Consider the following 54066-nt stretch of genomic DNA (forward strand, 5'->3'; position numbering starts at 1 on the left):
TTCTCCTCTATCGTGTGCTTGGCGGTTCACGGTAGTCAGTTTCCTGATGGACTCCTCTTATTGTCAAACTTTTGCTGTCTCCCCGGCAGAGCCGGGGGATTTCCCATTATTGGTTAAGACGACGCGATTCGTCCCTGGAAGAATAGATGGGGCTCCGCGGAAATGCAACAAACAAGCCATTGTCATTATTGAGAAAAAAGCTCTCTTGCAGGTTTCGGAAAAGCGAAATAATTGCCTTGCGCCAACGCAGCGCCGCTGCGTTTCAGGATTTCGGCCTGATCGGCGTTCTCGACGCCCTCGCCCAAGGTCAGGCCGCCCAATGTTGCGACGGCTTCAATGGTCCGCCGCATCTCGCGCTCGACCTCGGTGCTGCGGTCTATCCTGCTGATCACCGTGATGCATAGCTTCACCATTTCGGGCCGCATCGTTTCGACCGTAGTCAAATCGAAGAAACCGCAACCGGTATCGTCGAGCGACAAGCGCAAACCGCCAGAAGATAAAGCCGTCACCGCGGCGCGCAGTGCAGCCAACGAAGCGACCGGCACATGCTCGGTCAATTCGAACACCACGCGCGGCAGCAAGGGCTCGACGTCCGCACTGCGGATAAATTGACCGAACTTGCGCGACATGAATAAGGCAGGCCCCAGATTGACCGCAATCCATAGCGGTTCCGGAATCACTTTCAACCAGGCGATCGCCCGCCGCAGACAGGCCAACTCCAGCGCTTCGGTCAATCCGTAATAACGGGCGGCGCCGAACAGATCGTCCGCCAAATGCGCCAGCGAATCGACAGGGCCACGCGTCAGCGCTTCGTAGCCGACGATGTTGCCCTTCTGCAGTTCGACAATCGGCTGGAAATAGCTGAGCAGCTTGCCGCCATCGATCAGTTGCGTTAGGCCCTCCTCCGAAATGGCGGCCGACAGCTGGCTGGTGCCGATCTCCATGCGCAATGCCCGCTCCACCGCGCGATTGACCGCTTCAAAATCCGTACTCTCCGTTTCGGCAATGATCAAATCGAAGCCCCGACGACTTCCGGTGGCCTGGCCGAAGCAGGCGATCAGCAAGTCGCGCATCATCACCGCACCGGTTTCCTTTAATACCGGCAATTGCTCCTGCATGTCCGTTCGCATCGACGCTTTTTTTACCCCAAAAACGCGCTGCCAGCGGCCGAACACCGGCAAAATGACCTCGCCATCAACTTGATAACGGCTCAGCAGCGGCCCGCAAAACTGCTCGATGCCGCGCGTAATATCCGCATGCGCGACCTGCACGACCGCCGAACCGAATACCGCGCGTATGTGCTCGGGATCTTTCAATTGCACGGCGAAAACATAATAGTGGGAGTGCTTCATCGAGCGCACCATCGCAAGAAACTTCGAGAGTTATAATCGTGTCCGCCGCACAAGTCAACGCCGGATACTCCGACACCGGATCGGAGTCGCAAAATTCGGCTAAACCCGATATAGTAAGGCTTTATTCATTTTGCCTCGGGAGGCTGCCATGGCTCACAACGGATTCGATAAAGACGAAGTCATCACCGTGCTGAACAAGATTCTGGAAACCGAATTGGCCGGCGTGGTGCGTTATACCCATTATGCGTTGATGGTGGTCGGCTACGGGCGCATACCGATCGTCGGCTGGATGCGAGCACAGGCCACCGAATCGCTGCAACACGCGAACGAAGCGGGCGAACTGATTACGCTGCTGGACGCGCATCCGTCGCTCGGCATCGGCCCACTGCTCGAAACGCACCGGCACGACATCGGCGACATCCTGCGCGAATCACTCGATCATGAAATGCTCGCGCTGTCGGCCTATAACACCCTGCTCGACCTGGTCAGCGGCCATCACGTGCTGCTGGAAGAATATGCGCGTCGTATGATCGCACAGGAGGAAATGCATCTGGGCGAAGTGCGGAAAATGTTGAAGAAACCCGGCGATTGAAGCGCGGAATGCCGCCTTCCACACAAGGGCCGTAGGATGGGTAGAGCGCCAGCGAAACCCATCAATTTATCCAGCGAAGCATGGTTGTGTGCGGCAGGCTGCGGACTCGCCTTATTCGTCGTTTCATCGATATGTCAAATTAGGCTTGTGTTTTTCGGAGTGGGCGGGCGTGGAGACTGATGATTTGGATTACGATTGATGGGTTTCGCTGGCGCTCTACCCATCTACGTGCTCGATTCGTAAGTCTTCAAACAGCGCCTAATCAACTAACGCCGTTTGATCCGCGGAATGATATATTATATAAAGCTCTGGACTTGATCTGACGGCTTCAAAAATTAGTCTCAAACAATCTGACATTGATTGGCAGAAGTCGACCCGTTGCGGACTATCGCCCGATCTGATTCAATGGCAGCAGTCTGGTCGTTACCGGTCATTATTTCTCCATCGAATGCTTTACTGAAAGGAAGATCACATGCAGATCAATAAATTATCGTGCCGACGATTATTTTTCGGTAGATATACGGAAACTATCTAATTCCTTGTTAGGCCACAGGAGACTTACTTCATGACAATCCCATTTTCTGGTGGATGCGCGTGTGGAAAAATTCGCTACACATGTACTGCCGCTCCCATTGCCATGCTGAACTGCCATTGTCAGGATTGCCAAATTTCCAGCGGCGCTCCATTCGCATCCGGCATCATCGTTGCGTTGGCATCTACCCAAGTAGAAGGCGCACCAAACACCTACACAGTTACAGCAACAAGTGGGGGCAAAACCGTTCGCTCGTTTTGTGGCACATGTGGAACACCGCTATTCACTCGCGGCGAGGCCATTCCAGATTTCATGTCCATTCGGTTCTCCACCTTAGATGATCCAACTACGTTCAAACCGATGCTTGATATCTTCGTTTCCCGTGCGCAACCTTGGACATGTGTGGATACAAACATCCCGCAATTTGAAATGTCTCCCCCGAGTGCGGCCTAACAATTCATTCAAGCTGACTCCGCTTCGCGGCGCGGCTTAATTTAGGTATTAACGGTCGATTTTAGCTTTGACCGGTCACTCAAAAATCAAACTCGATGGGCAGGTAATGGCCGGTAGCGCTCTATCGAGCTTGAATGAGCGAGATCGACTTGTTGCTGCTAAATATGACTTAATTTGCAATGACAAAAATGGCAAATAAGCTGTCTTCAGAATATAGGTGCGATTAGCTTTCGTAATCGCACATTTCCAAGCTAACATCTCTCCGATTACGCTATCGCAAGTTGGAGTTATGCGGGCTGCGCTACAAGTTTGCCACCTGTGATCCGTGGCGTTATAAGATTGTGTAAAAAAGAAAACGGTAAGCTGAACAGAATACTAGGAGCCAGAGAATTGTGGAAGAAGTGGAATTTAGAATCATGTTCAGGAAACCAGAGTATCCTGTACTTATTGTATCACCCGAAAAATTGTATTCGGCAATTAACCTTAGGCAATTGGCCGAGATTTGCGTATCCTTAAGCTTGGCAGGGAGTGAAATCAAACTGCGTGTTATTGATTCGACTGGAAGTGAATTCTGGTATTTACCGAGAGAATATATTTTATCCCCTGGATTCGTTACTAAAAAATGGTCAAAGAAAAAGGTAATTGAAACTTTCAACAATAGCGTAAACGCCAGAGAATCAAATCAAGAATACTCTATGAGGTCATTATCAAGTAAGAAATTGGAAAAAATAATCTTGGATATATGCGGGATTCTAAATTATGAAACATAAAAATAGGGGGTTTTAAAGTTATAACTTGGGGCTCCAGACGACCGCTTTGTGCTAAACGACTGCTGCGGTTTTACTTTAGCCATACGCTAAAATCTTTGAACGTCGCAAAGTGGCCGGCTTGAGCCGATCAAATTTAATGAGCCTAACCATATTAAACATCGACATCCATCGCGGCTTTCCAGGCCTGCCGCATTGAAGGAGACACGGCACCGGCGAGCTCGCTGAAATTCGCTGCATCTTCGGTCAATATACGAGCCGGAATCAGGTCGAGGCCGGCCTTGCGCGCGGCCAGCGTTTGTTGATGGCCGTCGGCGATATAGATCAGGCCGTCATGCACAAATACCGAGATCGGCTCGGCGAAATCGAAACCGCTATTCCCACCCACATCAATCTCCAGGTCTTGCGTGGGCAACAACCGCCGAGGGTCCAACCAAAGCTCCGGAAACTCCCCACCCTGGTTCCGCTTTTCAAAACATTCATAGATCTTACGGGCGATCGCTTCGGGCGCGGTATAAGAGGTGTCGACGATCAGGTCGTAATTGTCGTAGCGCCTAAAATGCACGTCGTACAATTTGTAAAAACGTTGGTCCTCGGAACTCTGACGTTTCAGATTGTTTTGCAGCGTCGCTTCCAGCGACGGATTGTGCTCGTCGCTGCGCCCGGCGTTAAACACGCGTTCCGCGCCGATCAGCGCATCGACCGACAGATACACCTTGAACGCGGCGTGAATGAAATGCCAGGCCAACCGCGAATCGATGATTAGATCATCCTTGGTTTTGCCGATTTCGATCACGTAATTGTCGATCTCGTCATCGACGCTGCGGTCGGTTTCGGAAATCTTGTTCAATTCGAGCGTCGTCAGCCCGCGCCGCTCGGCGATCGCGCGCTGAATCTTGCCGGTGCCGATGATGTCATAGGCGGTCAGTTTTTGCAGTTCCGCCGCGACCGAAGACTTGCCGCTGCCGATGTCACCGGACAGGGTGATGATGTGTTTCATGAATTAAAAACATAGCTATTAAAAAGGTTTGACCACGGCCAGAATCACGATGCCGAACAGGAACAACACCGGCACTTCATTCATCCAGCGAAAATACACATGGTTATGGCGGTTACGATCATGCTTGAAGTCCAACAGCCACTTGCCGCATAGGCCATGATAGCCGACCAACAACGCCAGCAAGCCCAATTTAGCATGCAGCCAGCCGCTGCTCCGGTACATGTCCCAGGCGTAATCGGCCAGCATCCAAACGCCGAAAACCAGCGTCAACAGCATGCCTGGCGTCATGATGCCGTAATACAGCTTGCGTTCCATGATCTTGAAGCGTTCGCGGCTGACGCTGTCCGAACTCAGAGCGTGATAGACGAACAGGCGCGGCAGATAGAACAGCCCGGCGAACCAGGTGACCATGAATATCAAATGAAACGCTTTTAACCAGAGCATCGCTCATCCTTCGTTCAACATTGCGGCAATTCGGTTTTGCCAGGATTCATAATCAAAAACGCCTACCGATCGTTCGGCGATCTTGCCTTCGGGGGTAATCAAAAAAGTCGTGGGTGTAAATTGCACATCGCCAAACGCCAGCGCATGCGCCGAATTCAAATCCAAAGCGACATCATAAGGCAATTGCCTGTCCTGTGTCATTGCAACCACATGATTGGGCGGATCGTAAGCCATCGCCACCGCGATCATTTCGAGGCCATGATCATGAAATTGCCGATACAAACCAACCAGATGCGGAATTTCAAGCATGCACGACGGGCAATCGGTCGCCCAAAAGGTCACGATCGCCGGCTTGCCGCGCCACTCCCGCAATACGATTTTCTTGTTGGTAATCGTGGTAAACGTGACCTCCGGCGCCGCTCCGCTCATGCCGGGCACGGCCAGCCACGCGAGCCAGACGGCTAAAGCGAACACCGGAAGCGCAAAGATAAATTTAGCCCAGAACAATCACCCCCCTTCATCGCCAGGCCGTTATCGCAGACGGCAGGCAAACGTTACTAAATGATCGGATTATACCAAATCGGCTCGAAACAGGATTGAACAAAAACACATGAAATCGGGCCGAATTTTGTTCGTTTCCAAGATCTCCTTATCACTCTCATTACTGCCTTTTAGGATGATCATATGGACTCCTCTTCACCGACTTCATAATGCACCAACCATAATTTACTGAGCAAAGAGGAGTCCGGCATGAATCATAACGTAGCTAATTTGGACATCGCCAAGAACATTTTTTCATCTGTACATGTCGAGCGCGGAGGGAAAGTCCGTCAAACGGAAGCCGAAAAGAGCGGAGTTATTGGCTTTTTTGCCAATTATCCAGCCAATACAATTGGTATTGAGGCGTGTGGCGGCGCACACCATTGGGCCAGATAATTGATGAAACCGGGCCATTGCGTGGTGTTATCGAATGCGCGCCATGTCAAAAGTACCATGGTCGGTAATAAGAATGACTTTAACGGTGAGCAAGCGCCCCATGATGCGGTCACGCGCCCGAACAAACGCGAGGGGCGATCAAGACGGTCGAGAAACAAGACAAGCAACTGACTTATCGCATCCGCCAGAAATTGGACGATAAACGCACCGACCTCGTCAATCAAATCAAAAGAGGCCTTACCATCAAGCAAGGTATCAACCAGGTGAGAAAAGAATTACCCTGCATTTTGGAGGATGCAGAAAATGGTTTATGGAGTTGGGCCGTGAATTGTTTGCAGGGCAATACGAAAAGCTCACCCCTCTGGATAGCGAGATCGAAAGGCAAGGATCGCCGGATTAACCGCCTCTACGTCGAAAACGAACACAGACGGCATTTTCTCGATGTGCCGGGGATCGGGCCGCCGACGGCCACCATTGTGGCGGCGAATATCGGTGACGGCAAGGGTTACAGGCGGAGCCGGGAATGCGGCCGGCTCAAGCAGCATAACAGCGGTAATAAAGCCGTTTATTCAGGCATCGGCAAGCGCGGTAACCGCTATATCCGGACCTTGCGGATTTCAGGAGCGCCAGCAATTTTCGCGAAAGCCGAAATAGGGGCCGTCCGATTTCAGCAGCGAAAATTAACTGGCGGCCGCCTTTGGCAGCCCGCGTTTTGAGGCGGCAAAAATGGCTAGCGTTTTTTTTCAAGCGCCAGAAGGCTTTCCGCCAGAAAAAAACGCCTAGAAAGGGCAAAAGCCGAAGAGGAACGGGCAAACTTCCACAGCCTGTTACAGAGGTTTACGTCCAGTCCCCGTTATCTTAATGGCATATTGGTCATCGCTATATGGGAAGGCAGAGATGAACTCTCTCGTAGTATCTTCGAGGCTTGTTGTCGAATTACCGTCCGTCCCCTGTTTGCTCACTTCCACCTTTTTATCCGGCTTAGTCAACTTAACGCTCCCTGCACCGCAAACCGAATCACTACCATCCCCCAGCAATGGCGAAGAGACAGCGATAAAATAATTTCTCGCACCGGGACCGACGCCAATGTTAACCGAATTTTTAGAAGAGGAAGACGTACTTGAGATGTCTCCACTAGAACCAAAGCAAGGATCAATAACCCCGACTAAAGCACCATCGTATATTCCTTCACGATATAAAAGATACATGTGATTTGCTTGCCCAACAACAAGCGGGTAAGAATTCCCGTTCACATCTTTAGTGCTGCCGTCATTAATCCATTTTTGTAACGGAATCGTTGACGACTCCATATCCTTAGTTAGTTTTTGGCTGTCAAAAATATAGACAACCCAATTTTTTTTATTGTAACAAACACTACCCACCGGGCATAACTCAATACTAATGATTTCATTCCCTGCACTGGATAAGGAAAACCAATCTTTGTCAAGAGAAGAATAAAGAGATCCTTCTATGTTTCTTCCTGAGTTTACCTGAGTAGCATTTGATGAAACATCGTTGAATTCAATATCGACATTGTCATAATTATCACTGGAAGGATTAATATCTAATATGGTATTACCGAGTTCATCGAGAGGATCGCCGATGATATTGATTATCAACTTAGCTTTGGATGCCATGCCTTGTTGATTTATGTAACGATAATAAAAACTATCTTTAAGGATGTCCCCTGCTTTCAAGGCTGAAATTTCAGGCGCATTATCAAATAAATTATATTTAAAGTCTCCCTTAGCAGTTAATAGCAAGTAACCATATTTGCTTGAAGGGCTGCTAACCAACTCCACAAAACTACCATTAAAATCATTTTCAGTAACATTTCCATCTAGGACTGTATTTCCGGGAACTTGATTATTAGCAACGATATACACATTATCATTGAAAGCCTTAGGTCTTGGAACAGCGGGAACCGTATTGGAATTAGGTTTTGCTCCAAAACCAAAAGCATAACTTTTGCTGACAAATACCAAAGGCAGTATCAAGAATAATAACTGGATTTTTTTCATTAAAGACTTCCTGTGGCTAAAGTAAAAGAAAATTCGGATCTGCAAATCAACCGATTGCTGATTTATGCAACAAGACCTTTTCCGAACTGAAACTTGTTTTCAAAAAGTAAAGGTTAGGGCCATTATTTTGTCAAGGAACACAGGTTGAATTTTTTAAACTCTGCAGAGCACTTCGCAAACCGGCGTGATTGCATAAATCGAAAATTGCCTCCCTGAAAAAGCGGACCCATGGAGATATCGAATGCAGGCATGAACCGGAGCGATCCGGGTATCGCGGCAACCCCTATGATCTTTTCCGGTGTAGCGATCCCGTGCAACCTGACGATACGGGAAATATTCAATTTAGCGCTACTGGCGGCAGAGGGGGCATGCTCAACATCAACCAACCTTATGCGAGAATGCCAGAACCGGAACTTTCTTTTCGCGCCGACAATTCCCGGCGAAAGCCGTCCTGCCGGTTTCCCTAATCTCTTTCAAGATCGTACCGCGATACAGTCATATCTGTTAAAATAGGAACTTTTTTAGCAAGCCTTACTGCGGCCAAGAGCACCATGAAGAAAATCCTAATCTCCGACAAATTATCAGAAGCCGGCATCAATTATCTGAATGAGCAATCCGGCCTCCAGATTCATATCCAGACCGGACTCGACGAGGACGGCTTGTGCGAGATTATCGGGGATTACGACGCGTTGTTGATCCGCAGCGACACCAAGGTCACGCCGAAAGTGTTGCAGGCCGCCAAGCGCCTGAAATTGATCGGCCGCGCCGGCATCGGTGTCGATAATGTCGACATTCCGGCCGCAACCGAAATGGGCGTGATCGTCATGAACACCCCGGACGCGAACGCGACCACGACCGCCGAACTGGCGATCGCGCACATGATGTCGCTGAGCCGCCGCCTGCCGACCGCCGATAGTTCGGTCCGTTCCGGCAAATGGGAGCGCTCCAAGCTGATGGGCGCGGAAGTCGCGCACAAGACCTTGGCGATTCTCGGTTTCGGCACAATCGGCCGCATCGTCGCCCAGCGCGGCCACGGCCTGAAAATGAAAGTGATCGCCTATGACCCGTTTGTTGCGCCGGAAATCTTCGCCGACCTCGGCGTCGAATCGGTCAGTCTCGACGACCTGGTCAGCCGCGCCGATTATCTGACCCTGCACTGCCCGCTGATCGAAAAAACCAAGAACATCATCGGCGCCGAGCAGCTCGGCATGATGAAAAAGAGCGCGCGAATCATCAACTGTGCACGCGGCGGCCTGATCGATGAAGGCTCGCTGTATGAGGCGTTAAAGAACGGCAGAATTGCCGGCGCGGCGCTCGACGTATTCGAAAACGAACCCCCCGTCGGATCGCCCCTGCTCGAACTCGACAACATCGTATTCACGCCGCATCTGGGCGCGTCGACGACCGAGGCGCAAGTCGCGGTCAGCGTCGAAATCGCCATCCAGGCGGTCACCTTCCTCCAAACCGGCGAGGCGATCAATGCGCTCAACCTGCCTCGGCTGTCCGCGGAAGAACTGCAAAAATCCAGCGACTACATCAATCTTGCGACCAAATTAGGCAAGGTCGTGATCGGTCTTGCGACCGAGCCGCTGGAAAAACTCGAGGTCGCCTTGTTCGGCCGCGCCGCCGAAGTTGAGGCGCGACCGGTATCTGTCGCCGCGCTGGTCGGCGTATTGGCCGGCCAGTTTTCGACGCCGGTCAACCGGGTCAATGCCGAAAACATCGCCAAGCGCCAGGGCATTTCGCTGATCGAATCGAAAACCGCCGAAACCGAAGATTACGTGTCGATGATCAAAGTGACCGGCCACAGCTCGCACGGCAGCACCAGCGCGACCGGCGTGTTGCTCGGCGGCCACCATCCGCGGTTGATCTCCATTAACCATTTCGACATCGAAGCGGTGCCTGAAGGCACTCTGCTGATCACCCGGCACGACGACCGCCCGGGCGTGATCTCCGCGATCAGCGCGGTGCTCGGCAATGCGAACATCAACATCACCCGGATGCAGGTCGGCGTGGCCGACGGCGAACAGCAGGCGATGGCGGTAATCAGCGTCAGCGCGCCGGTTTCCGAAGCCTTGCTGAAACAACTGCACGACGTGCCGCCGGTACATCAGGTCACCCAGATCAACTTATGAGCTTCGGCATCATCTGCTTCGATTGCGACAGCACCTTGAGCCGAATCGAAGGCATCGACGAACTGGCCGGCCGCGCCGGCATGCGCGCGGAAATGGCCAGGCTGACCGATGCGGCGATGAACGGCGAGGTGCCGCTCGAAGCGGTCTACGAGAAACGGCTGTCGCTGATCCGCCCGGATGCAGCCGGCATCAACTGGCTGGCAGGGCTTTACATCGCCGAGATGGTCGAAGGCACCGCCGACGTATTTTCAGCGCTGACGGCGCACGGCAAGGAAGTGCATATCGTCAGCGGCGGCTTGCGTCAGGCAATCCTGCCGCTCGCGGGCTTCCTGGGCGTGCCGGAAAATCACGTGCATGCGGTCGATATTTTTTTCAACGCGAACGGCAGCTATCGGGATTTCGATCAGACCTCGCCGTTGGCCCGGACCGGCGGCAAGGCGCAGATTTGCCGGGACTTGAAGCGTTCGGATAGTCCGTTGCTGATGATCGGCGACGGCAAGACCGACATGGAAGCGAAGCAGGAAGGTGTCAGCGTGATCGGCTTCGGCGGCGTGGCCGCCCGGCCGGTTGTGCGTGAGTTGGCCGATCATTTTGTTGAAGGGCCGAGTTTGGCATCGGTGTTGAGGCATATTCTATAGTCGGCCACAATATACTTTTGAAGATAGCCATGAATTACCTAGATCATCTCAGCTTTCTTAAGTCTCTGAAGCCAGAAGAAGAAGCCAAGCTTAAGAATGACCTTATACAATTAACCCCGGAAAAAGTATGGCCTGATGGAATGCCTGCAAGTCTTGATCCGAAACTTGTGCTTGTTGGTGTTTCGCCTGGCAATGCACCCAATTATGAAACCGAGGAATTGCGCAAAGAAAGTAGCGATTACTGTTATAGCGAGCCACGTGCAATAAAAACGGAAAATAGCCACTTTTATTATCCAGATGCCCGTGATTATTGGATCAAGCTGAGATACCTATCGCACTCATTCTTCAAACGCTTTCATCCCGAAATAACTGAAATTCAAGCTCTTTCCCTTACATCGCACGTTAATTTAGGCACAGGATCGGCAGGTTCTGCGACGATAAAGGATGTTGAAAAAGATTATGTTAAGTGGGTTTCAGATTTACTCAACGAAACTCACTCCCCTGATTTGGTAGTTTTATTTGGGTTAAATGGCATATTAAAAGATGATGATATATCAAAGTGGTGGAATGAATCAGGGTTGCGAGTAGACTGGAAAAAACCAACCAACACCTTTGGATTCAACGGATACATTCAAAGAAGTTACTACTTTAGAGAATGGTCAGTAAGAAACGCAAAGAGCCATCCTATACGTTTAGTAATTTGGCCTAATCATCCTTCAAGACCTCCATTTTCTGATTTGTCAATTTGGAAGCAGGCGGTTAGTGAATACCTCGATAATTATGTTAATGAATCTGAATAAAACACAATTCATAGCCGTGTAGGTCGGGCAACAGCTTCATCGTTGCCCGACGTTCATTGTGGCGATCATGCTTCAGGATATTGCGACGATCCGACACCATGCCCACCCTTCATTCAGGCATTGAAAAAGTCGGAACAAATAGTGTGCCCGACCTGCCGGGCTACTTTGCTATTGCCCGATAGGACCAACCCATATCAAAAGGTAACGAGTAATGACTGTGATTTCTGAGATTGAAGTGGCTGTATCCAAGCTTTCCCGCGAAGACCTTTCCGCCTTTCGGGATTGGTTTCAAGAATTCGACGCTGAGGTTTGGGACAAACAATTGGAGGAAGATATTGCGGCAGGCCGTCTTGATGCCTTCGCTGAGGAAGCATTGCGCGATCTTCGTGAAGGCCGCTGTACTGACCTATGAGACATCGCGCCAACCCTAAATTCTGGCGGTTTTATGCGGTACTGCCTGAGAATATCCAGCGGCTTGCCGATGAAAATTATAAAATACTCAAACGTGATCCCTCCCACCCTTCGCTTCATTTCAAGAAAGTTGGAAGATTTTGGTCTGTTCGAGTGGGTATTCACTACCGAGCTGTTGCCATCGAAGATGGTCAGGATATTGTGTGGTTTTGGATTGGTCACCACAGCGAGTATGACCGATTACTCGGTGGTCGTTGAGCAGCCCTGGTCGGGCAACAGCTTCATCGTTGCCCGACGTTCATTGTGGCGATCATGCTTCAGGATATTGCGACGATCCGACACCATGCCCACCCTTCAAGCATTGGAAATGTCGGGCATAAAAAGCGCGCCCGACCTACCGGGCTTGCCATTCGCCGGGATTTGAAACTCAAGCCACGCGACAACTTTGAGACTTTTTCTTTCCACTTGATCGCAGCACCTTCATCAAGTAACTCTGAGGCAGTCTTGTAGGGTACGCATAGCGTACATTAACAAAACAAGTCTGCCGAGTCTAAAAGGCTCAAAAAGGTACGCGATGCGTACCCTACGATTGTTGTTTATTTAAGAAATACGTTATTAGAGAAAGATAATGGCTGGACACAGTAAATGGGCTAACATCAAGCACCGCAAGGCCGGACAGGACGCCAAACGCGGTAAAATCTTCACCAAACTGCTGCGCGAAATCACCGTCGCGGTTAAATCCGGCGGCCCCGATGCAGGCACTAACCCGACCTTGCGCACCGCAATCGACAAGGCGCTCGGATCGAACATGCGCCGCGACACGATCGACAATGCGATCAAAAAAGCCTCCGGCGCGCTGGAAGGCGTGAACTATGAAGAAGTGCGCTACGAAGGCTACGGACCCGGCGGCACGGCGGTAATGGTCGAATGCCTGACCGACAACCGCAACCGCACGGTCAGCGACGTGCGCCACGCGTTCACCAAGGCGGGAGGCAATCTCGGCACCGACGGTTCGGTCGCCTATCTGTTCACCAAAACCGGCATCATCAGCTATGCGGAAGGCATCGATGAAGACGCGCTGATCGAAGCCGCTTTGGAGGCCGGCGCGAACGACGTGATCACGAATGACGACGGCTCGATCGACGTGATGACCGCGCCCGAAGAGTATCTGGCCGTCAAAGCGGCGCTGATCGCGGCGGGCTTCGAACCCGATAATGCCGAAGTCACGATGCAGGCTTCGACCAACACCGAACTCGACGCGGATGATGCAGAGAAAATGCTGCGCCTAATAGACCGCCTGGAAGATCTCGACGATGTGCAGAACGTGTATTCGAATGCGGACATCAGCGAAGACATCATCGCGCAGTTCGCAGGCTAACCGGCATTGGATCAAATTCATTCGGATAGTCAGACAACCCGGATACTCGGCATCGATCCCGGCTCGCGCGTGACTGGTTACGGCATCATCGAACAGGGACCGAAAGGCTGCCGCTACATAGCCAGCGGCAGCATCAGGGTCAAGGCCGATTATTTTCCGGACCGGCTGAAACAGATTTTCGATTCGGTACGCGAAATCGTCGATCTTTACCACCCCGAACAGATGGCGATCGAGCAGGTATTCATGCATAAAAACGCCGATTCGGCGCTGAAGCTCGGCCAGGCGCGCGGCGCGGCGATTTGCGCGGTGCAGACCGCGGGCCTGCCGGTCTTCGAATACGCGGCCCGGCAAGTCAAGCAGGCCTTGGTCGGCAAGGGCAATGCGGAAAAAGCACAGGTGCAACATATGGTCAAAATCCTGCTCGGCATACAGGGCGAACTGCAAATCGACGCCAGCGACGCGCTGGGGCTGTGCCTGTGCCATTCGCACTATCGGCAGACCGCGCTCAGGATCGACCGGAGCCTGGCTCGATGATCGGTTTTCTGCGCGGCATTCTGGCCCATAAGGCCCCTCCCCTGTTGCTGCTCGACGTGCATGGGGTTGGCTATGAGATCGAGGCGCCGATGACCACGTTTTACAACCTGCCTGCCGTCGGTACGGAAGTAAAGCTGCATACGCACCTGGTCGTGCGCGAGGATGCGCAGATTCTGTTCGGTTTTTCGACCGAAGCCGATCGCGCCCTGTTCAGGAACCTGATCAAGGTCAGCGGCGTCGGCCCGAAACTGGCTTTGACCTTGCTGTCTGGACTGACCGCGGAGCAATTTCAGCGCGCGATCCAGGACAATGATACGCAAACCCTGGTCCGCCTGCCCGGCGTCGGCAAAAAAACAGCCGAACGCCTGATCATCGAAATGCGCGACCGTCTGCCCGAGTTCGGCGGCGGCGACGCGCCGGTCGTCAGTCTAAACCAGAGCCCGGTGACGAATACGCCGAAGCAGGAAGCGATCAGCGCGCTCTGTGCGTTGGGCTACAAACCGCAGGATGCAGCTAAAATGGTGCAGAACATCGCCGGCGAAGACAAACGCTGTGAGGACATCATCCGGCTGGCCTTGCAGGGCGCGGCGCGATGATCGAAAAAGACCGCCTGATCACTCCGCACAGCCGGCTCGATGAAGAGCGTCAGGACCGCGCGATCCGGCCGAAAAAACTGGCCGACTATATCGGCCAGGAAGAACTGCGCACGCAGATGGACATCTTCATCCAGGCCGCCACCGCGCGCCGGGAAGCGCTCGACCATGTATTGATTTTCGGCCCACCCGGCCTCGGCAAGACGACCTTGGCGAACATCATCGCGGCCGAAATGTCGGTGAATATCCGCCAGACTTCGGGGCCCGTGCTCGAAAAGGCCGGCGATCTGGCCGCGATGCTGACCAATTTGGAAGCGCACGATGTGTTGTTCATCGACGAAATCCACCGCTTGAGCCCCGCGGTCGAGGAAATCTTGTATCCGGCGATGGAAGACTACCAACTCGACATCATGATCGGCGAAGGCCCGGCCGCGCGCTCGATCAAGCTGGATTTGCCGCCGTTCACGCTGGTCGGCGCGACGACGCGAGCGGGGCTTTTGACCTCGCCGCTCCGCGACCGCTTCGGCATCGTGCAGCGGCTCGAATTTTATACGGTCGCCGAGCTGTCCCAGATCGTCACCCGCTCGGCCCATATGCTGAACATCCTGATCGAGCAGAAAGGCGCCGAGGAAATCGCCAAACGCGCGCGCGGCACGCCCCGCATCGCGAACCGATTACTGCGCCGGGTGCGCGATTTCGCCGAGGTCAAGGGCGGCGGCATCGTGTCCGAACAGATTTCCGTTCAGGCTCTAGACATGTTGAAAGTGGATCATAATGGCTTCGACGCCTTGGACCGGAAATTGCTTCTGACAATGATAGAAAACTTTGCCGGCGGCCCGGTCGGCCTCGATACCTTGTCCGCCGCGATCAGCGAGGAACGCGGCACGATAGAGGACGTGCTTGAGCCGTATCTGCTGCAACAGGGCTTCATCATGCGCACGCCGAGAGGCCGGGTCGTGACGCCGAATGCCTATCTGCATTTCGGGCTGAAGCCGCCCCAGTCGGCTGGCGTTTCGCTGGATTTGTTCGAATAGCCTCGATAAATTAGGCTTGAATCCATAAAATTTAACCTTATCATGGTGCAAAGCGAGCAACCGATCGATATGTTCACCTGGCCGATCCGGGTGTATTACGAAGACACCGACGCCGGCGGCGTGGTGTTTTACGCGAATTATCTGAAATTTTTCGAGCGCGCCCGCACCGAAATGCTGCGCGCGCTGGGCCATGAACAGGACGCCTTGATCGCCGATTACGGCGTGATTTTTGTCGTGCGTTCGGTGCAGGTCGATTACCTGAAGCCGGCCCGCTTCAACGAACTTTTAACCGCCAGCGCCCAGGTCATCGAAGCGAAAAAAGCCAGCCTGGTCTTCGCGCAAGAGATCACGCGCGGCGACGATGTTTTATGTAAAGGGATCATCCGCATTGCCTGTCTCGATGCCGGCACGATGACTCCGAAAGCGATTCCTCAACATTTGTTAGAACCACTCAAGCATGAACACTGATTTATCGATACTCCATCTGATTAAGGAAGCCAGCGTTGTCGTCCAGTTCGTGATGGCGCTTTTGGTCTCGGCCTCGCTCGCCTCCTGGACGTTCATCTTTTCGAAGCGCAAGGAACTCAACCGCGCAATCAAGATCACCGACGAATTCGAGGCCGAATTCTGGTCCGGCGTCGCGCTGGCGGAACTGTACCGCAAACTGACCGCGAAAGGCTTCGAGCCCGAAGGCATCGAAAAAATCTTCCTGGCCGGCTACAAGGAATTCTCCCGGATGCGCCAGGCCGGCAATGTCGAACCCTTGGTCCAGGTCGAAAGCGCGCAACGGGCAATGCGGATCGAATTGTCGCGCGAAATCGATCGTCTCGACGAACATCTGCCCTTCCTGGCCACGGTCGGCTCGACCAGCCCCTATGTCGGTCTGTTCGGCACGGTCTGGGGCATCATGAACTCATTCCGCTCGCTCGGCAATGTCAAACAGGCCACCCTGGCGCAAGTCGCGCCGGGTATCGCCGAGGCCTTGATCGCGACCGCGATCGGCCTGTTCGCCGCGATTCCGGCCGTTATCGCCTATAACCGTTTCTCGACGAACCTGGACCGTCTGATCGGCCGCTACGAATTGTTCGTCGAAGAATTCGTCGTATTACTGCAAAGACAGGCGCACCAAAAATGAGCAGACAACGAAAAGGCCGGCGCAGAAAGCCGATGGGCGAGATCAACGTCGTACCCTATATCGACGTCACCCTGGTATTGCTGATCATTTTCATGATCACGACGCCTTTGTTGCAGACCGGCGTCAAGGTCGATCTTCCGGAAGCCGAATCGGCGGTCGTCGAGCCCAAGAACGATCCGCCGCTGGTTTTGACGATCCATAAAGAAGCCGACGACAGCTACAAGTACCTCATCACCTGCTGCGAAAAAGACCAGGAGCCAATCGAACCCGAAGAAATCGACGGCAAGGTGTCGGCGGTATTGGCCGAAAAGCCCGAAACGCAAGTGCTGATCGAAGCCGACAAGGACGTCGATTACGGCACGGTGGTCACGATGATGGCCGGCCTGAAAAACAGCGGCGTGCCGAATGTGGGCCTGTTGACCCGACCTGAAGAAAACTGAGCGGGATGGACAGAAAAAAATATTCATGGCCTTTCGTACTGGCCCTGACGCTGCATCTTTCGATCGTGCTGTTGTTCATCCTCAGCACGCTGTTCAAGAAGTCGGACAAAGAGGCGCCGCCTGCCCCTGAAATCATCCAGGCAACGATCGTCGAGCAACCGGCCGAACATCCGACCAGCGCGGCAAAAGCCGAACCGGTATCCGAACCTGCACCTGCACCGACGCCGGAGCCACCGGCCGAGCAGGCCAGCGACGTGCAGAAACAGGCGGCCGCAATAGCCCAGGCACAAGCCGCTAAAGCCAAGGCCGCTGCGGAAAAGGCAACGGCAGAAAAAGCCGCCCTGGAAAAAGCAGCCGCGCTGAAAGCCAAACAATCGGCCGAGGAAAAAGCCAAAGCCGAAGCGAAAGAAGCGGCACTGCAAGCCAAAAAACTGGCCGAGGAAAAAGCGGAAGCCGAAGCGGAAGAAACGGCGCTGAAAGCCAAAAAGCTGGCCGCCGAAAAAGCCGAGGCCGCCGCCAAAGCCCAGGCCAATGCCGAAAAAGCGGCCGAAGCCAAGGCGCAAAAACTCGCGGCTGAAAAAGCCGAAGCGGCCGCGAAGGCGAAAAAAATCGCCGCCGAACAGGCGGAAGCTGCCCAAAAGACAAAGGCCGAAGCTCAAAAAGCCGCGGCCGAAAAAGCGCAAAAATTGGCCGCCGAAAAAGCCGAAGCCGCCGCCAAGGCTGAAAAAGCCGCTGCCGCGAAAGCCAAGGCGGAAGCCGAGAAACTGGCGGACCTGAAAGCGAAAAGACTCGCGGCCGAAAAAGCCGAGCAAGAAAAAGCTGCGGCCGAAAAGGCGGCGGCCGAGAAAGCCAAAAAATTAACCGCTGAAAAAGCCGCCGAAGAAAAAGCCCAAAAACTCGCAGCGGAAAAAGCCGAGAAAGCAAAAGAAGCCGCGGCCGAGAAGGCCGCTACGGAAAAAGCCAACAAGCTGGCCGCGGAAAAAGCGGCCAAGGCGAAGGCCGAAGCCGAGGCAAAAGCCAAAAAACTGGCAGCCGAAAGGGCCGCCAAGGCGGAAGCCGCCGAAAAAGCTAAATCAGAAGCCGATGCGAAAGCAAAGGCCGAAGCAAAAGCCGAAGTGGAAAGGGCGGCGGCGGAGAAAGCCAAAAAACTAGCGGCCGAAAAAGCCGCCAAGGCGAAAGCGGAGGCCGAGGCCGCCGCAAAGGCCAAGGCTGAAGCCGAAGCAAAAGCCAAGGCCGAGGCCGCCGCAAAGGCTAAAGCGGAAGCCGAAGCAAAAGCCAAAGCCGAGGCCGCCGCAAAAGCTAAAGCGGAAGCGGAAGCCGAAGCAAAAGCCAAGGCTGAAGCCGCCGCGAAGGCTAAAGCGGAAGCCGAGGCAAAAGCGAAGGCCGAAGCTGCACGCGCGGCTGCCGAAGCACAAGCCAAGGCCGCAGCCGCTGAAAAAGCGGCTCAGGAGGCGAAAGCCAAAGCCGCCGCATCGCAGGATGCGGTCAATGCTGCGATCAAAGCGATTCGGTTAAAGGTCAACCGTAGCTGGATACGTCCAATGTCGATGCAGCCCGGCTTGAAATGCCGAATCCGAGTCAGGCTGATGTCCGACGGCACAGTAATCGATGCGGAGGTGATCGCCTCCAGCGGCGATGAAATTTTTGACCGTTCGGCCGAAAATGCGGTCAATAAGGCATCGCCATTACCGGTGCCGCAGGATAAGGACGTTTTCGCGAAATCTTTCCGGTCGTTTACGTTTACTTTCGACCCGGACCGCGGCGCTTATTAGTAACCTGGAAAACTCCGGCAGGGTACGCTCCGCGTCCCCTGCCGGGCGCGATAAAAACGAATAATGCAACTCATGATTTTTAAAATGTGTTTTTTTAGAGGTCTGCGCGTGAAGAGAATAAAGAAAATCATCATCATCGGCCTGTTGGGCCTGTTTGCGCCGTTGCTGCGCGCGGAAATGGATATCGAGATCACGGAAGGGATCGAGAGTGCGTTGCCGATCGCGATCGTGCCGTTCGCCCAGCAAGGCGGGCCGGTCAGCATCAGCAGCGTCGTCAGCCACGATTTGGGCGGCAGCGGCTATTTCAGGCCGATGACCGAAAACTCAATGCCGAGCCGCCCGACGACTCCGGAGGCGATCCAGTTCGGCGAATGGAAATCGGCCGGCCAGAATTACATCGTGGTCGGCCAGGCTGTTCCGGCCGGCGGCCAATACAATGTGCAATTTCAGCTGTTCGACGTAAATACCGGCAATCAAGTGCTCGGTTACCGGATGACCTCGACCGCGCAGGATCTGCGCCGAACCGCGCATCACATTAGCGACCTGATCTTCGAAAAGCTGATCGGCAAAAAAGGCGTGTTCAGCGGCCGTATCGCCTACATTACCAGCAGTGGCCAAGGCGCTTCGCGTACGCATAGGCTTCAGGTCGCGGATGCGGACGGTTTCAATCCACAAACGATCGCGACCTCGACGGAACCGCTAATGTCGCCGTCCTGGTCGCCTGACGGCCGCAAAATGGCTTATGTGTCATTCGAAAGAAAAACCGCCGCAATCTATGTACAAACGCTCGCGACCGGCCAGCGTGTCAAAGTCGCCGAGTTTCCGGGCATCAACGGTGCACCGTCGTGGTCGCCGGACGGCAGCAAACTCGCATTGACCCTGTCGAAGGACGGCAGTCCGGATATTTATGTGCTGAATCTGATCAACAACTCATTGATAAAAGTCACAAACAACTCCGCGATCGATACCGAACCGACGTGGTCGCCCGACGGCGGCACTATCGTATTTACTTCGGACCGGGGAGGCAAACCGCAACTTTATCGGGTTTCTAGCCAGGGCGGCGCGGAAAAACGCCTGACCTTCTCCGGCAGCTACAATGCGCGCGCCAGCTTTTCACCGGACGGCAAGAATATCGCGATGGTGCACGGCAACGGCAACGACTACCGGATCGCAGTGCTGGATTTGGCATCCGGCTCGATCAACGTGCTGACCAGCGGCCCAACCGACGAATCGCCCAGTTTCGCACCGAATGGCGACATGATCTTATATGCCTCGCAACGCGGGAACGGTGGCTATCTGGCGGCCGTCTCGCTCGACGGCAAGATGCAGCAAAAACTCGTCTTTGACAGCAACGCGGTACGCGAGCCGGCCTGGGCGCCCTAAACCCTCGATCAGCCATTCGGACTCAGGGCTAAGATAAACGCCCTGTCCGATTGGCACGAGCCCTTTTTTTTTGTAGAATTATTGTCTTATTTTTCGGGATCTTAACGATGAAATTGAATAAAATGCTCTTAGCTTTAGCAATAAGCGCCATGTTTTTGACTGCTTGCAGCGATGATGAGGCCGACCAAGCCCTGACCGACGGCTCGCAAAACAGCGCCAGCGGCATCAACGATGCATCCACCGGCGGCTTGAATAACGGTGCCGGAGTTGGCGGTTCGCAATTCGGTGCGGGAGGCGCCGGAGGCTATGGCAATAGTCGACTGGGCCCCGAGTTTTCCGATCCGAACAACCCGCTTTCCAAATCAACGATCTATTTCATGCTCGACAGCAGCCAGATTCAACCGGATTTTGAGCCGGTCATCGCCGCGCACGCCCGTTATCTAGCCGGCCATCCCGGACAGCGGGTTGCCCTGGAAGGGCACGCCGACGAACGCGGCTCGCGCGAATATAATATTGCGCTCGGCGAAAACCGCTCTAAATCGGTCGCCAACCTGATGCGGGCGCAAGGCGTCTCCGACAGCCAATTAGAGGTGGTCAGTTACGGCGAAGAAAAACCGGCCGCCTTCGGCAGCGACGAGGCTTCGTGGGAACTTAACCGCCGTGTCGAACTGGTTTATAAATAAATGAACATACGTCCATTGCTGCTGTCGGCCCTTATCGGCGGCATCTCCGTAAACGCCTGCGCGTTGGCTCCCGTGGTCAACGATCCGGGTAATCCGGCGGAGATGACGCAAAATCCGAACGTACAGACGGCTGCATCCAGCAAGACTCTGTACGAGCTGATGAGCCGCATCGATCAACTGCAAAACGAAGTGCGCGAACTGACCGGCAAGGTCGAGGAACAGTCCTATCAAAACGCCGAGCTGAAAAAAAGGTTGAGCACGATGTATTCGGATTTTGACGAGCGCGTGCAAAATCTCGAAAACAAAGTATCGGGCGGCAGTCCGGCAGCGGGAGCGCCAACCGGTGAAAACACCGGCGACGCGGCACCTCCGGCAGATTTGGACAATGTGCAGCCTTCCGGCGAAGCACAACCCCCTCAGGGAAATCAGGGCGCCAATGAACCCACGGGTCAGGCCGTCGAACAGGCACCCGCCGTAAATCCTGCGACAGCGGCTCCACCGCCGCCGAGCGAACCGGCTGCGGTTTCGGAAGACCAGGAGTACAAACAAGCCTACGACGACCTCAGAAACGGCCGCACGTCGCAGTCGATCGAGGAATTCAAGGCTTATTTGAGCCGAAACCCTTCCGGGCCTTTGTCCGGCAACGCGCAATACTGGCTCGGCGAAGCTTATCGGGTCAATCAGGATTTCAGTTCATCCCGTGCAGCCTTTACCAAAGTGCTGGACAGTTACGCCGACAGCCCGAAGGTGCCGGATGCTTTACTGAAGCTCGGTTATATCGAGATCGATCTGAACAACAAGGCAAAAGCCCGCGAGTATCTGACTCGCGTCTCAAACGATTATCCGAACACGAACGCGGCGCGTTTGGCGGCCAAAAAACTGCAATCGATTTCCGGCCAGTGAGTTCTCTCCGCATCACCGAAATATTCTACTCGCTGCAAGGCGAATCGAACACGGTCGGCTTGCCGACCGTCTTTATCAGGCTGACCGGCTGTCCGTTGCGTTGCGTTTATTGCGATACCGAATACGCCTTTACCGGCGGCAAAAAAATCGCGATCGACGAGATCCTCGCCCAAGTTGATTCCTATGGCACGCCGTATGTCACCGTCACCGGCGGCGAACCCTTGGCGCAGCCAGGCTGCCTGGAGTTGATGACACGACTGCTCGACAAAGGCTACGCCGTATCATTAGAAACCAGCGGCGCGCTCGACATTTCGAAGGTTGATCCACGCGTAATCAAGGTGATGGATCTCAAAACGCCAAGTTCCGGTGAACTGGACAGGAATCTCTATCAAAACATCGGCTTTCTGAATCGCAAAGATCAAATTAAGTTCGTGATCGGCAATGAAGAAGATTACGCTTGGTCGAAAGCCGCGCTGAACGAATACGGCTTGCCTGATCGTTGCCAAATTTTGTTTTCACCGGTGATGGGCCAGCAAGACCCGACACGCCTGGCTGAAAAAATACTCGCCGACCGGCTTCCGGTTCGCTTTCAGATTCAACTTCACAAATTGCTCTGGGCCGACGCCCGCGGCAAATAATCCTGCATGCAAAAAAAAGCGATTATTCTGCTCTCGGGCGGACTCGATTCGATTACCGTGCTGGCTCTGGCCCAAAGCCAGGGCTATCATTGCCATGCGCTCAGTTTCGATTACGGACAGCGCCATAACGCGGAATTGAACGCCGCCAGACGCATCGCCGAACATTATCGGGTTGCCGAGCATAAAATAATTCCATTGGGACTGGGCGCCATTGGCGGTTCGGCATTGACCGACGATCATATTCCTGTGCCAACTACGCCGCAAGAGGGCATTCCGGCCACTTATGTGCCGGCGCGCAACACGATCTTTCTGGCTTTCGCACTGGGCTGGGCGGAAGTGATCAAGGCCCGCGACATTTTCATCGGCGTCAATGCGGTCGATTATTCCGGTTACCCGGATTGCCGGCCCGAATTCATCGATGCTTTTCAAAAGCTCGCCGATCTTGCGACCAAGGCAGGCGTTGAAGGCAGCCATTTTACGATCCACACGCCGCTGATTTCATTGAGCAAGGCCGACATCATCAAAACCGGTCGGGCTTTGGGCATCGATTACAGCCAGACCGTGTCCTGCTACGCCGCCGCCCCTGACGGCCGCGCCTGCGGGCTGTGCGACGCCTGCCGTTTACGCAAAAACGGCTTTGCCGAGGCAGGCGTCGAAGACCCTACCCGTTATCTCTAACGTAAAAAAGATATTGGCCGGCTTATGAATGAATGACCCGGCCCGCCTGCAAGGTATGCGTGACGAGGCCTTGCATCGTTTGGCCCCAATATGGCGTATTGGCGCCTTGGCTGCGCCAGTGATCGGCATCGACTCGCCATTGCGCTTTCGGATCGAAGATGCAGACATCGGCCGGCAAACCCGGCGTCAACGCGCCGCGCTGCAATCCCAGTATCTCGGCAGGTTTCGAAGTCAACGCGGCAACGCCTTCCGGCAAAGTCAGCGCGCCGTCCGCAACCAGTTTCAATAGCAACGGCAGTAGCGTTTCCAAGGCGGAAATGCCGGGTTCGGTCTCGGGAAACGCGCCGAGCTTCGCATCGAGGTCATGTGGCTGATGATCCGAACAGATGCCGTCGAGCGTTCCGGCCGCCACCCCCAGGCGTAAATACTGTTTATCATCCTCGGTGCGCAACGGCGGCAGCACATGGTACGCGCTGTCGAACGGCGTCATGTCGTTCTCGGTCAAATGTAATTGATGCATCGCGACATTGGCGGTCACGCGCAGGCCGTCGTTTTTTGCCTGCTGGATCTTGATCACCGAACGTTTGCAACTGAGTTGGCCGAAGTGCACACGGCAACCCGTCAGTTCGGCCAGTTCGAGGCATTGCGACAGCGCTATCGTTTCGGCGGCTTCCGGAATGCTCGGCAAGCCGTAGCGCGTCGCCAACGCGCCTTCATGCGCGCAGCCGTTATTGCCGAGCCAGTAATCGTTCGGACGGAGCATCAACAGCAAATCATGACTCGCCGCATATTCCATCGCCCGCCGCAGAATCAGCAGATTTTTGACCGGCTCATTCGCATGGCCGACCGCGATACAGCCGGCCTGCTTCAGCGACAGCATTGCGCTTAATTCCGTGCCTTCCAGCTTCTGCGTCAAGGCGGCGATCGGGTGAATCTGCGGGTAGCCGGCTTTTTCGGCCAAGTCCTTGATCAGTTCGGCAACTGCTGGCGCATCGATCACCGGCATTGTGTCCGGCTGAAGACATAGTGTGGTCACACCCGCGCTTGCCGCCGCAAGCGTTTCGCTCTTGATAGTGGCTTTGCGGCTTTGCCCGGGTTCGCGCAGTCGAGTGCTCAGATCGATAAAGCCGGGACAGACGATTTGCTCGTTCGCATCGATTTGAATGTCCGCATCGAAACCGTCCGGCCTGGAGGCGACCGACAGAATTTTCCCGTCGGCAATATAAACGTTGCCGATACGGTCGATGCCATTGGCTGGATCGATGATCCGGCCGTGGTTGATTTGTATCCGTTTCATGCACTCGTTCCCTGTGGCTGCATCGCCATCGCCATTACCGCCATCCGAATCGCAATGCCGTTGCTGACCTGTTTCAAAATCACCGACTGCGGCCCGTCGGCGACTTTCGAATCAATTTCGACACCGCGGTTGATCGGCCCCGGATGCATCACGATCGCATCGGGCTTGGCGAGTTTGAGTTTATCCTCGGTCAAGCCGAAACATTTGAAATATTCGCTTTCGCTAGGCAGCAGAGCCGAACTCATCCGTTCTTTTTGCAGACGTAGCATCATCACCACATCGACATCCTTCAAGCCCTCGTTCAGGTTATAAAAAACTTTCACACCGAGCGTTTCGACATGCGCGGGCAACAAAGTTTTCGGAGCAATGACCCGGACCTCGGTCACGCCCAGGGCATTCAGCGCGACGATTTCGGAGCGGGCGACGCGGGAATGCAGAATGTCGCCGATGATCGCGACCTTGAGCGGCGCGAAGTCCTTCTTGATCTGGCGGATCGTAAACATGTCCAGCATCGCCTGGGTCGGATGCGCGTGCTGGCCGTCGCCGGCGTTGATCACGCTGATGTGCGGCGCGACCTGCTGGGCGATGAAATGCGCGGCGCCGCTGAGCGCATGGCGCACGACGAACATATCAACGAACATCGCCTCCAGGTTACGGATCGTATCGAGCAGGCTCTCGCCTTTCGACGTCGCCGAGGTCGCGATATTGATGCTTAGCACATCGGCCGATAGGCGTTTAGCGGCCAGTTCGAAGGTGGTACGGGTGCGCGTGCTGTTTTCGAAAAACAGATTCACGATCGTTTTGCCACGCAGAATAGGGACTTTCTTGACCTGTTGATCGGACATGCCGGCAAATGACTCTGCTAGGTCGAGAATCTCGGTCAACAGCGATTTATCGAGACCTTCGATCGTCAGAAAGTGCTTCAGCTTGCCTTCCGGGGTCAATTGCAAAATGGCGGACATCGTCAAGCCGCTCCTTTTACCAACTCGACATGCACGGACAAAGGCTCCGGTCCGGTCAGCTTGATGCGTTGGCCAGGATTCAGCGCGATACGGATGCCGGCGCAATCGGGCGCAAGCGGAATCTGCCTGCCGTCGCGTTCGATCAGCACCGCCAGCACAACCTGATTCGGCCGACCATAATCGAATATCTCATTCAGCGCCGCACGGATCGTTCGGCCGGTATAAAACACATCATCGATCAGTATGATGTCGCGGCCTTCGAGTTGTGGCGGCAACTGGCTCGGCTTGACCTTCGGATTCATCCCGATTTGTGAAAAATCGTCGCGGTAAAACGAAATATCCAAAAGCCCCAACGGCTCCTGAATTTGCAGCTTTTGATGTAAGCGCTCAGCGATCCAGACGCCGCCGGTGCGGATGCCGATCAGCAACGGGTTGGTCAGTTTGCGTTCGGCAATAATGGTTTTAAGCCGGTCGGCCAATTGGTCGATCAGTTCGGGAATATCGATGTGGTTAGGATTCATTTTCTCGACGGCTGGAGCCGTTAAGCCAGGTTTGCAAAATAAGCTGTGCGGCCAGTTGGTCCTGGACTTCCCAGAGTTTCGTCGCGCTGACGCTGACCTCGTCGAACAGGAGCTGTTTGGCCTCGAAGGTCGACAAGGTCTCGTCCTGCGGGTAAACCGGCAGACCGAAACGGCCTTCCAGTTGCCGGCAGAATTTTAACATACGCGGTGTGACAGGATTATCGCTGCCGTCCTCCTGCCGGGAAATGCCGACAACCAGTCCGGCCGGTTGCCAGGCGCGAATAAGCTCGGCGATACCCTGCCAGTCCGGCTGTTGATTGACCGACCTCAGCGTCTGCAGCGGACTTGCCGTCGCTGTTGTGGTCTGCCCGACCGCCACGCCGATTTTTTTGCAGCCGAAATCGAAGCCTAAATAAGTATCGCCGGACTTTTTGGGAGCCAACGGGTCTCTCTTCGCTTTGTCCAAACGACCGGAAAACCCCTCAGCCATGTCCCGCCGGCATTGTCAGCTGGTTGATATCGACGCCGATTTGCCCGGCCGCCGCCGCCCAACGCATATCGATCGGCAGATCGAACAAGACTTTGTTGCCGAACGGCGAATTGAGCCAGGCATTGTCGCGAATTTCTTTTTCGAGCTGACCTTCGCCCCAGCCCGCATAACCCAACGCGACGAGATAGCGTTCAGGCCCCTCGCCTCGCGCGATAGCCTCGATCACATCGCGCGAGGTGGTCAGCGAAATCGTATCGGACACCACCATCGTCGCATCCCATTTGCCGCAGGTGGTATGCACGACAAAGCCGCGATCCTGCTGCACCGGTCCGCCTGCATAGATCGGCGACTCGGCAGCCGTGTCGGAGGTCACGCGAATGTCCATCTGCTTGAAGATTTCGCCGAGCTTCATGCCGGTCGAGCGATTGATCACGATGCCCAACGCGCCCTCATGATTATGCTGACACATGTAAGTGACCGTGTGAAAAAAATTCGGATCGGCCAAATTCGGCATCGCGATGATGAATTGATTGTTTAGATAAGTCGCTTCGCTCATGGCTATCACTTAAAGTGTCTAAGATTACTGTACGGACTGCAACGGTTTATCGCGTCGTAATGCCCGACTCATCGGAGAACTTCCAGACCCGGGTAATCACCAGCACATTCAGTTCCTTCAACAAATCCTGGGGCAGCGGAGCGAACGGCGCGCTCATCCGAACGATGTTTTTGGCCGCTTCGTCCAGTTCCGGAATGCCCGAGGATCTATTGATCCGAATGCTGTAGATGCTGCCGTCGGCATTGATGCCGACATCCATAGTTAATGTAGCCGAAAAATTCTTCTTCGAAGCAACTTCGGGATAATTACGATTTCCCATCCTTTCGACTTTGCTTTCCCAGTCTTTCAGATATTGCGCCGCCAGATATTTATGCGCGCTGACCATGCTGACGAACTTGATCTTGCTTTGCTCGCCGCTCAACTGGCTGTCCCGAACCTCGGTCCCTATCCGAGTAATCTGCTCTTGCAGCGCCTCGGGCGTCAGGATCGGATGATGGCGCTGCTCCTCGGTCGTCGGTTCCTTGTCGGGCGCAGGCTCCACGGTCGCCTCGGCAATCTTTTTTTCGGACTTTTGTCGAGTAATGACTTTTTTCTCGACCTTCGGCCGGCTCCGCTCCTGTTCCGGCTCGGCCTTTACCAGATGCTTGCTTTGACTGGTGTTGCCCTCATTGGCGATTTTCTGTGCTTGCGGTTTCGGCTTGATATCGTGTTCGCCGGCACCGGCCTGATTTTCTTGAGCCAGCATTTTCGCCTGTTTGGGCGCCTTCTTGGCCGGCGTATCGACCAGAGTGATCTCGATCGATCGTTTGAACTCTTCCGGCTTGGGCCCGGAAAAATTGACGCCCAGAATGAGCAACACATGTATGGCCGCCGCCATAAACAGAAAGGCTAAAATCGTATCGTTGCCGGTTGTTGTCGTGGGCTCTAGCATCGCGCGACTCGTCATATCAGGCGATCGTGTTCTCAATGTGATCCATCAACATACCGGCAATATTCAAACCGAACTCGCGATCCAGTTCCTGCACGCAAGTCGGGCTGGTCACATTGATCTCGGTCAAGGTATCGCCGATCACATCGATGCCGGCAAACACCAGGCCTTTCTCCTTCAGCGTCGGCCCGACCTGCTTCGCAATCCACCAGTCGCGCTCGGTCAGCGGCCGACCTTCGGCGCTGCCGCCGGCGGCAAGGTTTCCGCGCGTTTCGCCCGGCGCCGGAATCCGCGCCAGCGCATACGGCACCGCCTCGCCATTCACCAGCAAAATGCGCTTGTCGCCGTCAATGATTTCGGGCAAATATTTTTGCGCCATCACATAGCGGGTATTATAACGCGTCATCGTTTCGAGTATCACGCTCAGATTGGGGTCGCCCCGGCGCAGGCGGAATATCGAAGCGCCGCCCATGCCGTCCAGGGGTTTCAAAATAATTTCGTTCTGCTCGTGAAGAAATCCGCGAATCCGCTCGGGTTCACGGGCCACCAGGGTTTCGGCGCAGCACTGCGGAAACCATGCGGTAAACAACTTCTCATTCGCATCGCGCAGTGATTGCGGTTTGTTCACTACGTAGACACCCAAACTTTCCGCGCGTTCCAGCAGATAGGTCGCATAAATGTATTCCTGATCGAACGGAGGATCCTTACGCATCAGAATCACGTCGAGTTGATCCAGAGGCATGTCCTCCTCCCGATCGAACTCGAACCACCGGGACTGATCCCGTTGCACCGACAACGCGCGGGTTCGCCCATAAGCCCGGCCATTGCGCAGATAAAGGTCATTCAATTCCATGTAATGAAGCTCCCAGCCTCTGGCCTGGGCTTCGAGCAGCATCGCAAAACTTGTGTCTTTTTTGATATTGATTTTCTGGATGGAGTCCATCACCATGCCGAGCTTGATTGACATTATTATCCCATTCGTTGACTTGAAAAAAGAGGGCTCCGCGTCGCGAGGCGGACGAGTCTGTATAAGGAAGCCGCATCCATGCTGATTTGCGTCCATTCGGATCAAAGGAAGCAGTTTGCTAGTATATTATCACTGCTTTGGGGTATCAAAAAACAGCTTATGCAGCGTCAATCCTGTCAAAAACAGGACACATCCGGCAATTTGCGGTTTATTTTATCGGGAGTTATTTACCTTGAAAAGAAATTTTGGTATAAAGTTGGATTAACTTTTGAATCAAGGCACATAGAGGGTAATCATGTCCAGAGTCTGTCAAGTAACGGGCAAACAACCTGTTACCGGAAACAACGTTTCGCATGCGAACAACAAAACCAACCGCCGTTTTTTACCTAATCTGCAGCACCACAGATTTTGGGTGGAAAGCGAAAACCGCTGGGTACGCCTGAGAGTTTCGACCAAAGGCATGCGGATCATCGACAAAAAAGGCATCGACGCGGTTCTGGCGGACCTGCGCGGTCGCGGTCAAAAAGTGTAAGGAGAAAGGAAAATGCGCGATAAAATCAAATTGGTATCCACCGAAGGCACCGGTCATTTCTATACCACGACCAAAAACAAAAGAACGATGCCTGAAAAAATGGAAATCAAGAAGTTCGATCCGGTCGTCCGCAAGCACGTGATCTATAAAGAAGCGAAAATCAAATAAATCCGCTTCCAATCCGCTTCCCGGACCCACCACAGCTTTTTGTCTGTGGTTTCGTCCGGGCGGTCGTTTCATGCAGTATTCTTGAGCTTTTGCAGCATTTGTTTTAATTGCTCGAAATGCTTGGACAGCATCGCGAAGCGGTCTTCGATTTGTTTCTTTTCCAGATCCAGCTTGTTGTATTTTTCATTCAATTGCCTGAGCGTTCGCCGTAAGGCTTCATTCTCCGTTTTGAGCTTCTGAAGCTCACCCTCCGGACTGACGCCAGCTTCCTTAAGCTCGAAGGTGTCCTCCTGTTCCATTTGAGACGGCATCCCAGCGGTCGTTTCGACATCATCCTTAACCTCCTCCTGCTTTTCGGCCTCGAGTATGGACACCATACCACCCTTCAGGATAACCGCCTTATATCTGTTCTTCAGTAAAAGAAATGCACCCGCCTCGCTGGAACGTCCATCACGACAGACCACAATCACCGTTTTATCCCGGCTCATGCTTTTGAATTGCATCCGCAACGAGAAAAACGGCACATTGATCGCGCCGTCAAAATGGCGCCGTTCGAATTCATCCGGCGAACGGATATCCAGGACTACCGCGCCCACCTGCTGCTGCGCTAACAACTCTTCGTAACTGACGAAAGTCAGCGAAGGTGCCTTGATTAAACTGACGAATTGCTTTTTGTTCAAGCGTAATAACGTCACATCGGACAGCGCGGTGATCGAAACCATACGCGGCGCATCGGTAATTAATGCATCCTCGCCAAATATATCGCCTTTTTCGAGCACACCCAGACGGATGTCTTTTGAGTTGGGCGTTGGCCTCCGCAATACGGCGCACTGACCGCTCTTCAAGAAATAAAAATAATCGCCCACAGCGCCTTGCTCAATGATCGTATCTCCTTTTTCCACAACCACCTCTTCCAAAGCGAACAAAACCTTCTGTAAATTGGCCGGCGGCAGCCGTTGAATGATCGGTAATTTCAACAGCTCCGTCATCCAATCGCCTGAATTTCCCTCAATTTCTTCTTCAACCACCATCATGTCTTTTTCTTCCTTATATTCTAGCGGCGGCGGGTTATTGACCCGCTCCGCATCGAGCCTGATAAAGCGCACCGCGCCTTTTGCAACCGCATCGATCTTTCGCGGCAATTGGTGCGCCAATGCAAACTTGGACGACTCATGCGCCGCCGAGATTACATCAATCACCAGGCCTTCCGCCTGCAGCGCGACTTCGCCATCAATCAGGTAAAATAAATGATTATCCGTATCGCCTTTTTTAAACAACGACGTGTCCCTGATTTCTTCGATCGTCATCTCATTGCACAAGTCATTGAACAGAGGTCCCGGCAAGGTTGCCAAAGGAACCAGCTTTCGAATGCGCAAGCCGTCTTCTGAGTTTACATCTATCGCCATACATCTATAAACGCAATCAATAAAACTAAAGCATAGCTCGAACAAGACTATCCGTTCGAAAACCTGGCAAAATGTTGACAAACATCACGTCATATCAAAACAAAAAAGCAGTTCTGATGATCAACCAAAGAATTTCGGCCTTGTTTTAAACATTTTAGATCCTATATTGTCTACTGCCTCGTTCAACTCGCTTGGGACTCTTCATGAGAAAAAATATTGGAAAACAATACGCGATACCGATTCTTTTAACGTTTGGCCTCGGAATGACTACACCCGCAACAGCAACACTGCCTGCTTTCCTCGGCGGACAGAGCATGCCGTCGCTGGCCCCTATGTTGGAAAAGAGCATGCCGGCGGTAGTGAATATATCGACGACAACCAAAATTGAAGTCGCGCAAAATCCGTTACTGCAAGACCCTTTTTTCCGGCACTTTTTTAATCTACCGAATCAATCGCCGCGCGAACAGCAGAAAAGCAGCCTCGGCTCCGGCGTGATCATCGACAGTAGCAAGGGCTATGTGCTGACCAATAACCATGTGATCGACAAGGCTGACAAGATCATGGTCACCTTGAGTGATGGTCGCCAGCTCGACGCGCATCTGGTCGGTGCCGACCCGGAAGCCGATGTCGCAGTAATCCAGATTCCGGATGATAATCTGACCGAACTGCCGATGGCCGATTCAAGCCAGTTGCGAGTCGGTGATTTCGTCGTGGCGATCGGCAACCCGTTCGGTCTCGGCCAAACGGTCACCTCCGGAATCATCAGCGCGCTGGGACGTTCAGGCCTCGGCATCGAAGGCTATGAAGACTTCATTCAGACCGACGCCTCGATCAACCCTGGCAACTCGGGCGGCGCTCTGGTCAACCTGAACGGCGAGTTTATCGGCATGAATACTGCGATTCTTGCACCAAGCGGCGGCAACGTCGGGATAGGTTTCGCAATTCCTTCGAACATGGTCGCGAGCATCAAAGACTCCCTCGTCAAGCATGGCGAGGTTCGCCGCGGCCTGCTCGGCGTCACGACGCAGGATTTGACCCAGGATCTGGTTAGCGCCTTTAATCTACAAAATAGACAAGGCGCGGTGATCAGCCGAATCGAAAGCAACTCGCCTGCCGCAAAGGCCGGTCTCGAGCCGGGCGATGTAATCGTTGCGGCCAACGGCAAGCCGATCAAGAACAGTCATGAGATACGCAATATTGTCGGCCTGATGCAAGTCGGTGATCAAGTGAATATCGAGTTTTATCGAGGCAATGAAAGAAAACAAGTTACCGCGACGATCGGCAAGCCGGAGCGGCCGCATCTGAATGGCGAAAAACTGCATCCCATTTTGAAAGGCACAGTATTGGGCGCCACCTCGAAGGATCAGGTCGAAGGCATCCTGATCGAAAAAATCAATACCGCTTCCTATGCCTGGAAAGTGGGTTTGCGGCCCGGCGACGTGATCGTGACGGCCAACCGCTACCGCGTACACAGTCTGGATGAATTAAAGCAGGCTGCCGATCCGAACTCGCCGCTGATGATCAATATTCAGCGCGGGCAAGAAGGCTTCTTTGTTGTCTTGCGATAAGTACAAATGCTGGTTACCCTATGCGGGTAAATCACCCGCATAGAGAACGCCGATGACGAATTCTTTCATCCCTTTGAACATTGCCGTGCTGGTCGTTTCGGATACGCGTACCGAGGCCGACGACGTCTCCGGCAAGACACTGGTTGAACGCGCGGTAACAGCCGGCCACCAAGTCGCCGACAAAAAGATCGTACCCGATAATATTTATCAGATTCGAGCCGTCGTCTCGCGCTGGATCGCCGATGCTGAAATCAATGTCGTGATCACAACCGGCGGCACCGGCGTGACCGGCCGGGACGGTACTCCCGAAGCGGTAAAGCCGCTGCTGGACAAAGTGCTCGACGGTTTCGGCGAAACCTTCCGGATGCTGTCCTACCAGGTCATCCTTACCTCGACGATACAGTCGCGTGCGATTGCCGGCGTCGCGAACGGAACTTATCTTTTCTGCCTGCCCGGTTCGTCCGGCGCTTGCCGCACCGCCTGGGATTCGCTAATTAAAGACCAACTCGATGCCCGCACCAAACCCTGCAACCTGGTCCAACTGATGCCGAGGCTAATGGAAACCTGACATGCAATCGATCTTTTTATTTTTCGGCGCGCTCAGCGCCTTGATTGGAGTCGGCATGGGCGCTTTCGGCGCGCACGGCCTGAAAAATGCGATCAGCCCGGAAATGCTGACGGTCTATCAAACCGGCGTCAGTTATCAGATGTGGCATGCGTTGGGTCTGCTCGGCGTCGCCCTGATCCGCCGCCATGACCCCGAGTCCAAACTTCTAACTTGGGCCGGCTGGCTGATGTTGGTCGGTATCGTGCTGTTCTCGGGAAGTTTGTATCTGCTCGCGATGATGGATTTGAAACAACTCGGAATGATTACGCCGTTTGGCGGGGTGAGTTTTTTGATCGCCTGGTTATTGCTGGCCGTGTATGCCGCTAGAAAGCCTCAGGCAAGGCGATATTCTTGACAAGACTGTGGTGTGTGTCAGGGCGATTTAATCGTATCTTCGAAACGCTGGAAGACTCCCTGTTGATATAGCTGATCGTAAGGATGATCGCCGATGCGTTCGAACATCGCTTTTTTTTCATTACCCGCACTAAACGGCTACGAATATTTTTGCTATTTCAAGGCAGCGATTGATAAGTCCCTCGATAAGGTAGACTCAACCTTCAGCGAGCAGGTCAAAACACTGCTGAACCCTAAATTTCAGCTATTCGAAAAATCCGCAAACTTGACCGCGTGAAGTAGAGATGCCCCAAACCGGATCGCACAGAGCAAAACGAAAAGCAGTATGTCTCTATTACTAGTGTCTAAATAAAACTCCATTTGCCGGAAAATAATCCGACTAATGAAAGAATATGCTGTAACTGATCGCTTTCAATAACCATTCGAACTGCATAAAATCATCGTCGATCGGCCGAGAAATCAGTATCGTTTCCCTTTTTGGCGTTCGACTGCGCGGAAAGCTAAAAAAGGGTACGCATTATGTACCCTTCATTTTCATATTTCCTGATGAATAGGATTGAAGTCGGACTCACCGCAACAAACCAAGTATTATTCGCTTGCTTTTAGCCTTTCATACAACTCGTCTTTTAACTGCAATCGGCGCAGTTTCAGGCCTTCCAAAAACTCGTCCGAATGCACTTCGATTTCCTGTTCAGTACGGCGAATTTCATCGTCGAGATCGTTATATTCCTGATGCAATTTCGCAAATCCTGGATCAGTGGTTTTCAACACATGAATCTGATACCGGTATTCGGGGAATTCAAGCGCCAAATGGTGTTTTTCGCCTAACATATCGTTTTCCTTTTAAGTGATTGTGGTTGAGTGTAATCGTTGAAATTCGCAGGTGTTGATTAATAAAACTTGCGAAAAGACTTGCCGCATCAGAGGAACGCGAAAAAGGCGGCAAGCCGAGCACAGGCAAGAGAGAAAATGATCTTCATTCATTTTCCTGATTGATAATAAAGATTAATCCCAGCGGTCATCCCGCACCTGAACCCTCTCGGCTTCGATGCGTACAGGAAAACTGTGGATGTCTTCATAAGCCGGCGCGGATAAGACTGCGCCTGTCTTTACGCAAAACCTGGCGCCGTGGCGCGGGCAAATGATTTGATCGCCATCCAGTTCGCCGCTGGCGATTTCCGCGCCGTCATGGGTACAGGCGTCTTCGATCGCATAATAGCAGCCTTCGATTCTGAATACCGCTACGTCGGTTCCGTCGACATCAACGACCACATTCTCGCCGTCAACCAAGGCATTCTGCCCGCAAACATCCACCCATTCCGTCATCAATCAGTACCTGTATATTTCTTAGCTTTTCAAATAAACATCGTAACGCAACAACTTTCCCTGAAAACTTTCATTCGGCTTGCCGCCCAAGGGTTCCGCATAATCGGGACTTTTGACCACCACGCGTTTACCGGCGGCACTCAGCGCCACAGCAAATAATTGCTGCTTGTCCGCGTCATCGCCCAGGAGATCGCGCAGCACCATCATCGATTTTTTCGCAAGCGCCGATTTTTTGCGCTTGGGCGGAAACATCGGATCGATATAGACACAATCCGGCTGGTTTTCGAGATTCGCCAAGATCTCTATCGCATTGCCCTGAATCAACCTTGGCGGCACTAACGCCAAACTTTGCATCCAGTCCAGTTCGGTCAGTCGCTTAAAGCCGTCCGCGAGCAGTTCGGCCATCACCGGCGACCGCTCCAGACATGTCAGCTCGTATCCCATGCGAAAAATATGCAACGCATCCTGGCCCCAACCGGTCGTCGCATCGATCACTGTTTTTGTCCTGCGTCCCAATGCCTGCGCCAACGGCCCCTGCTTCGGCGCGGGCCAGGAGCGTTGCTCGCCGGCGCGCGGCTCTATTTCGACGGCCAGACCGCCGGCTTTCAGTAATTCACTGTCCAGAAGCTTGAGGCAGCCGTCGCGCCAGCTCAAAAAAAATGCTTCGCGCGGGCTGAAATCCACAGCACTGGCGTTTCTGATAGGCACTCCCAATCGTTCGGCCAACTGCTGAAAAAGCACTCTATCGCCCTGCCCCTCATAAAGCACGGCGAGTTTTCCGAAATAAGGAAAATCGGCCTCAATCATTCGCGCATCGTACCAAAATCATCAATGCGGAAGATAGATGAAAAGATCGTCACTCCGTCGAAACTGGCGTATGCTGATCCTTCAACGCCGCATCGAGCGTATGCCAGGCCAGGGTTGCGCACTTCACCCGCGCCGGATATTCCCTGACGCCGGCCAAAACAGCCAGCTTGCCGAGCGCCTCGAGTTGCAGGTACTCCTCCTTACCGGTGGTCATTTCGTGGAATTTTTTGAACAGATCCTCGGCTTCCTGTGCGGTCATGCCCTTGATGATCTCGGTCATCAGCGACACCGACGCGGTCGAGATCGCGCAGCCCGAACCCTGGAAACTGGCGTCCTTGATCACATTACCGTCCATTTTCAAATACAGGGTCAGACGGTCGCCGCACAGCGGATTGAAGCCGTCGACCTGACGGTCCGCGCCCTCGATGACCCGGAAATTGCGCGGGTTGCGGTTGTGATCAAAAATGACCTCCTGGTAGAGATCGCGTAACTCATCAAACATCAGCCAAATACCTTAATTAACGATTCAATACCCCGCATCAACACATCGATTTCTGCGCGGGTGTTATACATTGCGAACGAGGCGCGCGCGGTCGCCGGCACCCCGTAAAAATCCATCACCGGCATCGCACAGTGGTGCCCGGCCCGGATCGCGATCCCCAAACTGTCGAGCATCGTGCCGATGTCGTGCGGATGAATATGATCGAGCACGAACGACAAGATCGCGCCTTTCCGTTCCGCCTCGCCGATGATCCGGAGCCCCTTGATTTTCCCGGCCTGCTCGGTTGCATAATCGAGCAATTCGCCCTCATAGGCCGCAATAGCATCCATGCCAATCGCGTTCAAATAATCGATTGCCGCGCCGAGTCCGACCACGTCCGCGATGCTCGGCGTGCCGGCTTCGAACTTGTAGGGCAGGCTATTATATTCCGATTTTTCGAAAGTCACCCTGCGGATCATGTCGCCACCGCCCTGATACGGCGGCATCGCCTCCAAAAGCGCCTGTTTTCCGTACAGCACGCCGACGCCGGATGGCCCGTACAGTTTGTGGCCGGAAAATGCGTAAAAATCGCAGTCGAGCGCGCGCACGTCGACTTTCATGTGCGGAATCGCCTGGGCGCCGTCAAGCAGCACAGGAATGTTCCGGGCATGGGCGGCGGCGATGATCCGCTCGACCGGATTGATGGTACCCAGAGCATTGGACATGTGCGCGACCGCCACCAGCCGGGTCCTGTCGCTCAATAACGCTGCAAATTCGTCATAGATCAATTCTCCTTTCAGGTTGATCGGCGCAACTTTCAATACCGCGCCGCTTTGCTCGTACAAGAGCTGCCAGGGCACGATATTCGAATGATGCTCCATTGCGGTGATCAGGATTTCGTCGCCGGCCTTGATATTGGCCCGACCATAACTTTGCGCAACCAGGTTGATCGCCTCGGTCGCGCCCCGGACGAAAATGATTTCCTTCTCGCTGGTCGCGTTGATGAAGTCCTTGACCTTGGTTCTTGCGCTCTCGAACTTGTCGGTCGCACGCACGCTCAAAGTATGGACGCCGCGGTGGATGTTCGCATAATCGTGCCGGTACAAGTCGCTGATCGCATCGATCACCGCATTCGGCTTCTGGCAGCTGGCGGCATTGTCCAGATAGACCAGGTCTTTACCGCGGATTTTTTCGGACAGGATCGGAAAATCGGCTCTGATTTTTTCTATGGGGAAAGTTGTCATCGTCGTGTTTGGCCTACTATCGGCGTGTTGCTTTATCATGATTGACATATTATATTTAACCTTTGCTGTAAATCCGGTTCAATGGTACCCATGTCCACAGTGAATCCAACCAAACATCTGACCAATCTCGATGAATGGCGCAGGCTCGGCGAAGCGAACATTTTTCCGCCTGACAGCCGCCTCGAACTGATCGATGGAGAAATTCTCGAAATGGCGCCGATTGGCTTTAATCATGCGGGTCACTTGAAACGCATCAATAATTTCCTGACGCTTCTTGTTGCCGGGAAAGCCATCGTTAGCGTCCAAGATCCCCTCCAACTTGGCGACCTGTCCGAACCGAAGCCGGATTTCATGCTGTTGAAGCCGAATCCGGATTTTTACTCTTCCCGGCATCCGAATGCCGGCGATGTATTACTGCTGATCGAAGTCGCCGACAGTTCGCTGGCCTTCGATCAAAATCAAAAACAGCGTTTATACGCGTTGCATGACATTCCGGAATACTGGCTGCTGAATCTGAACGACAACTGCCTCGAAGTCTATCGCCATCCGCACGGCGAGTCATATGAACAGAAGACCACGCTGCGCGCCGGCGATACGATTAGCCTTTCGCAGCTGCCCGACATCACGATCAAACTTTCGGACATTCTGTAGGCCCCATCGTCGGGTTGCCGCTTAGCAGGCAACCCAACCGAAAAATTACAACCACGCTTTTTCCACGCCCTGTTGCGGAAACCGCTGCAACAACTCGCCCAACACCAGATCATGCAATTCCCTGATCTTGATCTTATCGACCATCTCGTTCGCAAACGCAAAGGTCAGCATGTTGCGCGCGGTTTCTTCATCGACACAGCGGGATTGCAGATAGAAAACCGACTTTTCGTCCAGTTGGCCGACCGTCACGCCATGCCCGCACTTCACGTCATCGGCATAAATCTCCAGTTGCGGCTTGGTGTCCGCCTCCGCATCGGTCGATAACAACAGATTGCGGTTGTTCATTTCCGAATCGGTTTTTTGCGCATCTTCCGCCACGATCACCCGCCCCTGGAACACGCCGCGCGCCCTGTCGTCCAGCACGCCTTTGTACAATTCGCGGCTGGTCGCGTAAGGCTTCTGGTGAACGATACGCGTATGGTTGTCGATATGCTGACGCTTGCTGCCGACATACAGTCCGTTCAGGATACATTCCGAGGCGTGGTCCAGATCGGCATGAATGTCGCTGCGTGCCAGCAGCCCTCCGAACGCAAAGTTGTGATGCGAAAAACGCGCATCGCGCGCCTCGGCCACATAGGTGCCGCCGAAGTGATAGGCTTTTTCCGACTCGACCTGCAATTTATACAGCGCCAGATCGGCATTCGCGCCGACAAACACTTCGGTCACCGCCGCCGACAGATAGGCAGAGTCCGCGCCGATGAACGTCTCGACAATCTCGGCCTGCGCCATCGTTTCGCTGATGATCAGATTGCGCGTGGTCGCCAACGCATCGGCCTCGGTCACGACATGCAACAATTGCAACGGCTTCGCGAGCAGGTGTTTGGCCGGAACGTGCACGAACACACCATCAGAAAACCAGGCCGTATTGAACGCGACAAAACCGTGCTCGCTGTCCTTAACCGCCTTGCCCAGATAATTTTCGATCAACTCGGGCTGCTTGACCAGCGCCTCCGCGAGGCCGAGCACCGAAACCGCCTCGGGCAGACCGTCCAACTGTGAAAGCTCGGCCGAAAAGCGGCCGTTCAGCAGCACCACAGACCAGGCATCGCGCAGACGATAAGCATCGAGCCATGCCTTGTCGATTGGGCCGGAAGCCGGCGCCAAGGCAGGCTTAAACAGTTTCTTCTCGATCGCGGAGACGTTCGTGTAACGCCATTCCTCCTCGCGCGGCGACGGAAAGCCGCCGGCCGAAAACTGTGCGAGCGCCTCGCGGCGCTGCTTAATCAGCCATGGCAAATCCCGGCCCGGCAATTGCGGCGCGATCGCATCATATTCCGCCGCATAACGGCTTTGAGTCACTGCACTCATCATGCCGCCTCGAGCCAGCCGTAGCCTTTTTCTTCCAGTTCCAGCGCCAGTTCGGGGCCGCCGGACTTCACGATCCGGCCGTGCGCCAATACATGCACCACGTCCGGCTTGATGTAGTCGAGCAGGCGCTGATAATGGGTCACCATCACGAACGCACGCTCCGGCGAGCGCAAGGAGTTCACGCCATCAGCGACGATCTTCAGCGCGTCGATGTCGAGGCCCGAATCGGTCTCATCGAGAATGCACAATTTCGGTTCCAAGATCGCCATCTGCAAAATCTCGTTGCGCTTCTTCTCGCCGCCGGAAAAGCCTTCGTTGACCGCGCGGTACAAAAACTTCTCGTCCATTTCCAGCAGCTTGACCTTGTTCTTGACCAGCGTCAGAAAGTCCATCGCATCGACTTCCGGCTGGCCGTGGTGCTTCCGAATCGCATTCAGCGCGGCCTTCAGCAGATAAATGTTGCTGACGCCAGGAATTTCGACCGGATATTGAAACGCCAGAAACACGCCCTCGCGCGCACGGATTTCCGGCGCCATCTCGATCAGATCCATGCCTTGATAGGTCACCGAACCTTCGGTCACGGTATAGCCGGCCTTGCCCGACAGCACGTGCGACAACGTGCTTTTGCCGGAACCGTTCGGCCCCATGATCGCGTGGATCTCGCCGGCCTTGATTTCCAGATTGATGCCTTTCAGAATCGGCTTGTCGCCCACGCTGACGTGGAGATTTTCTATGCTGAGCATGTCGTGTTTACCTGTGTTTTTTGATGGGTTTGATACCCAAATATTTACAAATTTTTATGAGTTATGCCTTCGGCGATTGTTTCCTGCAAATTGATTTTAAGGCTTGCTATTAACTCATCATGGCTTGCTTCCTGACAATTTACACCAAGAGTTTCTTCGATCCAACCAAGCCACTTCGTCGTCTTGTTTTATTATTGCAGTGTGTTTGTTGTCCACGATTTTCTAAAATTCTTGAGCGCAAGCAGGAATTTTATTTTTTCGAAAAAGCTTCTATTTGCGCAATTAGCTCATTGCTTTTACTAGAAAGGTCATTAATTTCATCTCTTATATAATCTTCTCTACCCTTTGTATATTTTCCATAATCCTCGTCCAACACACTTATCGCTGTTTCTCGAAAATTATCGATATTTATTACCCTAGGATTCCGCGACTTGCTTTCAAGTAACCGTAGCTTCTCTGCTTCAAGCAAGCTAATTCTTGTGAAATTCGAGTTAAGCAGGGCAGTCAATGCAGCTAATTTTATTTGATCCTTTTGCGCATCAGTAGATACTTTTAATAAACTTGTTGTGGTCTTTAACTCTCTTTTTTGCAATTCATAAGTTTTGGCAATCAAATAAAACGCGAATGCAGCAATAACAGGATTCAGTATTCCGCCAACATAATCACCAAATGTTCCCCAAGCCCCAGTATTGTTAGACAAGTTTTGAAAAACTTTCCACCATTCTTCGCCATTCAGCAGATGAGAATTGAAATTAACAAAATAAAAAACAATAATTATTAAAACGGCGCTAATAAGGATTAATAAAATCCATTTTGTGTCGATTTCATTCGATTCTGTCTTATTTGTACTATTCGAATTGATCATCAGCAATAAATCTATGGGAAAAATTTATAAATTTCTCTTCTGTGCATAACTGTTTTCACAGTAACCACTTCATTTTCAATCGCAAGGCCTACTCGGTAATTGCCGAATCTGACTTTATAAAAACCGTGATAACCTTGCATTTTTTCAACTTTTCCCAAACTGGAAATTGAAGAAACGGAAATCAACTCATTGAATACAAACACTTCAATTTTTACACGGGTTTCGCTTGGGACGCTTGCCAATTGCTTTAAGAACTTTTTGCTGTACCTGACTTCCATCAAGCCTTATCCAAAGAGGCATAGTATTTTTTTGCATCTTCGACGGTCATTGCCTCGCTTTCATCTTCGTTCATCAACTGAACTAAAGCGTAATTTTCCAAAACATTTTCAATTTTCTCGAAAGTAGCAATATCAAGCTGTACTGCGACTTTTTGATTATCTTCATTAACAATGTATTGCCTTTTCAATTCCATTATTTAACCTCAATCGAATCAACCTGCCCCCTTCCAAACTCAACCCCAGCAGATCGTAGGCTGGGTTGAGGCACGAAACCCAGCGTTTTCTAATAATTGCTGGGGTTATCAACCCTGCCTACCTTGCTCCGACTCCTGCAAGGCCAAACCATTGGTCAAGACTGTGGCGCATATGCCGGACAACGGCAAATGGCTCAGCCGCTTGTTCCCGAATGGATTCTGCAATTCGAATCCGATCCTATCGAGCGCCACCAAGGGGTAGGCCACCAATAGAAAAACCAGAATACTGTTGAAACCGGTTTTCTCAATCAGCGAAAAAGGCAGCAACAATAAAAAGAGCAGGATGAAACGGCGCGCCTTGATCGCAAGCACCAACGGCATCGGCGTTTTCAAGATTCTTTCGCAGCCGCCGATATGGTCGATCAGGTAAGTCCGTTGGCGCTCCAATTCCTTGAAAACCGTTTCATTGAGATCCTGGCGGCGATAAGCCTGGTCGAACAGCTTCGCCATCTTTGCGGCCACAAAGATCGGCATGTGTTGCGCGGACTGTAGTTCTTGAATTTCCTGAGCACTCAACAATGTTTCGAGGTCTGCGAAATTTTTACTCTGCCGCAACGATTCCTTGCAGGCGAAGGCATAAGCAATCGTCCATTTGACGGTTTCGCGCCGCCATGCCGGATTTTCCGGCCCATAATTCAGAGCTGCCAACATGATGTTTCGGCTGGCATTGACGATGCCGCCCCATAATCTGCGCCCCTCCCACCAGCGGTCGTGGCCGGCATTGACCCGAAAAACCAACAATAACCCCAACACGACGCCGGTATATTCGAACGGCGTGACGTTCAGATGCGGCAGAGGCGCCCAATACTGGTCGATCAGGACCAAAGCCAAGGGATACAAACAGGACAGCAACAAACCGGGGGCGACTCTGGAGGTGACCGACCCGCGCCACGTCAACGCACCGCGCAAGAACCCGAAGGCTTCTTCCTGATTGGCGAGTAAGGAGGAATTCGTATCTTTCATACTCATGGTGTCGAATTGTCGATCCTTTAAATCGATGGTCTTGTCACGGGTTGTCTTGACTCTGATCGAGTTAACCGACAGAACCTTCCAGACTCAAGCCCAACAACGCCTGTGCCTCGACCGCAAATTCCATCGGCAATTCCTTGAACACTTCCTTGCAGAAGCCATTTACGATCATAGACACCGCATCCTCGGCGGAAAGTCCGCGTTGCTGACAGAAGAACAACTGGTCTTCGCTGATCTTCGAGGTCGTCGCTTCATGCTCGACCTGCGCCGACGGCTGTTTGACCTCGATGTAAGGAAACGTATGCGCGCCGCAGCGGTCGCCGACCAGGAGCGAATCGCATTGCGTGTAATTGCGCGCATTCTCGGCGCTTTTCAACACCTTGACCAGACCGCGATAGGTATTCTGCGCCTTGCCGGCCGAGATGCCCTTCGACACGATCGTGCTGCGCGTGTTCTTGCCGATGTGAATCATTTTGGTACCGGTGTCGGCCTGCTGATAATTGTTGGTCAACGCGACCGAGTAAAACTCGCCGATCGAGTTGTCGCCGGTCAGTACGCAACTCGGGTATTTCCAAGTGATCGCCGAACCGGTTTCGACCTGCGTCCAGGATACCTTCGAGTTGTCGCCGCGGCACTCGGCCCGCTTCGTCACGAAGTTGTAAATGCCGCCCTTGCCTTCCTTGTCGCCCGGATACCAGTTCTGCACGGTCGAATATTTGATCGTCGCGTCTTTCAGCGCGATCAACTCGACCACCGCCGCATGCAGCTGGTTTTCATCGCGCATCGGCGCGGTGCAGCCTTCGAGGTAAGACACATGGCTGCCCTCGTCCGCGATGATCAAGGTTCGTTCGAACTGCCCGGTATTCGCAGCATTGATGCGAAAATAAGTCGACAACTCCATCGGGCAGCGCACGCCTTTCGGGATGTAGACGAACGAACCGTCGGTAAATACCGCCGAATTCAGCGCCGCGAAAAAATTGTCGCCAGGAGGCACGACCGAGCCGAGATATTGCTTGATCAATTCGGGATGTTCACGCAACGCTTCGGAAATCGGGCAAAAAATTACGCCGGCATCTTTCAATTTGCCTTTAAATGTCGTCGCGACCGAGACGCTGTCGAATACCGCATCGACCGCGATGCCGGCCAGACGCTCCTGCTCGTCGAGCGGAATGCCGAGTTTTTTGTACGCTTCCAACACGTCAGGGTCGATGTCGTCCAGGCTTTTCGGGCCATCTTCCTTGCGTTTCGGCGCCGAATAATAGCTGATCGCCTGGTAATCGATCGGCGGGAATTTGACGAAGGCCCACTCCGGCGTTTTCATCGTCCGCCAATGGCGATAAGCCTTCAGGCGGTATTCCAGCATGAATTCGGGTTCGTTCTTGACCTTGGACAACCGGTGAATCACGTCCTCGTCGAGACCCGGCGCGAAGGTTTCGGTTTCCAGGACAGTCACGAAGCCCTGCTTGTATTCCTGGCTGATCAGGTTCTGGATTTCTTGAGCGCTTGCTGACATAAAAACTCTCTACATTGAATAAGGAAAATGCCTAAGCCATTTTCCGCGAAACTAAGCAAATTTTTCCTTGGCGTATAAGCTCGCCACCGGAATCAAAATTTCTGCCGGCGCCATCGCCGGCTGGATCATGTCCGCCAGAGTCACCGACTCCAGCGCATTGTGTATCGCCTGATTGATCAAGCCCCAATTGCCGCGGATGCCGCAGCCCGAAGCCTGCTCACAGCCCTCGTGCGAAATGCTGCACTCGGTCAGCGCGATTGGACCTTCCAGTGCGCTGATGACTCTGGCGACGGTAATCTTGTCCGGCGGACTGGCCAGCGCATAACCGCCTTTCGCGCCGCGCGTCGAAATCAGCACATTCTCATGAACCAGCAGTTTAAGAATTTTACTGACCGTGGGCAAGGCAATTCCGGTCGCGGACGCGATTTCGATCGCCGCATGCACATCGTTAGCGTCTTTCGCCATGAAACTCAAAATCACCGTGGCATAATCGGTCAATTTACTTACCCGTAACATATCCACCCTCATTAATTAGGACTATTTTAGTCTTATTTAATTCCACAGTAAATAACTAGGTTTTGATTTTTTTGCTAATTTGCATAAGGACTGGCACGATCGATGCTATCAAACTGAACCAAAGCACCCACAATCTGCTATCATGTCGCCCCCTAAAACTTAACTCTTGGCAAGGTATCCATGTCCGAATTCAGCAATGTCACCGTCGTCAAAAAAGCCAATGTCTATTTCGGCGGCAACGTTTCCAGCCGCACGGTCCGTTTCGCGGACGGCTCGAGCAAAACACTCGGCTTCATGCTGCCGGGCGAATACACGTTCAATACGGCCGACCCGGAACTGATGGAAATCCTCGACGGCGATCTCGACGTATGGCTGCCGGGCGCGCCGCACTGGCAAACGATCAAAGGCGGCGAATCGTTCAATGTGCCGGGCAATGCGCAATTCACGGTCAAGATCAAGGCGCCGACCGATTATATCTGCTCGTTTTTGAAATAAGACCGGGCCATGATGCAGGCCGATGCGATGAACTTCTGGCAAAGCAAAAAGCTGGACGAAATGACCGACGAAGAGTGGGAGTCGTTATGCGACAACTGCGGCAAATGCTGTCTGAACAAGCTCGAGGACGAGAAGACCGGGGAGATACATTTCACCAGCGCGGCCTGCAACCTGATCGATCTGAAAACCTGCCGCTGCACGCGCTATGCGGATCGTACTCGCCTGGTGCCGCGCTGCCTGGACGTTCGGCAGCTCGCTGCCGACGCCTTCCACTGGCTGCCTTCGACCTGCGCCTACCGGCTACTGTCCGAGGGGGAAGACCTGCCTTCCTGGCATCCATTGGTCTCGGGACGCCGCGACGGTGCGCAGCGGGCGGGCGTTTCGATAGCCAGTTATGCGATCAGTGAAAAACAGGTCAGGCGGCTCGAAGATCACGTCATCAAATGGCTGGATTGAAAGGGCTGGGACGAAATACTCCTATCACCCCGCTCCCGCCCTTGTATGTTAAGGAAAGTCCCCGCGGAGCTTACCCGGCCGCGAAGAATTTCCGCCTGAAATAAAGCGCCACCTTGACCAATCCGATCAACACCGGCACTTCGACCAAGGGTCCGATGACCGCTGCAAACGCCTCTCCGGACTGGAGGCCGAAAACCGCCACCGCGACCGCGATCGCCAATTCAAAGTTGTTGCTGGCGGCGGTGAATGAGAGTGTCGCGCTGATGCGATAGCCGACGCCGGTCCTGGCCGACATGTAAAAAGTGACCAGAAACATGATCAGAAAATAGATCACCAGCGGCACAGCGATACGCAGGACATCCATCGGCAACTGCACGATGTATTCGCCTTTTAGCGAGAACATGACCAGGATCGTGAACAGCAGCGCAACTAATGTGATCGGGCTGATCTTGGGGATGAACTTTTCTTCATACCACTCCCGGCCTTTGCGCCGCGCCAGAAAAAACCGGGTCAGCATGCCACCGAAAAACGGAATGCCCAGATAGATCAGCACGCTTTCGGCGACCTGCCTCATCGTGATCGGCACCGCCAGACCGGAGGCAACGCCGAGCCAGTCCGGAAGGATCGTCACGAAAACATACGCATAAACCGAAAAAAACAGCATCTGGAAGATCGAATTGAAAGCGACCAGGCCGGCGCAGTATTCGGTGTCTCCTTCGGCCAGCTCGTTCCAGACCAGCACCATCGCAATGCAGCGCGCCAGACCGATGATGATCAGGCCAACCATGTATTCCGGATAGTCGCGCAGAAACACGATCGCCAAGGCAAACATCAGCACCGGACCGATGATCCAGTTCTGGACCAACGAAAGCACCAGCACCTGGGTGTTTTTGAAAACCTGGGGCAATTCCTCGTAGCGCACCTTCGCCAGCGGCGGATACATCATTAGGATCAGGCCGATCGCGATCGGAATTGACGTGGTCCCGACCTGGAAACGGTTCAACCATGCGGTGAAACCGGGTAAAAAATAACCGATCGCGACGCCCGCGATCATCGCGGCGAAAATCCACAAGGTCAGGAACCTGTCGATGAACCCCAGGCGCTTGGGCTGACTCGAGTCTTTTCGAAGATTTTGAGGACTTGCGGTATTTGCTAATAAGTCCGATTTTGACATGCTGATGCCCCCTAAATTTTGTCAGTCATCGATTTTGCCGATCGCATTCAATTCCGCCACCAACGCCTCGCCGTTCATCTCTTCCAGCGGCAATGCCAGCATTCGGTTGATGCGCCGCTCGATGGCCTTATAAGTGGTTTCAAACGCCGCCTTGACCTCATCGTCCGTGCCCTTGACGTGACCCGGATCGGACAAGCCCCAATGCGCCCTCGGAATCGGCCGCAAATAGGCCGGGCAGGTTTCGCCGGCGGCATTATCGCAGACGGTAATCGCGACATCGATCGGCTGATTTTCAAATGCCTCCCAGGACTTGCTGCTCATGCCTTCGGTGGAAATGCCGTGCCGCTGTAACAACGCGACCGCGCCCGCGTTCAGACGCCCCAAGGGCTGACTGCCGGCTGAAAAGGCAGTGATGCGCCCCTTTCCCAAATTATTGAACAAGGCTTCGCTGATGATGCTGCGGCAGGAATTGCCGGTGCAAATGACAAGTACGTTAAACATGGTGTAATCCGGTTTTGATGGAAGGTTTGCGTTTTTTCTTGAGTGATCCCGATCAGCCGCCGCAACAGGAAGACGCCTCGTTCTCGGCCGGACGGCAGGCAAACGGATTCTCGCCATCGGACGGCGCTTTTTGATCGTTGAAGGTCGGAATTTCGGACAGCGAATGAAAGGACTCCCAGGCAATGCCTTGCGGGTCGGTAAGCCAGTATTTGTCCGAACGCATATAGCAGCAGGCCGCCTGCTCCTGGGTTTCGATAGGTCCTTGCATGGCATCGAGACGCTGTTTGATTTCCTGCAGTTCGTCGCCGTCCTCCGCCTGAATGCCGAGATGATCGAGCCCAAGCTTGGCGCTGCGGTTCGAAATCGCAAAATTCACGCGGGGGTCATCCAGCATCCATTTTGCATAATCGTGATGACGAACCGTCGGCTCGCAACCGAACAACGTACTGTAAAAGCCGATGTTTTGAGCCAAATCGTCAACAGCCAGATGAATATGGAATCTTTTCATTTTTATACCTATAAAGTGATATACGAATAAGCAAATATATTTAAACGAGAATCGAACTCCGCCGTAGACCCTCCAGGCTTTTAAAACCTGTATCAATGCGGAATTTAATTTATCCCGTCCTCCAGGGCCGTTTTGGTCGCTAAGTTAAAACATTAACAACACGCCGAAAATTCCGGCCGACAGTCCATCTTGTTTAATCGCTCCAGATCCTTTTGAATCAATTCACTCTCGGACACAGCCTCAAGCGCATTCTCCAGCAACGGAAGCGCCCAGGCAGGCAGCTTCGGATTGATCTGATAATACACCCACTGCCCTTCCCGGCTATCCAGCAGCAAACCGTTTTGACGCAAATGCGCCAGATGACGGGATATTTTAGGTTGCGACAATGCCAAAGCCGCGGTCAATTCGCAGACACAAAGCTTGCCTTCCTTCTGCAAGATTGTCACGCAACGCAAACGCGTTTCATCCGACAAGCATTTAAAAAACTGTACCGGGGTCATAACCAATGAATAATAGATATGCGGATAATCATATATAAAAAGATGGCCTGGGACAACAATTTTTTCCTTGCACGCACACATCTTTTACTTGTCGTGCTGTCGCCTCCATGAAAGCATCGACCAAGAACCTCAATACCGGAGCTCGTAAGGACAGTTACTTACAAAACTTCCTCTCTATCAACTGCTCTTTTTAAGTTGGTGCTGACGGATTTAACATCGGCAAAGATGCTCCTGATTGAGTTGGATTACCCCAGGACCAACTTTAAATTTTCATACAAAAAGTTGAATTTAACTGCGACGGTCATTGTCGTATTAACGGGTTTAAAAAAATAAATACTATTAGGAGAAGATCCATGATTTCAGAAATAGACTTGCTGCAGGATGACATTCCGAGACTAGAGAAGATACTTGGGGCAGGTAACCCGTTTGTTGAGGTTTTGAAAGCGGATTTATTGACTTTGCAAAATAAACAGAAGCAACAGCCACCGAGGGGGCAGTCCCATAGCGGCTTTGTAAATTTTAAAAAGTCTCTAATCCAGAAAAGAAATGAAACTTAAAACGAGCGGATGTAACATTGGAATTGCTCATATGCCGTTAAGCAGGCCATCGATCCAATGAACAATAAACCGACCCTTCGGCTTTTTTAAAAAACGATAATGCATGGCTCGTTTGTTGCCTACAGTTCCTTAGCGCTGTAGGCAATTCGCGCGGGACCCTATTTTAGTAGCCGTCGGCTATGCTTCTTGTTTCTTGGGTACCAAAACCCACAGCGCAATGGCGATCAGAAATATCGCCGGTATATCACCGATAAGATTTGCGCGTTCGTTTTCGTCCATAAGAGCGTGAACCAGCATGATTCCGCCATGCACGACACTTGACCAAATGGTGAACCAGATCAGACTCAGATGCTCCATTGGATTTTTTGCGGCAAGGATCAAAAATACACCCAAAGTTGCATATATCCCCATAATCATCTGCTCATATTCCGGCTGGCGAGGCTCCCACCCCCAGCCCGATGGCCAGATCCAATTCACCAAGGGATAAAAACCCACGATAAAAATGGCACCGATAACCCTAAGCGCCATACTGAGGTATTTGAGTTTTTGATTTTGTGTCATGTTTGCCTCCTCATGATGATTCAGCTCGACTTATGGCTGGTAACATAAAGGTAAGGGGACACGTCCCTTTGCCGCCTTGTTAGGGCGGAAATTACACCTAAAGCCGCGCCGCCGCAAGTGAAAATTGACGGTTATAGGTTTTTTTCAGCTTCGTAAAATGCGGGGGCGATGCCTGCATGGGCAAGGTGTTCCCGCAATTGTTTGATGTCTTGCTTCGTGCATTCACTACCCTGGTGGGGATGATGCAAAATAAACTCAACCTGATTGAGTACTACACGAAAACGGGCACCATGCGTAGGCTCTATTTTGGCGCCCAAGTGATGAAGCAAAGATTCAACTTCTCGCCAGTGAATATTTGCATTGATTGGGTCCTGAAATATTGCCTTAAGAAGGCTTAGATGGCGGCTCATAACTGTAGCCTTATTATATATAATCCTATGTGATTATATTTGCCCTAAAAAGTTTCAGATTTCATTGGACTGCCCTTATACACAAGTCCGTCTTCCTGCAGGGATTGCCGGAATCCAGGGCTCAGGGACGTATCGAGCTTGCCATCCTTGGCGCTAGTACCCGCTTCCCGGCAGGTATGGCGGCATTTATGTATAACGATTGCCTTCAAGCAATTCGTAATTTTTCAAGAGAAGCAAATGCACTTTTGCTGCTTATATCAGGTGTAATCATCAATTCGAGCACCGTGACACCGGAAAGCGCCAAAGTGTACTCTTCCGTCTCTACTGAGCTTCCATCGGGACTAAAATTCCATTGCTGGCGCACGATTTCATGATAGGTCTGGCCGTAATCTTTAGACCAGCGCAGGACATACTCTTGCGTCCGCATGACTGCCGATTCCAAAAAACAGAGCTGAATCCGCTGGATGTTTTGCGGTTGCTTTAAAAGCAGCCGAATCGTTTGCGCTCCGGGTTTACCGGCCCGCCAGCCATGCTCGCTGTTGGCTAACAAAGCCGCTTCTATCGGAAAGTCGCTATCTTCAGAGGTTATTTCTACGTCTACAAGCACCTCTAAATCCAGCCAACTTGTAGTCGGTTTTTCGTTGTCAGGCAAAGTATCAGCAATCATTCGTTTTTTCATCATGGCAGCATACCACGGATATTTTGATTAATGCTGAACATTCTGACTTGGTTTTTACAAAAGTTTATCAGTTAGGCACAAAGTACTGTACAGGGTTGCAGAATGATTATGACTGCGCTATTGCCAAAAGCAAACTGCCCCCGTCAGATAGTCCGAGATGCTACAAATGCTAAGCGGCTTGTTTTGCCGATTTGTCAGGACGTCGCGCCGGCAAGCCGAACAGCATGCCCTCCACGCTAATCTCTTCGTCTATATCAGGCCAATGAATGCCCTGGCCGTCGCCGAGGATTTCAAAATTTTGCCACTGCTTTTCAGTTGCTTCCGCTAAACGCCACGACCAAATTAGTGGGACGCAGATCGTGCGTCCGTCCATGAGGTGGTCAATGATTTCATCTTCGGTGGCCTGAGCATTCAGTACACGATTAAACTAGTGGAATCACGTTTGCAAAAAAATTCCTTTCAACTCCTCAGGCACCAGCGCGTAATTCCTCCAGATACGGTCTACGTCTTCCTGGTGTTGGGGCCCAAAGCGATTCGGAAACTTCTTCAGCAGCGTCACGCCATCAAACGCTCGTGCGCGATGCAAAGACGCCACAGACTGAATCACAAGCAACAAATTATCATCAGCAATGGGCGCATCCCGTTCCAGATAATCGTTGATCATATTGGCATACTCAAGTGACGGCATTTGTACAGGGAGGAAAAGAATCCATTTTTCGATTTCATGATCTGAAGTGGTGCGCATAACATCCCCAAGAAATTTGTACATAGGTTTCTCACAACGGGAATAGGCCCAGATATAATTCAATACCCATCCTCGATCTTCCTCGGTAAGTTTGCCTAACTGTAAAATCGGTTCTGCCTGACGGCGAAGTTCCTCGGCGATTTCACTGATCTGATATTTCCCGATGAAATCACTGGCTAGGTACTTGAGATTCTTGTGGCTTTTGGGTTCTATCCAGGTACTGAGTATTTTAACGATTTCTTTAGGCCGCAGTTTGACAAGCGTGTCAAAAAATTCCATGCTTTCGGTAAACGTATATTCGTTGCTTTCCGGCCGCGCGGGATAAAATAGCGTAGGCGTCTGATTGATTTGACTGACAATTTCCTTCAACAAACGAAAAACTTCATCCGGTGTGAGCACGCTGTAGGCTCTCAGAGCCTGATATACCTGCTCTTGGCTCTCATGGAGAAGATTTTTCAGAATCTCTTCGCGAAAAAGATGCGAGGTATATTCGTAAGTCAAGCCAATGACTACGGCAACGATCAATGCAATTGACAAGTGCTCTGCCCAATTTTGGAGCACCTGTGGCAGCGTGGGTTGAAAGTACTTTAAAAAAAATGCGGCTATCAGAATAATGCCGAAGATCATAAAAGGGACGGCGGCAAAAACCGTATTATTTTTAGATGGCATGGTTTTACTCCAAAAACGATTCTGATTTGAAGGAATCGGCGACTAAAAGGTTCAGCTATTTAGCTAGGGAATATGGCGTAAATTGCGATTTTATTGACAACGCCAAGCTTGCATAAGCGTATGTATATGCACTTTTCGGTTCTAGAGGGATTATTCACGCTTAACTGTAAAACCCTGTTATACCCTTTATCGATTATCATCCCCTTAACTTCGATATACTGCGCGGTCAGAATTGTGGATTTCATCGCCATGTAGATTATTGATTTTATAAGTAAATTTCATTTTTTACTCCGCAAACTTGATCGCGCTCATCCGGAGCGCGTTTATAATGCGGTTGTATTTTTCAGTTTGCGGGGCCTCGTCCTTTTGCTTTGCGTCAGATACCAGGCTAAATAGGCTTCGAAGGCAAGGAAAAGGAATGGCTCTAAAGATCGTAAGATTGGGTAGTCCCCGAGAAGATGGAAGGGCTGCGAATCGTGACAGTGAGGCGCCCTCCCAGAGGCAACAAAATTGACCTATGAGCCTAAAAACTACATTAACCATTGTTGAGTCTCAAACTCAGGCGCATACAACGCTCAATCGCGCACGCCTGTTTTATACCGGAGCCGCACTTATTTTACTGCTCCTGATGCTGATCGGTTTCCAACAGTTTTTTCTGCACGGCAAGGCTTATCCAGGCCGTGAAATCGCACCGCAGATTCGGACCTTGATTATCCTGCATGGACTTACCATGTCTGCCTGGATTTTTCTCTTTTTGATCCAGCCTCTTTTGATTGTGAGTAGAAACCACCGCATTCACAGGATGCTCGGGAAAATCGGCGCGGCGCTTGCCGCCTGCATCTTCGTCCTGGGACTGCGGGCGGGAATTGAGGCGACGCGTATCGCCCCGCCCGATATGGTCATTTGGGGACTGACGCCCAAGCAGTTCATGGCCGTGCCGATCATCAGCATCGTGGTTTTCGTCGGTTTTGTGGCCGTAGGCGTGTGGAACAGGCGGCGACCGGAGGTGCATCGTCCGATGCTGCTACTGGCCACGCTAGCCGCGATGCCGGCCGCCATCAGCCGCATCGAATCCGTCAGCGCGCTTTATCGCGGCACGGTGTGGGAAACGTTCTTGGGTCCACCTTTTGGGATGCTGGTCGTCGGCGCGTTGTTTCTTTTCATCAAGTGGCTGTTAACCCGGTCAGCGGATCGGTGGTATGCGACCGGATACGCCGTGCTTGCCCTTATCAGCGTGCTGATCATGCGGATAGCGAGGACCGATGTATGGGATCAGTTCGCGAGCTTTCTGCTCCGGTGACAAACTCTGCCAGCAGCGCCTATTGATTGATGGTCATGCGTCGTATCATTCCAATTCATTGACCCTCTTAGCATGCCGCCGACAATAAACTTCGCATCATAAATGTTCTCCAATTTTGAGTTTGGCCCCTGTGAGCCCAAAAACCGAAACGGATAGCCTGTATGCAGCGAGGCGTTGTTCGGCAAATGCGTGGATCCGTCCTGTGCTATCCTATTCCATCCAATACCGGAACCTACAATGAAGCAGATTTTGTATAATGAGTCCTTTGATAAACATGAAAAGAGCACAAGCTTTGGCCCCGCCAGTCCCGTGGCTATTAGGTATTTATACTGATTGCACTTCGTTGTGACTTATTAAACAATCTTATCTGGTCCAAAGCAACACTGTTTGACCACGCAAATTAGCAAGAGCCGACGGCTCAGCAAGCTGAAAATCCATACAAATAATTAATCTGAAGAGGCGAGTTATCATGCAAATTCCATTACAAATCATTTTCCGAGGAATTCCCCCATCCGAAGCCGTTGAAGCCAGAATTCGTGAAAAAGCGACCAAACTCGAAAGGTTTAACGAGCATATTATGAGTTGCAGAGTTGCTGTAGAATCCGAACATCACCATCATCACCAAGGCAATTTGTACCACGTCAGGATCGACATCACCACGCCGGGCAAAGAAATCGTGATTAGCCGCGAGCACCATGACAACCAAGCACATGAAGACGCCTATGTCGCAATTCGCGATGCCTTCAATGCGGCAACCCGGCAACTCGAAGATTATGTCCGCATACAACGCGGCGAGGTTAAATCGCGAGCGGTGCCGGAAGATTAAGAAGAAATACGCTTCTTAGTAAATCAGCGTATGTTTTATCGCTGGGGTTGGCCGCATTCGAT

General features: G+C 52.7%; 69 protein-coding genes. 34 read left to right on the forward strand and 35 right to left on the reverse strand.

Features of this window, described 5'->3' with window-relative positions; all coding sequences use genetic code 11:
- Positions 1–185 precede the first annotated feature (185 nt).
- Positions 186–1352 carry an EAL domain-containing protein gene (locus tag U2W12_RS14815; protein WP_326501468.1) on the reverse strand — a complete coding sequence of 389 codons (1167 nt, stop codon included), beginning with the start codon at positions 1350–1352 and terminating at the stop codon, positions 186–188.
- A gap of 148 nt (positions 1353–1500) precedes the next feature.
- Between U2W12_RS14815 and U2W12_RS14820 the strand changes: the two genes are divergently transcribed.
- From U2W12_RS14820 to U2W12_RS14830, 3 genes are all read left to right on the forward strand, one after another.
- Entirely contained in the window at positions 1501–1944 is a 444-nt protein-coding gene (locus U2W12_RS14820) for a ferritin-like domain-containing protein (protein WP_326501469.1), read from the forward strand.
- A 565-nt stretch (positions 1945–2509) separates the two neighbouring features.
- The gene (locus U2W12_RS14825) at positions 2510–2929 is read left to right on the forward strand and encodes a GFA family protein (protein WP_326501470.1); all 420 of its coding nucleotides are present in this window, start codon (positions 2510–2512) and stop codon (positions 2927–2929) included.
- Positions 2930–3321: 392 nt separating this feature from the next.
- Positions 3322–3699 (forward strand): hypothetical protein, encoded by a 378-nt coding sequence (locus U2W12_RS14830; RefSeq protein ID WP_326501471.1) that lies wholly within the window; start codon positions 3322–3324, stop codon positions 3697–3699.
- 151 nt (positions 3700–3850) lie between these two features.
- Here the strand turns inward: U2W12_RS14830 and U2W12_RS14835 are convergent, their stop codons facing one another.
- From U2W12_RS14835 to U2W12_RS14845, 3 genes are read right to left on the reverse strand one after another with little or no spacing between them, the layout of a single operon-like run.
- Positions 3851–4696, reverse strand: a complete 846-nt coding sequence (locus tag U2W12_RS14835; protein ID WP_326501472.1) for an AAA family ATPase — start codon at positions 4694–4696, stop codon at positions 3851–3853.
- A gap of 18 nt (positions 4697–4714) precedes the next feature.
- Complete coding sequence (gene hemJ / locus U2W12_RS14840; RefSeq protein WP_326501473.1) at positions 4715–5140, reverse strand: protoporphyrinogen oxidase HemJ; 426 nt, start codon at positions 5138–5140, stop codon at positions 4715–4717.
- Between the two features lie 3 nt (positions 5141–5143).
- Positions 5144–5647, reverse strand: coding sequence for a TlpA disulfide reductase family protein (locus tag U2W12_RS14845; RefSeq protein WP_326501474.1), 504 nt, complete (start codon positions 5645–5647; stop codon positions 5144–5146).
- A gap of 243 nt (positions 5648–5890) precedes the next feature.
- Here U2W12_RS14845 and U2W12_RS14850 point away from each other — a divergent pair, with 243 nt between their 5' ends.
- Entirely contained in the window at positions 5891–6076 is a 186-nt protein-coding gene (locus U2W12_RS14850; protein WP_326501475.1) for a hypothetical protein, read from the forward strand.
- 323 nt (positions 6077–6399) lie between these two features.
- Positions 6400–6792: a transposase gene (locus tag U2W12_RS14855; RefSeq protein ID WP_326501476.1), complete on the forward strand. Its 393-nt coding sequence runs from the start codon at positions 6400–6402 to the stop codon at positions 6790–6792.
- A gap of 111 nt (positions 6793–6903) precedes the next feature.
- Here U2W12_RS14855 and U2W12_RS14860 read toward each other — a convergent pair whose 3' ends face one another.
- Complete coding sequence (locus tag U2W12_RS14860) at positions 6904–8097, reverse strand: VCBS domain-containing protein (RefSeq protein ID WP_326501477.1); 1194 nt, start codon at positions 8095–8097, stop codon at positions 6904–6906.
- Between the two features lie 551 nt (positions 8098–8648).
- On the opposite strand from U2W12_RS14860, the gene serA reads away from it, so the two are divergent.
- From serA to queC, 18 genes are all read left to right on the forward strand, one after another.
- A complete protein-coding gene (gene serA / locus U2W12_RS14865; RefSeq protein ID WP_326501478.1) occupies positions 8649–10232 on the forward strand; it encodes a phosphoglycerate dehydrogenase in 1584 nt (527 codons plus the stop codon).
- The gene (locus U2W12_RS14870) at positions 10229–10870 is read left to right on the forward strand and encodes an HAD-IB family phosphatase (RefSeq protein ID WP_326501479.1); all 642 of its coding nucleotides are present in this window, start codon (positions 10229–10231) and stop codon (positions 10868–10870) included. Before serA ends, U2W12_RS14870 begins: the two co-directional genes overlap by 4 nt.
- A 29-nt stretch (positions 10871–10899) precedes the next feature.
- On the forward strand, positions 10900–11670 hold the full coding sequence (locus tag U2W12_RS14875; protein WP_326501480.1) for a hypothetical protein: 771 nt from the start codon (positions 10900–10902) through the stop codon (positions 11668–11670).
- 211 nt (positions 11671–11881) lie between these two features.
- On the forward strand, positions 11882–12082 hold the full coding sequence (locus tag U2W12_RS14880) for a hypothetical protein (protein WP_326501481.1): 201 nt from the start codon (positions 11882–11884) through the stop codon (positions 12080–12082).
- A complete protein-coding gene (locus tag U2W12_RS14885) occupies positions 12079–12339 on the forward strand; it encodes a hypothetical protein (protein WP_326501482.1) in 261 nt (86 codons plus the stop codon). Before U2W12_RS14880 ends, U2W12_RS14885 begins: the two co-directional genes overlap by 4 nt.
- 370 nt (positions 12340–12709) lie before the next feature.
- Positions 12710–13459, forward strand: coding sequence for a YebC/PmpR family DNA-binding transcriptional regulator (locus tag U2W12_RS14890; RefSeq protein WP_326501483.1), 750 nt, complete (start codon positions 12710–12712; stop codon positions 13457–13459).
- Between the two features lie 6 nt (positions 13460–13465).
- Positions 13466–13993, forward strand: coding sequence for a crossover junction endodeoxyribonuclease RuvC (gene ruvC / locus U2W12_RS14895; protein ID WP_326501484.1), 528 nt, complete (start codon positions 13466–13468; stop codon positions 13991–13993).
- Positions 13990–14589 (forward strand): Holliday junction branch migration protein RuvA, encoded by a 600-nt coding sequence (gene ruvA, locus U2W12_RS14900; protein WP_326501485.1) that lies wholly within the window; start codon positions 13990–13992, stop codon positions 14587–14589. Before ruvC ends, ruvA begins: the two co-directional genes overlap by 4 nt.
- Positions 14589–15620 (forward strand): Holliday junction branch migration DNA helicase RuvB, encoded by a 1032-nt coding sequence (gene ruvB, locus U2W12_RS14905; RefSeq protein ID WP_326501557.1) that lies wholly within the window; start codon positions 14589–14591, stop codon positions 15618–15620. The genes ruvA and ruvB overlap by 1 nt, the downstream gene beginning before the upstream one ends.
- Before the next feature lie 42 nt (positions 15621–15662).
- A complete protein-coding gene (gene ybgC, locus U2W12_RS14910) occupies positions 15663–16088 on the forward strand; it encodes a tol-pal system-associated acyl-CoA thioesterase (RefSeq protein WP_326501486.1) in 426 nt (141 codons plus the stop codon).
- Positions 16078–16755: a protein TolQ gene (gene tolQ, locus U2W12_RS14915; protein ID WP_326501487.1), complete on the forward strand. Its 678-nt coding sequence runs from the start codon at positions 16078–16080 to the stop codon at positions 16753–16755. The genes ybgC and tolQ overlap by 11 nt, the downstream gene beginning before the upstream one ends.
- Entirely contained in the window at positions 16752–17195 is a 444-nt protein-coding gene (gene tolR / locus U2W12_RS14920; protein ID WP_326501488.1) for a protein TolR, read from the forward strand. Before tolQ ends, tolR begins: the two co-directional genes overlap by 4 nt.
- A 5-nt stretch (positions 17196–17200) precedes the next feature.
- Positions 17201–18967, forward strand: coding sequence for a cell envelope integrity protein TolA (tolA, locus tag U2W12_RS14925; protein ID WP_326501489.1), 1767 nt, complete (start codon positions 17201–17203; stop codon positions 18965–18967).
- 84 nt (positions 18968–19051) lie between these two features.
- A complete protein-coding gene (gene tolB, locus U2W12_RS14930; protein ID WP_326501490.1) occupies positions 19052–20350 on the forward strand; it encodes a Tol-Pal system beta propeller repeat protein TolB in 1299 nt (432 codons plus the stop codon).
- 107 nt (positions 20351–20457) lie between these two features.
- Positions 20458–21033 (forward strand): peptidoglycan-associated lipoprotein Pal, encoded by a 576-nt coding sequence (gene pal / locus U2W12_RS14935; RefSeq protein ID WP_326501491.1) that lies wholly within the window; start codon positions 20458–20460, stop codon positions 21031–21033.
- Entirely contained in the window at positions 21034–21936 is a 903-nt protein-coding gene (gene ybgF / locus U2W12_RS14940; protein ID WP_326501492.1) for a tol-pal system protein YbgF, read from the forward strand.
- Entirely contained in the window at positions 21933–22574 is a 642-nt protein-coding gene (queE, locus tag U2W12_RS14945) for a 7-carboxy-7-deazaguanine synthase QueE (protein ID WP_326501493.1), read from the forward strand. Before ybgF ends, queE begins: the two co-directional genes overlap by 4 nt.
- A gap of 6 nt (positions 22575–22580) precedes the next feature.
- Positions 22581–23252 carry a 7-cyano-7-deazaguanine synthase QueC gene (queC, locus tag U2W12_RS14950; protein WP_326501494.1) on the forward strand — a complete coding sequence of 224 codons (672 nt, stop codon included), beginning with the start codon at positions 22581–22583 and terminating at the stop codon, positions 23250–23252.
- Between the two features lie 22 nt (positions 23253–23274).
- Here queC and U2W12_RS14955 read toward each other — a convergent pair whose 3' ends face one another.
- From U2W12_RS14955 to gshB, 7 genes are read right to left on the reverse strand one after another with little or no spacing between them, the layout of a single operon-like run.
- On the reverse strand, positions 23275–24549 hold the full coding sequence (locus tag U2W12_RS14955) for a dihydroorotase (protein ID WP_326501495.1): 1275 nt from the start codon (positions 24547–24549) through the stop codon (positions 23275–23277).
- On the reverse strand, positions 24546–25511 hold the full coding sequence (locus tag U2W12_RS14960) for an aspartate carbamoyltransferase catalytic subunit (protein WP_326501496.1): 966 nt from the start codon (positions 25509–25511) through the stop codon (positions 24546–24548). Before U2W12_RS14960 ends, U2W12_RS14955 begins: the two co-directional genes overlap by 4 nt.
- A gap of 2 nt (positions 25512–25513) precedes the next feature.
- Positions 25514–26032 carry a bifunctional pyr operon transcriptional regulator/uracil phosphoribosyltransferase PyrR gene (gene pyrR, locus U2W12_RS14965; RefSeq protein ID WP_326501497.1) on the reverse strand — a complete coding sequence of 173 codons (519 nt, stop codon included), beginning with the start codon at positions 26030–26032 and terminating at the stop codon, positions 25514–25516.
- A complete protein-coding gene (gene ruvX, locus U2W12_RS14970) occupies positions 26022–26522 on the reverse strand; it encodes a Holliday junction resolvase RuvX (protein ID WP_326501498.1) in 501 nt (166 codons plus the stop codon). The genes pyrR and ruvX overlap by 11 nt, the downstream gene beginning before the upstream one ends.
- Complete coding sequence (locus U2W12_RS14975; RefSeq protein WP_326501499.1) at positions 26515–27078, reverse strand: YqgE/AlgH family protein; 564 nt, start codon at positions 27076–27078, stop codon at positions 26515–26517. Before U2W12_RS14975 ends, ruvX begins: the two co-directional genes overlap by 8 nt.
- Positions 27079–27124: 46 nt before the next feature.
- Positions 27125–28009 (reverse strand): TonB family protein, encoded by an 885-nt coding sequence (locus U2W12_RS14980; RefSeq protein ID WP_326501500.1) that lies wholly within the window; start codon positions 28007–28009, stop codon positions 27125–27127.
- 16 nt (positions 28010–28025) lie between these two features.
- A complete protein-coding gene (gene gshB, locus U2W12_RS14985; RefSeq protein WP_326501501.1) occupies positions 28026–28973 on the reverse strand; it encodes a glutathione synthase in 948 nt (315 codons plus the stop codon).
- A gap of 295 nt (positions 28974–29268) precedes the next feature.
- Here gshB and rpmB point away from each other — a divergent pair, with 295 nt between their 5' ends.
- Together rpmB and rpmG are read left to right on the forward strand one after the other, a co-directional pair.
- Positions 29269–29505, forward strand: a complete 237-nt coding sequence (rpmB, locus tag U2W12_RS14990; RefSeq protein ID WP_326501502.1) for a 50S ribosomal protein L28 — start codon at positions 29269–29271, stop codon at positions 29503–29505.
- A gap of 12 nt (positions 29506–29517) precedes the next feature.
- Entirely contained in the window at positions 29518–29673 is a 156-nt protein-coding gene (gene rpmG, locus U2W12_RS14995; RefSeq protein WP_005370539.1) for a 50S ribosomal protein L33, read from the forward strand.
- A gap of 68 nt (positions 29674–29741) precedes the next feature.
- Here the strand turns inward: rpmG and U2W12_RS15000 are convergent, their stop codons facing one another.
- Positions 29742–31079, reverse strand: a complete 1338-nt coding sequence (locus tag U2W12_RS15000) for a cyclic nucleotide-binding domain-containing protein (protein WP_326501503.1) — start codon at positions 31077–31079, stop codon at positions 29742–29744.
- 263 nt (positions 31080–31342) lie between these two features.
- On the opposite strand from U2W12_RS15000, the gene U2W12_RS15005 reads away from it, so the two are divergent.
- Genes U2W12_RS15005 through U2W12_RS15015 form a run of 3 tightly spaced genes read left to right on the forward strand, consistent with a single transcriptional unit; the run spans position 31343 to position 33609 of the window.
- Complete coding sequence (locus U2W12_RS15005) at positions 31343–32647, forward strand: DegQ family serine endoprotease (protein WP_326501504.1); 1305 nt, start codon at positions 31343–31345, stop codon at positions 32645–32647.
- Positions 32648–32699: 52 nt separating this feature from the next.
- Complete coding sequence (moaB, locus tag U2W12_RS15010; protein ID WP_326501505.1) at positions 32700–33215, forward strand: molybdenum cofactor biosynthesis protein B; 516 nt, start codon at positions 32700–32702, stop codon at positions 33213–33215.
- A gap of 1 nt (position 33216) precedes the next feature.
- Entirely contained in the window at positions 33217–33609 is a 393-nt protein-coding gene (locus U2W12_RS15015; protein WP_326501506.1) for a DUF423 domain-containing protein, read from the forward strand.
- 587 nt (positions 33610–34196) lie between these two features.
- Here the strand turns inward: U2W12_RS15015 and U2W12_RS15020 are convergent.
- From U2W12_RS15020 to U2W12_RS15040, 5 genes are all read right to left on the reverse strand, one after another.
- Positions 34197–34439: a DUF465 domain-containing protein gene (locus tag U2W12_RS15020; protein WP_326501507.1), complete on the reverse strand. Its 243-nt coding sequence runs from the start codon at positions 34437–34439 to the stop codon at positions 34197–34199.
- A gap of 174 nt (positions 34440–34613) precedes the next feature.
- Positions 34614–34934, reverse strand: a complete 321-nt coding sequence (locus U2W12_RS15025) for a Rieske 2Fe-2S domain-containing protein (protein WP_326501508.1) — start codon at positions 34932–34934, stop codon at positions 34614–34616.
- A 21-nt stretch (positions 34935–34955) separates the two neighbouring features.
- A complete protein-coding gene (locus tag U2W12_RS15030; RefSeq protein WP_326501509.1) occupies positions 34956–35741 on the reverse strand; it encodes a class I SAM-dependent methyltransferase in 786 nt (261 codons plus the stop codon).
- Between the two features lie 49 nt (positions 35742–35790).
- Complete coding sequence (gene sufU / locus U2W12_RS15035; RefSeq protein ID WP_326501510.1) at positions 35791–36243, reverse strand: Fe-S cluster assembly sulfur transfer protein SufU; 453 nt, start codon at positions 36241–36243, stop codon at positions 35791–35793.
- Positions 36243–37466 carry a cysteine desulfurase gene (locus U2W12_RS15040; RefSeq protein WP_326501511.1) on the reverse strand — a complete coding sequence of 408 codons (1224 nt, stop codon included), beginning with the start codon at positions 37464–37466 and terminating at the stop codon, positions 36243–36245. The genes sufU and U2W12_RS15040 overlap by 1 nt, the downstream gene beginning before the upstream one ends.
- 90 nt (positions 37467–37556) lie before the next feature.
- On the opposite strand from U2W12_RS15040, the gene U2W12_RS15045 reads away from it, so the two are divergent.
- Complete coding sequence (locus tag U2W12_RS15045) at positions 37557–38117, forward strand: Uma2 family endonuclease (protein ID WP_326501512.1); 561 nt, start codon at positions 37557–37559, stop codon at positions 38115–38117.
- A 45-nt stretch (positions 38118–38162) separates the two neighbouring features.
- Here the strand turns inward: U2W12_RS15045 and sufD are convergent, their stop codons facing one another.
- The 8 genes from sufD to U2W12_RS15085 form a co-directional block, all read right to left on the reverse strand.
- Positions 38163–39485: a Fe-S cluster assembly protein SufD gene (gene sufD, locus U2W12_RS15050; protein ID WP_326501513.1), complete on the reverse strand. Its 1323-nt coding sequence runs from the start codon at positions 39483–39485 to the stop codon at positions 38163–38165.
- Positions 39485–40228, reverse strand: coding sequence for a Fe-S cluster assembly ATPase SufC (gene sufC / locus U2W12_RS15055; protein WP_326501514.1), 744 nt, complete (start codon positions 40226–40228; stop codon positions 39485–39487). Before sufC ends, sufD begins: the two co-directional genes overlap by 1 nt.
- 250 nt (positions 40229–40478) lie before the next feature.
- Positions 40479–41093, reverse strand: a complete 615-nt coding sequence (locus tag U2W12_RS15060; protein ID WP_326501515.1) for a hypothetical protein — start codon at positions 41091–41093, stop codon at positions 40479–40481.
- 11 nt (positions 41094–41104) lie between these two features.
- Complete coding sequence (locus U2W12_RS15065; RefSeq protein ID WP_326501516.1) at positions 41105–41371, reverse strand: type II toxin-antitoxin system RelE/ParE family toxin; 267 nt, start codon at positions 41369–41371, stop codon at positions 41105–41107.
- Positions 41371–41565: a hypothetical protein gene (locus tag U2W12_RS15070; RefSeq protein WP_326501517.1), complete on the reverse strand. Its 195-nt coding sequence runs from the start codon at positions 41563–41565 to the stop codon at positions 41371–41373. The genes U2W12_RS15065 and U2W12_RS15070 overlap by 1 nt, the downstream gene beginning before the upstream one ends.
- Before the next feature lie 108 nt (positions 41566–41673).
- Positions 41674–42594 (reverse strand): bestrophin family ion channel, encoded by a 921-nt coding sequence (locus U2W12_RS15075; RefSeq protein WP_326501518.1) that lies wholly within the window; start codon positions 42592–42594, stop codon positions 41674–41676.
- Between the two features lie 64 nt (positions 42595–42658).
- Positions 42659–44107, reverse strand: coding sequence for a Fe-S cluster assembly protein SufB (gene sufB, locus U2W12_RS15080; RefSeq protein ID WP_326501519.1), 1449 nt, complete (start codon positions 44105–44107; stop codon positions 42659–42661).
- A gap of 51 nt (positions 44108–44158) precedes the next feature.
- Positions 44159–44623: an SUF system Fe-S cluster assembly regulator gene (locus U2W12_RS15085; protein WP_326501520.1), complete on the reverse strand. Its 465-nt coding sequence runs from the start codon at positions 44621–44623 to the stop codon at positions 44159–44161.
- 180 nt (positions 44624–44803) lie between these two features.
- Here U2W12_RS15085 and U2W12_RS15090 point away from each other — a divergent pair, with 180 nt between their 5' ends.
- Both U2W12_RS15090 and U2W12_RS15095 read left to right on the forward strand, forming a co-directional pair.
- Positions 44804–45118: a pyrimidine/purine nucleoside phosphorylase gene (locus U2W12_RS15090; RefSeq protein WP_326501521.1), complete on the forward strand. Its 315-nt coding sequence runs from the start codon at positions 44804–44806 to the stop codon at positions 45116–45118.
- A gap of 12 nt (positions 45119–45130) precedes the next feature.
- On the forward strand, positions 45131–45574 hold the full coding sequence (locus U2W12_RS15095) for a YcgN family cysteine cluster protein (RefSeq protein WP_326501558.1): 444 nt from the start codon (positions 45131–45133) through the stop codon (positions 45572–45574).
- A 70-nt stretch (positions 45575–45644) separates the two neighbouring features.
- On the opposite strand, the gene arsB is transcribed toward U2W12_RS15095, so the two are convergent.
- From arsB to U2W12_RS15115, 4 genes are all read right to left on the reverse strand, one after another.
- Positions 45645–46748 (reverse strand): ACR3 family arsenite efflux transporter, encoded by a 1104-nt coding sequence (arsB, locus tag U2W12_RS15100; RefSeq protein ID WP_326501522.1) that lies wholly within the window; start codon positions 46746–46748, stop codon positions 45645–45647.
- Positions 46749–46769: 21 nt separating this feature from the next.
- Positions 46770–47249 carry an arsenate reductase ArsC gene (locus U2W12_RS15105; protein ID WP_326501523.1) on the reverse strand — a complete coding sequence of 160 codons (480 nt, stop codon included), beginning with the start codon at positions 47247–47249 and terminating at the stop codon, positions 46770–46772.
- A 52-nt stretch (positions 47250–47301) separates the two neighbouring features.
- Positions 47302–47757, reverse strand: coding sequence for an ArsI/CadI family heavy metal resistance metalloenzyme (locus U2W12_RS15110; RefSeq protein WP_326501524.1), 456 nt, complete (start codon positions 47755–47757; stop codon positions 47302–47304).
- Positions 47758–47909: 152 nt separating this feature from the next.
- Positions 47910–48257: a metalloregulator ArsR/SmtB family transcription factor gene (locus U2W12_RS15115; RefSeq protein WP_326501525.1), complete on the reverse strand. Its 348-nt coding sequence runs from the start codon at positions 48255–48257 to the stop codon at positions 47910–47912.
- A 353-nt stretch (positions 48258–48610) separates the two neighbouring features.
- Here U2W12_RS15115 and U2W12_RS15120 point away from each other — a divergent pair, with 353 nt between their 5' ends.
- Positions 48611–48814 (forward strand): hypothetical protein, encoded by a 204-nt coding sequence (locus U2W12_RS15120; protein WP_326501526.1) that lies wholly within the window; start codon positions 48611–48613, stop codon positions 48812–48814.
- Positions 48815–48991: 177 nt separating this feature from the next.
- On the opposite strand, the gene U2W12_RS15125 is transcribed toward U2W12_RS15120, so the two are convergent.
- The 5 genes from U2W12_RS15125 to U2W12_RS15145 form a co-directional block, all read right to left on the reverse strand.
- Positions 48992–49375 (reverse strand): DUF6632 domain-containing protein, encoded by a 384-nt coding sequence (locus U2W12_RS15125; protein WP_326501527.1) that lies wholly within the window; start codon positions 49373–49375, stop codon positions 48992–48994.
- A gap of 131 nt (positions 49376–49506) precedes the next feature.
- Positions 49507–49785, reverse strand: a complete 279-nt coding sequence (locus U2W12_RS15130; RefSeq protein WP_326501528.1) for a type II toxin-antitoxin system HicA family toxin — start codon at positions 49783–49785, stop codon at positions 49507–49509.
- A 205-nt stretch (positions 49786–49990) separates the two neighbouring features.
- On the reverse strand, positions 49991–50467 hold the full coding sequence (locus U2W12_RS15135) for a carbohydrate-binding protein (protein ID WP_326501529.1): 477 nt from the start codon (positions 50465–50467) through the stop codon (positions 49991–49993).
- Between the two features lie 166 nt (positions 50468–50633).
- Entirely contained in the window at positions 50634–50879 is a 246-nt protein-coding gene (locus tag U2W12_RS15140; RefSeq protein WP_326501559.1) for a DUF2442 domain-containing protein, read from the reverse strand.
- 21 nt (positions 50880–50900) lie between these two features.
- Positions 50901–51878 carry a hypothetical protein gene (locus U2W12_RS15145; RefSeq protein WP_326501530.1) on the reverse strand — a complete coding sequence of 326 codons (978 nt, stop codon included), beginning with the start codon at positions 51876–51878 and terminating at the stop codon, positions 50901–50903.
- Between the two features lie 517 nt (positions 51879–52395).
- On the opposite strand from U2W12_RS15145, the gene U2W12_RS15150 reads away from it, so the two are divergent.
- The gene (locus U2W12_RS15150) at positions 52396–53178 is read left to right on the forward strand and encodes a hypothetical protein (protein ID WP_326501531.1); all 783 of its coding nucleotides are present in this window, start codon (positions 52396–52398) and stop codon (positions 53176–53178) included.
- Between the two features lie 469 nt (positions 53179–53647).
- Positions 53648–54004, forward strand: a complete 357-nt coding sequence (locus U2W12_RS15155; protein WP_326501532.1) for an HPF/RaiA family ribosome-associated protein — start codon at positions 53648–53650, stop codon at positions 54002–54004.
- Positions 54005–54066: the final 62 nt, after the last annotated feature.

The organism is Methylomicrobium sp. Wu6, assembly GCF_035916875.1.
Taxonomy (GTDB): Bacteria; Pseudomonadota; Gammaproteobacteria; order Methylococcales; family Methylomonadaceae; genus Methylomicrobium.

Coding starts and splice junctions, on each gene's coding strand:
- U2W12_RS14815 (WP_326501468.1), bottom strand. CDS start 1,352: ATGAAGCACTCCCACTATTATGTTTTCGCCGTGCAATTGAAAGATCCC.
- U2W12_RS14820 (WP_326501469.1), top strand. CDS start 1,501: ATGGCTCACAACGGATTCGATAAAGACGAAGTCATCACCGTGCTGAAC.
- U2W12_RS14825 (WP_326501470.1), top strand. CDS start 2,510: ATGACAATCCCATTTTCTGGTGGATGCGCGTGTGGAAAAATTCGCTAC.
- U2W12_RS14835 (WP_326501472.1), bottom strand. CDS start 4,696: ATGAAACACATCATCACCCTGTCCGGTGACATCGGCAGCGGCAAGTCT.
- hemJ (WP_326501473.1), bottom strand. CDS start 5,140: ATGCTCTGGTTAAAAGCGTTTCATTTGATATTCATGGTCACCTGGTTC.
- U2W12_RS14850 (WP_326501475.1), top strand. CDS start 5,891: ATGAATCATAACGTAGCTAATTTGGACATCGCCAAGAACATTTTTTCA.
- U2W12_RS14860 (WP_326501477.1), bottom strand. CDS start 8,097: ATGAAAAAAATCCAGTTATTATTCTTGATACTGCCTTTGGTATTTGTC.
- serA (WP_326501478.1), top strand. CDS start 8,649: ATGAAGAAAATCCTAATCTCCGACAAATTATCAGAAGCCGGCATCAAT.
- U2W12_RS14870 (WP_326501479.1), top strand. CDS start 10,229: ATGAGCTTCGGCATCATCTGCTTCGATTGCGACAGCACCTTGAGCCGA.
- U2W12_RS14875 (WP_326501480.1), top strand. CDS start 10,900: ATGAATTACCTAGATCATCTCAGCTTTCTTAAGTCTCTGAAGCCAGAA.
- U2W12_RS14880 (WP_326501481.1), top strand. CDS start 11,882: ATGACTGTGATTTCTGAGATTGAAGTGGCTGTATCCAAGCTTTCCCGC.
- U2W12_RS14885 (WP_326501482.1), top strand. CDS start 12,079: ATGAGACATCGCGCCAACCCTAAATTCTGGCGGTTTTATGCGGTACTG.
- U2W12_RS14890 (WP_326501483.1), top strand. CDS start 12,710: ATGGCTGGACACAGTAAATGGGCTAACATCAAGCACCGCAAGGCCGGA.
- ruvA (WP_326501485.1), top strand. CDS start 13,990: ATGATCGGTTTTCTGCGCGGCATTCTGGCCCATAAGGCCCCTCCCCTG.
- ybgC (WP_326501486.1), top strand. CDS start 15,663: ATGGTGCAAAGCGAGCAACCGATCGATATGTTCACCTGGCCGATCCGG.
- tolQ (WP_326501487.1), top strand. CDS start 16,078: ATGAACACTGATTTATCGATACTCCATCTGATTAAGGAAGCCAGCGTT.
- tolR (WP_326501488.1), top strand. CDS start 16,752: ATGAGCAGACAACGAAAAGGCCGGCGCAGAAAGCCGATGGGCGAGATC.
- tolA (WP_326501489.1), top strand. CDS start 17,201: ATGGACAGAAAAAAATATTCATGGCCTTTCGTACTGGCCCTGACGCTG.
- tolB (WP_326501490.1), top strand. CDS start 19,052: ATGTGTTTTTTTAGAGGTCTGCGCGTGAAGAGAATAAAGAAAATCATC.
- pal (WP_326501491.1), top strand. CDS start 20,458: ATGAAATTGAATAAAATGCTCTTAGCTTTAGCAATAAGCGCCATGTTT.
- ybgF (WP_326501492.1), top strand. CDS start 21,034: ATGAACATACGTCCATTGCTGCTGTCGGCCCTTATCGGCGGCATCTCC.
- queC (WP_326501494.1), top strand. CDS start 22,581: ATGCAAAAAAAAGCGATTATTCTGCTCTCGGGCGGACTCGATTCGATT.
- U2W12_RS14955 (WP_326501495.1), bottom strand. CDS start 24,549: ATGAAACGGATACAAATCAACCACGGCCGGATCATCGATCCAGCCAAT.
- U2W12_RS14960 (WP_326501496.1), bottom strand. CDS start 25,511: ATGTCCGCCATTTTGCAATTGACCCCGGAAGGCAAGCTGAAGCACTTT.
- pyrR (WP_326501497.1), bottom strand. CDS start 26,032: ATGAATCCTAACCACATCGATATTCCCGAACTGATCGACCAATTGGCC.
- ruvX (WP_326501498.1), bottom strand. CDS start 26,522: ATGGCTGAGGGGTTTTCCGGTCGTTTGGACAAAGCGAAGAGAGACCCG.
- U2W12_RS14975 (WP_326501499.1), bottom strand. CDS start 27,078: ATGAGCGAAGCGACTTATCTAAACAATCAATTCATCATCGCGATGCCG.
- U2W12_RS14980 (WP_326501500.1), bottom strand. CDS start 28,009: ATGCTAGAGCCCACGACAACAACCGGCAACGATACGATTTTAGCCTTT.
- gshB (WP_326501501.1), bottom strand. CDS start 28,973: ATGTCAATCAAGCTCGGCATGGTGATGGACTCCATCCAGAAAATCAAT.
- rpmB (WP_326501502.1), top strand. CDS start 29,269: ATGTCCAGAGTCTGTCAAGTAACGGGCAAACAACCTGTTACCGGAAAC.
- rpmG (WP_005370539.1), top strand. CDS start 29,518: ATGCGCGATAAAATCAAATTGGTATCCACCGAAGGCACCGGTCATTTC.
- U2W12_RS15000 (WP_326501503.1), bottom strand. CDS start 31,079: ATGGCGATAGATGTAAACTCAGAAGACGGCTTGCGCATTCGAAAGCTG.
- U2W12_RS15005 (WP_326501504.1), top strand. CDS start 31,343: ATGACTACACCCGCAACAGCAACACTGCCTGCTTTCCTCGGCGGACAG.
- moaB (WP_326501505.1), top strand. CDS start 32,700: ATGACGAATTCTTTCATCCCTTTGAACATTGCCGTGCTGGTCGTTTCG.
- U2W12_RS15015 (WP_326501506.1), top strand. CDS start 33,217: ATGCAATCGATCTTTTTATTTTTCGGCGCGCTCAGCGCCTTGATTGGA.
- U2W12_RS15020 (WP_326501507.1), bottom strand. CDS start 34,439: ATGTTAGGCGAAAAACACCATTTGGCGCTTGAATTCCCCGAATACCGG.
- U2W12_RS15025 (WP_326501508.1), bottom strand. CDS start 34,934: ATGACGGAATGGGTGGATGTTTGCGGGCAGAATGCCTTGGTTGACGGC.
- U2W12_RS15030 (WP_326501509.1), bottom strand. CDS start 35,741: ATGATTGAGGCCGATTTTCCTTATTTCGGAAAACTCGCCGTGCTTTAT.
- sufU (WP_326501510.1), bottom strand. CDS start 36,243: ATGTTTGATGAGTTACGCGATCTCTACCAGGAGGTCATTTTTGATCAC.
- U2W12_RS15040 (WP_326501511.1), bottom strand. CDS start 37,466: ATGACAACTTTCCCCATAGAAAAAATCAGAGCCGATTTTCCGATCCTG.
- U2W12_RS15045 (WP_326501512.1), top strand. CDS start 37,557: ATGTCCACAGTGAATCCAACCAAACATCTGACCAATCTCGATGAATGG.
- sufD (WP_326501513.1), bottom strand. CDS start 39,485: ATGAGTGCAGTGACTCAAAGCCGTTATGCGGCGGAATATGATGCGATC.
- sufC (WP_326501514.1), bottom strand. CDS start 40,228: ATGCTCAGCATAGAAAATCTCCACGTCAGCGTGGGCGACAAGCCGATT.
- U2W12_RS15060 (WP_326501515.1), bottom strand. CDS start 41,093: ATGATCAATTCGAATAGTACAAATAAGACAGAATCGAATGAAATCGAC.
- U2W12_RS15065 (WP_326501516.1), bottom strand. CDS start 41,371: ATGGAAGTCAGGTACAGCAAAAAGTTCTTAAAGCAATTGGCAAGCGTC.
- U2W12_RS15070 (WP_326501517.1), bottom strand. CDS start 41,565: ATGGAATTGAAAAGGCAATACATTGTTAATGAAGATAATCAAAAAGTC.
- U2W12_RS15075 (WP_326501518.1), bottom strand. CDS start 42,594: ATGAGTATGAAAGATACGAATTCCTCCTTACTCGCCAATCAGGAAGAA.
- sufB (WP_326501519.1), bottom strand. CDS start 44,107: ATGTCAGCAAGCGCTCAAGAAATCCAGAACCTGATCAGCCAGGAATAC.
- U2W12_RS15085 (WP_326501520.1), bottom strand. CDS start 44,623: ATGTTACGGGTAAGTAAATTGACCGATTATGCCACGGTGATTTTGAGT.
- U2W12_RS15090 (WP_326501521.1), top strand. CDS start 44,804: ATGTCCGAATTCAGCAATGTCACCGTCGTCAAAAAAGCCAATGTCTAT.
- U2W12_RS15095 (WP_326501558.1), top strand. CDS start 45,131: ATGCAGGCCGATGCGATGAACTTCTGGCAAAGCAAAAAGCTGGACGAA.
- arsB (WP_326501522.1), bottom strand. CDS start 46,748: ATGTCAAAATCGGACTTATTAGCAAATACCGCAAGTCCTCAAAATCTT.
- U2W12_RS15105 (WP_326501523.1), bottom strand. CDS start 47,249: ATGTTTAACGTACTTGTCATTTGCACCGGCAATTCCTGCCGCAGCATC.
- U2W12_RS15110 (WP_326501524.1), bottom strand. CDS start 47,757: ATGAAAAGATTCCATATTCATCTGGCTGTTGACGATTTGGCTCAAAAC.
- U2W12_RS15115 (WP_326501525.1), bottom strand. CDS start 48,257: ATGACCCCGGTACAGTTTTTTAAATGCTTGTCGGATGAAACGCGTTTG.
- U2W12_RS15120 (WP_326501526.1), top strand. CDS start 48,611: ATGATTTCAGAAATAGACTTGCTGCAGGATGACATTCCGAGACTAGAG.
- U2W12_RS15125 (WP_326501527.1), bottom strand. CDS start 49,375: ATGACACAAAATCAAAAACTCAAATACCTCAGTATGGCGCTTAGGGTT.
- U2W12_RS15130 (WP_326501528.1), bottom strand. CDS start 49,785: ATGAGCCGCCATCTAAGCCTTCTTAAGGCAATATTTCAGGACCCAATC.
- U2W12_RS15135 (WP_326501529.1), bottom strand. CDS start 50,467: ATGATGAAAAAACGAATGATTGCTGATACTTTGCCTGACAACGAAAAA.
- U2W12_RS15145 (WP_326501530.1), bottom strand. CDS start 51,878: ATGCCATCTAAAAATAATACGGTTTTTGCCGCCGTCCCTTTTATGATC.
- U2W12_RS15150 (WP_326501531.1), top strand. CDS start 52,396: ATGAGCCTAAAAACTACATTAACCATTGTTGAGTCTCAAACTCAGGCG.
- U2W12_RS15155 (WP_326501532.1), top strand. CDS start 53,648: ATGCAAATTCCATTACAAATCATTTTCCGAGGAATTCCCCCATCCGAA.